General features: G+C 70.3%; 48 protein-coding genes and 1 tRNA gene (2 of these 49 only partly in view). 35 read left to right on the top strand and 14 right to left on the bottom strand.

The annotated features are described in order from the left end of the window. Nucleotides 1–1,100, bottom strand: the 5' portion of a protein-coding gene (locus LLS1_RS15170) for an MFS transporter (RefSeq protein ID WP_223360880.1). Its footprint begins 199 nt before the window's first position; 1,100 of the gene's 1,299 nt are visible here — the first part of the coding sequence; the start codon lies at nucleotides 1,098–1,100; its stop codon lies off the left edge, out of view. Nucleotides 1,101–1,105: 5 nt separating this feature from the next. Then, on the bottom strand, nucleotides 1,106–1,537 hold the full coding sequence (locus LLS1_RS15165; RefSeq protein ID WP_226656790.1) for a MarR family winged helix-turn-helix transcriptional regulator: 432 nt from the start codon (nucleotides 1,535–1,537) through the stop codon (nucleotides 1,106–1,108). 146 nt (nucleotides 1,538–1,683) lie between these two features. On the opposite strand from LLS1_RS15165, the gene LLS1_RS15160 reads away from it, so the two are divergent. From LLS1_RS15160 to LLS1_RS15130, 7 genes are all read left to right on the top strand, one after another. Beyond that, nucleotides 1,684–2,538 carry an alpha/beta hydrolase gene (locus LLS1_RS15160; protein WP_226656789.1) on the top strand — a complete coding sequence of 285 codons (855 nt, stop codon included), beginning with the start codon at nucleotides 1,684–1,686 and terminating at the stop codon, nucleotides 2,536–2,538. Nucleotides 2,539–2,638: 100 nt separating this feature from the next. After that, the gene (locus LLS1_RS15155) at nucleotides 2,639–3,688 is read left to right on the top strand and encodes a biotin/lipoate A/B protein ligase family protein (protein WP_226656787.1); all 1,050 of its coding nucleotides are present in this window, start codon (nucleotides 2,639–2,641) and stop codon (nucleotides 3,686–3,688) included. Between the two features lie 187 nt (nucleotides 3,689–3,875). Continuing rightward, the gene (locus LLS1_RS15150; RefSeq protein WP_264186944.1) at nucleotides 3,876–7,169 is read left to right on the top strand and encodes an HtaA domain-containing protein; all 3,294 of its coding nucleotides are present in this window, start codon (nucleotides 3,876–3,878) and stop codon (nucleotides 7,167–7,169) included. Then, nucleotides 7,166–8,314, top strand: a complete 1,149-nt coding sequence (locus tag LLS1_RS15145; protein WP_226656785.1) for a hemin ABC transporter substrate-binding protein — start codon at nucleotides 7,166–7,168, stop codon at nucleotides 8,312–8,314. Before LLS1_RS15150 ends, LLS1_RS15145 begins: the two co-directional genes overlap by 4 nt. A 77-nt stretch (nucleotides 8,315–8,391) precedes the next feature. Then, nucleotides 8,392–9,429 (top strand): iron ABC transporter permease, encoded by a 1,038-nt coding sequence (locus LLS1_RS15140; protein ID WP_223358998.1) that lies wholly within the window; start codon nucleotides 8,392–8,394, stop codon nucleotides 9,427–9,429. Further along, nucleotides 9,426–10,268, top strand: coding sequence for a heme ABC transporter ATP-binding protein (locus LLS1_RS15135; protein WP_226656783.1), 843 nt, complete (start codon nucleotides 9,426–9,428; stop codon nucleotides 10,266–10,268). Before LLS1_RS15140 ends, LLS1_RS15135 begins: the two co-directional genes overlap by 4 nt. Then, nucleotides 10,265–10,636: a hypothetical protein gene (locus LLS1_RS15130; protein ID WP_223359000.1), complete on the top strand. Its 372-nt coding sequence runs from the start codon at nucleotides 10,265–10,267 to the stop codon at nucleotides 10,634–10,636. Before LLS1_RS15135 ends, LLS1_RS15130 begins: the two co-directional genes overlap by 4 nt. Here LLS1_RS15130 and LLS1_RS15125 read toward each other — a convergent pair. Next, on the bottom strand, nucleotides 10,596–10,880 hold the full coding sequence (locus LLS1_RS15125; RefSeq protein ID WP_223359001.1) for a GNAT family N-acetyltransferase: 285 nt from the start codon (nucleotides 10,878–10,880) through the stop codon (nucleotides 10,596–10,598). The genes LLS1_RS15130 and LLS1_RS15125 overlap by 41 nt on opposite strands. 72 nt (nucleotides 10,881–10,952) lie before the next feature. Here LLS1_RS15125 and LLS1_RS15120 point away from each other — a divergent pair, with 72 nt between their 5' ends. From LLS1_RS15120 to LLS1_RS15105, 4 genes are all read left to right on the top strand, one after another. Continuing rightward, nucleotides 10,953–11,627: a TetR/AcrR family transcriptional regulator gene (locus LLS1_RS15120; protein WP_226656782.1), complete on the top strand. Its 675-nt coding sequence runs from the start codon at nucleotides 10,953–10,955 to the stop codon at nucleotides 11,625–11,627. Continuing rightward, on the top strand, nucleotides 11,624–12,712 hold the full coding sequence (locus LLS1_RS15115) for a zinc-binding dehydrogenase (RefSeq protein WP_226656780.1): 1,089 nt from the start codon (nucleotides 11,624–11,626) through the stop codon (nucleotides 12,710–12,712). The genes LLS1_RS15120 and LLS1_RS15115 overlap by 4 nt, the downstream gene beginning before the upstream one ends. 52 nt (nucleotides 12,713–12,764) lie before the next feature. Then, nucleotides 12,765–13,661 carry a site-specific DNA-methyltransferase gene (locus tag LLS1_RS15110; protein ID WP_223359004.1) on the top strand — a complete coding sequence of 299 codons (897 nt, stop codon included), beginning with the start codon at nucleotides 12,765–12,767 and terminating at the stop codon, nucleotides 13,659–13,661. A 75-nt stretch (nucleotides 13,662–13,736) separates the two neighbouring features. Then, a complete protein-coding gene (locus tag LLS1_RS15105) occupies nucleotides 13,737–14,561 on the top strand; it encodes a phosphatase PAP2 family protein (RefSeq protein WP_226656778.1) in 825 nt (274 codons plus the stop codon). 101 nt (nucleotides 14,562–14,662) lie between these two features. Here LLS1_RS15105 and LLS1_RS15100 read toward each other — a convergent pair whose 3' ends face one another. Next, a complete protein-coding gene (locus LLS1_RS15100; RefSeq protein ID WP_226656776.1) occupies nucleotides 14,663–15,700 on the bottom strand; it encodes a LacI family DNA-binding transcriptional regulator in 1,038 nt (345 codons plus the stop codon). 101 nt (nucleotides 15,701–15,801) lie between these two features. Here LLS1_RS15100 and LLS1_RS15095 point away from each other — a divergent pair, with 101 nt between their 5' ends. Genes LLS1_RS15095 through LLS1_RS15085 form a run of 3 tightly spaced genes read left to right on the top strand, consistent with a single transcriptional unit; the run spans nucleotide 15,802 to nucleotide 19,141 of the window. After that, nucleotides 15,802–16,788, top strand: coding sequence for a nucleoside hydrolase (locus LLS1_RS15095; protein WP_226656774.1), 987 nt, complete (start codon nucleotides 15,802–15,804; stop codon nucleotides 16,786–16,788). Continuing rightward, the gene (locus LLS1_RS15090) at nucleotides 16,785–18,236 is read left to right on the top strand and encodes an MFS transporter (protein WP_374758278.1); all 1,452 of its coding nucleotides are present in this window, start codon (nucleotides 16,785–16,787) and stop codon (nucleotides 18,234–18,236) included. Before LLS1_RS15095 ends, LLS1_RS15090 begins: the two co-directional genes overlap by 4 nt. After that, nucleotides 18,233–19,141 carry a ribokinase gene (locus LLS1_RS15085; protein WP_226656772.1) on the top strand — a complete coding sequence of 303 codons (909 nt, stop codon included), beginning with the start codon at nucleotides 18,233–18,235 and terminating at the stop codon, nucleotides 19,139–19,141. Before LLS1_RS15090 ends, LLS1_RS15085 begins: the two co-directional genes overlap by 4 nt. A 90-nt stretch (nucleotides 19,142–19,231) precedes the next feature. Here the strand turns inward: LLS1_RS15085 and LLS1_RS15080 are convergent, their stop codons facing one another. From LLS1_RS15080 to LLS1_RS15060, 5 genes are all read right to left on the bottom strand, one after another. Beyond that, nucleotides 19,232–20,254, bottom strand: coding sequence for a LacI family DNA-binding transcriptional regulator (locus LLS1_RS15080; protein WP_226656770.1), 1,023 nt, complete (start codon nucleotides 20,252–20,254; stop codon nucleotides 19,232–19,234). Between the two features lie 27 nt (nucleotides 20,255–20,281). Further along, complete coding sequence (locus LLS1_RS15075; RefSeq protein ID WP_226656768.1) at nucleotides 20,282–21,751, bottom strand: GH1 family beta-glucosidase; 1,470 nt, start codon at nucleotides 21,749–21,751, stop codon at nucleotides 20,282–20,284. Between the two features lie 2 nt (nucleotides 21,752–21,753). Further along, nucleotides 21,754–22,653 (bottom strand): carbohydrate ABC transporter permease, encoded by a 900-nt coding sequence (locus LLS1_RS15070; RefSeq protein WP_374758277.1) that lies wholly within the window; start codon nucleotides 22,651–22,653, stop codon nucleotides 21,754–21,756. After that, nucleotides 22,650–23,777 (bottom strand): carbohydrate ABC transporter permease, encoded by a 1,128-nt coding sequence (locus tag LLS1_RS15065; protein WP_226656766.1) that lies wholly within the window; start codon nucleotides 23,775–23,777, stop codon nucleotides 22,650–22,652. Before LLS1_RS15065 ends, LLS1_RS15070 begins: the two co-directional genes overlap by 4 nt. Before the next feature lie 110 nt (nucleotides 23,778–23,887). After that, the gene (locus LLS1_RS15060; protein WP_223359012.1) at nucleotides 23,888–25,213 is read right to left on the bottom strand and encodes an ABC transporter substrate-binding protein; all 1,326 of its coding nucleotides are present in this window, start codon (nucleotides 25,211–25,213) and stop codon (nucleotides 23,888–23,890) included. Between the two features lie 329 nt (nucleotides 25,214–25,542). Here LLS1_RS15060 and LLS1_RS15055 point away from each other — a divergent pair, with 329 nt between their 5' ends. Beyond that, nucleotides 25,543–26,859, top strand: coding sequence for a cation:proton antiporter (locus LLS1_RS15055; protein WP_226656764.1), 1,317 nt, complete (start codon nucleotides 25,543–25,545; stop codon nucleotides 26,857–26,859). A gap of 15 nt (nucleotides 26,860–26,874) precedes the next feature. On the opposite strand, the gene LLS1_RS15050 is transcribed toward LLS1_RS15055, so the two are convergent. Beyond that, nucleotides 26,875–29,007, bottom strand: coding sequence for an MDR family MFS transporter (locus LLS1_RS15050; RefSeq protein ID WP_226656762.1), 2,133 nt, complete (start codon nucleotides 29,005–29,007; stop codon nucleotides 26,875–26,877). Between the two features lie 304 nt (nucleotides 29,008–29,311). Between LLS1_RS15050 and LLS1_RS15045 the strand changes: the two genes are divergently transcribed. After that, complete coding sequence (locus tag LLS1_RS15045; RefSeq protein ID WP_226656760.1) at nucleotides 29,312–30,220, top strand: amidase domain-containing protein; 909 nt, start codon at nucleotides 29,312–29,314, stop codon at nucleotides 30,218–30,220. A gap of 79 nt (nucleotides 30,221–30,299) precedes the next feature. Next, nucleotides 30,300–31,139, top strand: coding sequence for a M15 family metallopeptidase (locus tag LLS1_RS15040; RefSeq protein ID WP_226656896.1), 840 nt, complete (start codon nucleotides 30,300–30,302; stop codon nucleotides 31,137–31,139). A gap of 46 nt (nucleotides 31,140–31,185) precedes the next feature. Here the strand turns inward: LLS1_RS15040 and ppk2 are convergent, their stop codons facing one another. Continuing rightward, a complete protein-coding gene (gene ppk2 / locus LLS1_RS15035; protein ID WP_226656758.1) occupies nucleotides 31,186–32,103 on the bottom strand; it encodes a polyphosphate kinase 2 in 918 nt (305 codons plus the stop codon). Nucleotides 32,104–32,188: 85 nt separating this feature from the next. Further along, the gene (pgm, locus tag LLS1_RS15030; protein ID WP_226656756.1) at nucleotides 32,189–33,805 is read right to left on the bottom strand and encodes a phosphoglucomutase (alpha-D-glucose-1,6-bisphosphate-dependent); all 1,617 of its coding nucleotides are present in this window, start codon (nucleotides 33,803–33,805) and stop codon (nucleotides 32,189–32,191) included. A gap of 410 nt (nucleotides 33,806–34,215) precedes the next feature. Between pgm and LLS1_RS15025 the strand changes: the two genes are divergently transcribed. The 6 genes from LLS1_RS15025 to LLS1_RS15000 all read left to right on the top strand — a co-directional run bounded on the left by LLS1_RS15025 (nucleotide 34,216) and on the right by LLS1_RS15000 (nucleotide 39,567). After that, nucleotides 34,216–35,319 (top strand): hypothetical protein, encoded by a 1,104-nt coding sequence (locus LLS1_RS15025; RefSeq protein ID WP_226656754.1) that lies wholly within the window; start codon nucleotides 34,216–34,218, stop codon nucleotides 35,317–35,319. After that, a complete protein-coding gene (locus tag LLS1_RS15020; protein ID WP_226656753.1) occupies nucleotides 35,316–36,272 on the top strand; it encodes an ABC transporter ATP-binding protein in 957 nt (318 codons plus the stop codon). Before LLS1_RS15025 ends, LLS1_RS15020 begins: the two co-directional genes overlap by 4 nt. Further along, a complete protein-coding gene (locus LLS1_RS15015; RefSeq protein WP_226656751.1) occupies nucleotides 36,269–37,024 on the top strand; it encodes a hypothetical protein in 756 nt (251 codons plus the stop codon). Before LLS1_RS15020 ends, LLS1_RS15015 begins: the two co-directional genes overlap by 4 nt. Beyond that, a complete protein-coding gene (locus LLS1_RS15010; RefSeq protein WP_226656749.1) occupies nucleotides 37,021–37,809 on the top strand; it encodes an ABC transporter permease in 789 nt (262 codons plus the stop codon). Before LLS1_RS15015 ends, LLS1_RS15010 begins: the two co-directional genes overlap by 4 nt. Before the next feature lie 101 nt (nucleotides 37,810–37,910). After that, a complete protein-coding gene (pheA, locus tag LLS1_RS15005; protein ID WP_226656747.1) occupies nucleotides 37,911–38,900 on the top strand; it encodes a prephenate dehydratase in 990 nt (329 codons plus the stop codon). A 25-nt stretch (nucleotides 38,901–38,925) separates the two neighbouring features. Next, on the top strand, nucleotides 38,926–39,567 hold the full coding sequence (locus LLS1_RS15000) for a hypothetical protein (RefSeq protein ID WP_226656745.1): 642 nt from the start codon (nucleotides 38,926–38,928) through the stop codon (nucleotides 39,565–39,567). Between the two features lie 116 nt (nucleotides 39,568–39,683). Here LLS1_RS15000 and LLS1_RS14995 read toward each other — a convergent pair whose 3' ends face one another. Further along, nucleotides 39,684–40,673, bottom strand: coding sequence for a diacylglycerol kinase family protein (locus LLS1_RS14995; protein ID WP_226656743.1), 990 nt, complete (start codon nucleotides 40,671–40,673; stop codon nucleotides 39,684–39,686). Nucleotides 40,674–40,742: 69 nt separating this feature from the next. Between LLS1_RS14995 and serS the strand changes: the two genes are divergently transcribed. The 5 genes from serS to LLS1_RS14970 all read left to right on the top strand — a co-directional run bounded on the left by serS (nucleotide 40,743) and on the right by LLS1_RS14970 (nucleotide 47,943). Continuing rightward, entirely contained in the window at nucleotides 40,743–42,008 is a 1,266-nt protein-coding gene (gene serS, locus LLS1_RS14990) for a serine--tRNA ligase (protein ID WP_226656741.1), read from the top strand. Next, a complete protein-coding gene (locus LLS1_RS14985) occupies nucleotides 42,005–42,826 on the top strand; it encodes an HAD family hydrolase (RefSeq protein WP_226656739.1) in 822 nt (273 codons plus the stop codon). The genes serS and LLS1_RS14985 overlap by 4 nt, the downstream gene beginning before the upstream one ends. A gap of 140 nt (nucleotides 42,827–42,966) precedes the next feature. Next, nucleotides 42,967–44,262 (top strand): LCP family protein, encoded by a 1,296-nt coding sequence (locus LLS1_RS14980; protein ID WP_223359026.1) that lies wholly within the window; start codon nucleotides 42,967–42,969, stop codon nucleotides 44,260–44,262. A gap of 167 nt (nucleotides 44,263–44,429) precedes the next feature. Continuing rightward, a tRNA-Ser gene (locus tag LLS1_RS14975) sits at nucleotides 44,430–44,517 on the top strand. Between the two features lie 129 nt (nucleotides 44,518–44,646). Further along, on the top strand, nucleotides 44,647–47,943 hold the full coding sequence (locus LLS1_RS14970) for a DUF5107 domain-containing protein (protein ID WP_226656737.1): 3,297 nt from the start codon (nucleotides 44,647–44,649) through the stop codon (nucleotides 47,941–47,943). A 13-nt stretch (nucleotides 47,944–47,956) separates the two neighbouring features. Here LLS1_RS14970 and LLS1_RS14965 read toward each other — a convergent pair whose 3' ends face one another. Beyond that, nucleotides 47,957–48,820 (bottom strand): AraC family transcriptional regulator, encoded by an 864-nt coding sequence (locus LLS1_RS14965; protein WP_223359028.1) that lies wholly within the window; start codon nucleotides 48,818–48,820, stop codon nucleotides 47,957–47,959. Nucleotides 48,821–48,985: 165 nt separating this feature from the next. Between LLS1_RS14965 and LLS1_RS14960 the strand changes: the two genes are divergently transcribed. The 7 genes from LLS1_RS14960 to LLS1_RS14930 form a co-directional block, all read left to right on the top strand. After that, on the top strand, nucleotides 48,986–50,311 hold the full coding sequence (locus LLS1_RS14960; protein WP_226656736.1) for an ABC transporter substrate-binding protein: 1,326 nt from the start codon (nucleotides 48,986–48,988) through the stop codon (nucleotides 50,309–50,311). A 62-nt stretch (nucleotides 50,312–50,373) separates the two neighbouring features. Beyond that, nucleotides 50,374–51,291, top strand: coding sequence for a carbohydrate ABC transporter permease (locus LLS1_RS14955; RefSeq protein ID WP_226656734.1), 918 nt, complete (start codon nucleotides 50,374–50,376; stop codon nucleotides 51,289–51,291). After that, nucleotides 51,285–52,193, top strand: a complete 909-nt coding sequence (locus LLS1_RS14950) for a carbohydrate ABC transporter permease (protein ID WP_226656732.1) — start codon at nucleotides 51,285–51,287, stop codon at nucleotides 52,191–52,193. The genes LLS1_RS14955 and LLS1_RS14950 overlap by 7 nt, the downstream gene beginning before the upstream one ends. Before the next feature lie 5 nt (nucleotides 52,194–52,198). Then, nucleotides 52,199–53,437 carry a cellulase-like family protein gene (locus LLS1_RS14945; RefSeq protein WP_226656730.1) on the top strand — a complete coding sequence of 413 codons (1,239 nt, stop codon included), beginning with the start codon at nucleotides 52,199–52,201 and terminating at the stop codon, nucleotides 53,435–53,437. Between the two features lie 100 nt (nucleotides 53,438–53,537). Next, the gene (locus LLS1_RS14940; RefSeq protein ID WP_226656729.1) at nucleotides 53,538–54,530 is read left to right on the top strand and encodes a LacI family DNA-binding transcriptional regulator; all 993 of its coding nucleotides are present in this window, start codon (nucleotides 53,538–53,540) and stop codon (nucleotides 54,528–54,530) included. A gap of 142 nt (nucleotides 54,531–54,672) precedes the next feature. Next, on the top strand, nucleotides 54,673–56,766 hold the full coding sequence (locus LLS1_RS14935) for a beta-galactosidase (protein WP_226656727.1): 2,094 nt from the start codon (nucleotides 54,673–54,675) through the stop codon (nucleotides 56,764–56,766). A gap of 25 nt (nucleotides 56,767–56,791) precedes the next feature. Beyond that, a protein-coding gene (locus LLS1_RS14930) for an ABC transporter substrate-binding protein (protein WP_226656725.1) crosses the window boundary here: on the top strand, nucleotides 56,792–57,671 show its 5' portion. It continues 470 nt past the right edge of the window; only the first 880 of its 1,350 coding nucleotides appear in the window; the start codon lies at nucleotides 56,792–56,794; its stop codon lies off the right edge, out of view.

The raw sequence follows: 57,671 nt of genomic DNA, 5'->3' as shown, positions 1-57,671 counted from the left end.
GTGTCGGCGACCCAGCCGACGATCGGCGCGCCCACCGGCGTCCCGCCCATGAAGATCGCCATGTAGATGGCCATCACCCGGCCGCGCAGCACGGGATCCGTGGTCATCTGCACCGTGCCGTTCGCGGTCGTCATGAGGGTCTGCGACGAGACGCCCACGAGGATGAGCGCGATCGCGAAGAGCCAGTAGGTCGGCATGACGGCGGCGAGGGCGCATCCCGCACCGAACAGGGCCGCGCCGGCGAAGAGCAGGGCGACGCGCGGGCGCTCGCGCCGCGCCGAGAGCAGAGCGCCGACGACCGAGCCGATCGCCATGACCGACGACAGGATGCCGTACTCGCCCGCCCCCTGGTGGAACACCGTCACGGACATGGTCGAGATGAAGATCGGGAAGTTGAGGCCGAACGTGCCGATGAGGAAGACCATCACCAGGATCACGAGGATGTCCGGGCGGTTGCGCACGTAGCGGAAGCCGTCGACGAGGCCGCCGCGCGTCCGCTTGGCCCGCTCCGTGCGGTAGAGCTGCTCGCGACGCAGGGTCATCAGCGAGAGGAGGACGGCGCCGAAGGTCGCGGCGTTGATGAGGAACACCCATCCCGCCCCCACTGCGGCCGTCAGCAGACCGGCGACGGCGGGACCGAGGAGCCGCGCCGCGTTGAACGACGCCGAGTTGAGGGCGACCGCGTTGGAGAGGTTGGGGCCCGCGACGAGTTCGGAGACGAAGGTCTGCCGGGCGGGCGCGTCGAACGCGGCGACCACGCCGAGCAGCAGTGCGAACACGTACACGTGCCACAGCTCCACCACGCCGGTGACGGTCAGCAGGCCGAGACCGAGGCCGAGCACTCCCATCGCGCCCTGCGTCGCCATGAGGAGCTTGCGCCGGTCGAGGTGGTCGGCCGCCCACCCCGTGATGGGGAGGAGGAGGAGCTGCGGGCCGAACTGCAGCGCCATCACGAACCCGACGGCGGCGGCGTTGTTGTGGGTGAGCTGGGTGAGGACGATCCAGTCCTGCGCCGTGCGCTGCATCCACGTGCCGACATTGGAGACCAGCGCGCCGGCGGCCCAGATGCGGTAGTTGACGCCGGCCAAGGAGCGGAACATGGCGCTCACGAGTCGGCGACCTCGCGCATGATCGCGGCGGCCTCCACCAGCACGGCGCGCTGCTCGGCGGTGAGGCCGCGGAGGCGCTGGTGCAGCCAGGCGTCGCGCCGGCGGCGCGTCTCGGCGACGAGCCCGCGCCCGGCCTCGGTCGGGACGACAACGACCTTGCGTCCGTCCTCGGCGTCGGCCGTGCGCACGACGTAGCCCGCCTGCTCCAGGTGGTTGACGATGCGGTTCATCGAGGGCGGCTTGACGCGCTCGTGCTCGCTGAGCCTGCCGATCGTCCCGGAGCCCTCGCGCACGAGGAAGGCGAGTGTGGAGGTCTGGGAGTCGCTGAGCTCGTCGTCCTCCTTCTCGGCGCGCAGCCGACGTGAGAGACGCGCGACCGCGATGCGCAGTGCGCTGCTGAGGTCGTGCGTCGTGATGCGGGAAGCCATGAATACTTAGCCTAGCAATTTAGGCTTGCTAAACAAAATGGCCGCGGCGCCGAGGTTCACGTGGTTGCGCCCATCCGGCTCGAATGGGCGCAACCACGTGAACCTCAGTGGTCTGCCGGCGTCTATCCGTGGGTCAGAATGATCCCGTGCAGCACACCTTCACCGATGACGACGGCATCCGCATCCACTACGACGCCTATCCGGCCGTCGGTTCGGCGCGGGCCGCCGTGCAGATCGCCCACGGTGTCGGGGAGCATGCGGCCCGCTACCGGCCGCTCGCCGAGCGGCTCGCCGCCGCCGGATACGCGGTCTATGCCGACGACCATCTCGGCCACGGGCGCACGGGAATGGAGCAGTGGGGCGGCGACGCGACGAAACTCGGAAGGCTCGGTCCCGGGGGCCTCCGCGCGGCGATCCGGGACGTGCGCGCCTTCAGCCATCTCGTCCGGGCCGAGAACCCGGATGTGCCGCTGGTCTACCTCGGACACAGCTGGGGCTCGCTGATGGGCCAGATCATCCTGAACCGGCACAGCGACGAGTACGACGCCGCCGTGCTCTCGGGCACGGCGTACCGGATGGTCGGGTCGATGAACAGCGGCGACCTCAACAAGCGGCACGCCCACCTGGGCACCACCGGGGCGGAGTGGCTGAGCCGCGACCCGCGGGTCGCCGAGGAGTTCGTGGACGACCCGCTCACCACCCTGACTCCGCTGCAGAAGCTGTTCGGGCTGACGGACGCCGCGCGGATGCTCGGGCGCCCGGCGCGCGGGCTGGCCCGCGACCTCCCGCTGCTCATCCAGGTGGGGAGCGACGACCCGCTCGGCGGGGAGGCCTCCGCCCGCCGCCTCGAGCGGGCGTACCGCACGCGGTCCGGGCTCAGCGACGTCACCACGATCGTCTACCCCGGCGCCCGCCACGAGATCTACAACGAGATCAACCGCGACGAGGTCGTCGCCGACCTCCTCGCCTGGCTCGACCCCCGCCTCCCCGCGCGCGCCTGACTCGGCTGCCCAGGCGGGGAAAAAGGCACGCGATCTCGCCGAGGCGGCAGACTGTTCGACCGCTCGACGAGTGCGTGCCTGGCGGAATTAGGGTGGGGGTATGCATGGTGAGTACAAGGTCCCGGGTGGCAAGCTCGTCGTCGTCGACCTGGAGGTCGTGGATGGCCGGATCAGCGGGTTCCGCCTGGCGGGCGACTTCTTCCTGGAGCCCGACACGGCGCTGGAGGCGATCGACGCGGCGGTGAACGGCCTGCCGGCCGAGTCGGACGCGAAGACCATCGCGTCGGCCGTCAAGGACGCTCTTCCCGAGGGTGCCATCCTGCTCGGCTTCTCGCCCGACGCCGTCGCCGTCGCCATCCGCCGCGCCCTGGCCAAGGCGACCAGCTGGCGCGACTATCCGTGGGAGATCGTGCACGCCAAGGCCGTCTCGCCGTTGATGCACCTGGCGCTCGACGAGGTCCTCACCACCGAGGTCGGCGACGGACGCCGCGGTCCCACGCTGCGCATCTGGGAGTGGGACGAGCCCGCCGTGGTGATCGGCAGCTTCCAGTCGGTGAAGAACGAGGTTGACCCCGAGAACGCCGAGAAGTACGGCATCCAGGTGGTGCGGCGGATCACCGGCGGCGGCGCGATGTTCATGGAGGCCGGCTCGGTGGTCACGTACTCGATCTACGCGCCCGCCGACCTGGTGCAGGGGATGAGCTTCGCCGACAGCTACGCGTTCCTCGACGAATGGGCGATCATCGCCCTCAAGTCGCTGGGCATCGACGCGGTGTACCAGCCGCTCAACGACATCACGAGCCCGTCCGGCAAGATCGGCGGTGCGGCGCAGAAGCGGCTCGGCTCGGGTGCGGTGCTGCACCACGTCACCATGAGCTACGACATGGACGGCCAGAAGATGACGGAGGTGCTCCGCATCGGTCGAGAGAAGATCAGCGACAAGGGCATCACCAGCGCCGCCAAGCGCGTCGACCCGCTCCGGAGCCAGACGGGCCTGAGCCGCGCCGAGATCATCGAGCGGATGAAGCAGACGTTCGCTGGTCTGTACGGCGCGACGGAGGGCGACATCACGGACGCGGAGTACGCGGAGGCGGAGCGCCTGGTCGAGGAGAAGTTCGGCACGGACGAGTGGCTGTACCGGGTGCCGTAGGCGCGCATCCACCTGACGAAGAGCCCGTATGCCGCTTCCGGCATACGGGTTTTTTCGCGCGGGCTCTTGCATTCCTCCCTGAACGTTCTGTTAGGTTAGCCAAGGCTTAGTTAGCTGAGCCTTACCTAATCCTCACCGTCAGAGATCGCTGCGGATCGGCCCGTGCCGACCGTCGCTCAGGAGTGCCATGACAGCGTCCCGAACTGCTACGCCCGCCCCCGATCCCGAGAGGCGCGCGCCGCGCCCCGCGCGCCGCATCCTCGCCGCCGCGCTCGCCGGCCTGCTCGTCGCAGCAGGCGTGACCGCCGTCGGCGCCACGCCGGCCCTGGCCGCGTCGGCGTCCGTCTCGGTCGCCCCGGCCACCGGCATCGATGCCGACAACGGCACCGTCACCGTCACCGGCTCCGGGTTCACCCCCACCGGCGCCGGGGTCAACGGCGTCTACGTGGGGGTCGGGCCCAAGGCGGCGCTCGACGACTCGACCTGGTTCGTCAACGCGTCGTTCTATCAGGGCGTCAAGTGGGTCAGCACCATCGCGGCGGACGGTTCGTTCACGTCGACGCTGACCGGACTGAAGAAGGTCTTCACGGCGAACGGCCGCACCGTGGACTGCTCGACCGAGGAGTGCGGGGTCTTCACGTTCGCCGCCCACGGCTCGACGGATCGGACCCAGGACACCTACACGCCGATCGCGTTCGCGGCACCGCAGCCGGCCAGCACCTCCGTCGCGCTCACCAGCAGCGCCGCGAGCGTGCAGGAGGGCTCGCCGGTCACGCTGACCGCCACGGTGTCGCCCGCGGACGTCGCCGGAACGGTGACGTTCGCCGAGGGCTCGACCACGCTGGGCAGCCAGGCCGTCTCCGCGGGCACCGCCGCCTTCACGAGCAGCGCCCTGGGCGTGGGGACGCACAGCATCACTGCCGCGTTCGCTCCAGCCGACAGCGCGGCGTACGGAGGCTCGACCTCCTCGGCCACGACGGTCACCGTCACCGCGGCCCCCCAGCCGACCGGCCCGTCCGTGACCGTCGCGCCCAGCACCGGGATCGACCCCGCCGCGGGAACGGTGACCGTCACGGGCTCGGGCTTCTCCACCACGGGCTCCGGCTTCTACATCGGCGTCGGACCCAAGTCCGCCGCGGACAACGCCGACTGGTTCGTGAAGGCGAGCTACTACCAGGGCGTCAAGTGGGCGACCACCGCCGGCACCTACGGCGCGAAGATCAACGCCGACGGCACCATCTCGATCGCTCTGGCCAACCTGAAGCGCGTCTTCACGTCGAACGGCGCGTCGGTCGACTGCGCCACCGTCGAGTGCGGCGTCTACACGTTCGCCGCGCACGGCTCCGCCGACCGCAGCCAGGACACCTACACCCCGATCGCCTTCGCCGAGCCGAAGACGACCACCACCGAGCTCTCGGTGAACGCGACGGCCGTCCAGGCCGGCCGCACGGTCACCCTCACCGCGACCGTCTCGCCGGCCACGGCGGGCACGGTCGAGTTCTTCGACGGCACGACCTCGCTCGGCTCGAGCACCGTCACCGACGGCGTCGCCTCGCTCGGCACGACCTCGCTCGCCTCCGGGGCTCGCTCGCTCACGGCGGCCTTCACCCCCAGCGACGCGACCGTCGCGACGGCGTCGACCTCCTCGGCCAGCACGGTCACCGTGTACGGCGCCTCGGACGCGCTCCCGGTGCTCGTCAGCCTCTCGGTCACGCCGGCCACCGCGGTCGAGGGCACCGAGCTCACCTACACGGCCACCCTGTCCGCGAACCTCGAGGGCGACGACCTGCCGACCGCGTTCCCCGGCTCCATCGTCTTCGGCGAGGGCGGCGGGACGTCCGGTCCCGACGCCGGCAGCAGCTACGGCACCGTCTCCGTCACCGGGAACACCGCGGTGTTCCGCACCTCGACCCTCGCGGTCGGCGACCACAAGGTGCGCGGCTGGTACACGCCGGTGGATGCGACGAAGTTCGCCTCCGCTCGCTCCAACTCGATCAAGGCCACGGTGACGGCCAAGCCGGTCACGCCGGGCGTCCCGACCGTGAGCGTGCCGCAGGTCCCCGCGGGCGGCGGAACCGTCACGGTGACCGGAAGCGGCTTCTCGACCGCCTCGCCCGGGATCTACCTGGCCCTCGGCCCGGCGGGCCTGCGCGGGTTCTACCAGGACTCGGCCCGGCTGATCCCGAGCCAGACGGTGTGGATCGCCGTGGGCAACCCCTCGGTGCCCTCCGGCACCACCCGCACCGCGCCGCTGAACGCGGACGGCACGTTCGCCGTGGACATCACGGTTCCCGCTCCGGACGCGACCACACCCGCCTACGCCGTCTACACCTCCAAGGCGCACGGCCAGGGCCTCGTCGACACGACCCAGGACACGAGCACCCCCGTGGCGTTCGCCTCGTCCGGCACCGCGGTCACGCCGACCGTGACGGTATCGACGTCCAGCGGCACCGGCAACGCGGGCGACCCGGTCGACGTCACCGTGCGGGTCACCCCCGCCGCCGAGGGCACGATCGCCATCCTCGACAACGGCAAGGTCGTCGCCAGCGGACTCCGCCTCGTCGCGGACACGGTCGCGCCGGCGTCGGGCGTCGTCACCTTCGCCGCCCTCGCCGCTGCGAGCTCGTCGTCGGTGACCGCACGGGTGCCCGGCCTCGCCTCCGGCACGCACGCCTTCTCGGCGAGCTTCACGCCGGACGACCCCACGTTGTTCACGCCCGTGGTCTCGCCCTCCGTCGACGTCGTCATCGCCCCCGCGGCCGCCGTGACCCCGCAGGCCCCGGCCCCCGTCGCCGCGGTGCAGCCGACCTGCGTGGCGCGCGCCGTCGGCGACGCGACGCTCGACTGGGGCGTGAAGACGAGCTTCCGCAACTACATCAGCGGTGGCATCGCCAACGGATCGTGGACCCTCTCGGGAGTGACCTACGCCGGCGGCCAGTACGGCTGGAGCGGCGGAAAGGGCAGCTTCAACCCGGACGAGACGCGCGGACTCGTGCGCTACTCGGGCTCGGTCTCGTTCACGGGACACGACGGAGTGCTGAACCTGGTGCTCTCGAACCTCGCGGTCCGGGTCACCAGCGCGACGCAGGCGACCCTCATCGCCGACGTCCACTCGACCGACATGAGCGGCAACCCGAGCGACTACTCGGGCGTCTCGTTCGCGACGATCGCGCTCGGCGGCGGCACGGCCTCCGGCTCGACGTTCGCGGTCGACGGCGCGGCCACCGCGCTGACCGCGGACGGCGCCAAGGCGTTCGCCGGCTTCTACAACGCGGGCGACGCGCTGGACCCGATCTCGTTCCGGTTCCCGCTCGGCGGCGAGGTGGAGTGCGACAGCACCACTGCCTCCTCCCTGGCGTCGACCGGCAGCACCGGCTCGGGCGTCGTGCCCCTGCTCGGCGGTCTGCTGATCCTCGCGGGCGTCGCCGCCGTCGCGGCCATGCGCCGCCGGTCGGTGCGCGCGGACGTGGAGGCTGTGTGACGCCCGACGGCACCTCGCCCATGGGCGGCGCTTCCCGCGCCGCCCATGGGCGTTCCCGCACCCTCCGCGCCGCGCGCGCCGTCGCCGTCGCCGTCCTCGTCGGCGTGCTGACGGGATGCGCGGCGGGCGCGCCGGCGGTCACGCCGACGAGCGCGAAACCATCGCCCTCCGCGACCGCGACCGGCGAAACGCTCCCGGACCCCCGCACCATCACCGGCCCGTCGACGGCCGCCTCCATCGCCGAGATCGTTCCCGTCGAGAAGAGCCCGAAGCCGTCGCTGCCGGTCACGGTCACCGACACGACCGGCACCTCCGTGACCGTCACCGACACCAGCCGCATCCTCGCCCTCGACATCTACGGCACGCTGGCCGAGACGGTCGTCGGGCTGGGCCTGGGCGACAAGCTCGTCGGGCGCGGCTCCTCCAACACGCTCGACGTGATGAAGGACCTCCCCCTGGTCACGCAGAACGGCCACGAGCTCAACGGCGAGGCGATCCTCGCCCTGCGGCCCACACTCGTGCTCACCGACACCACGCTCGGCCCGCGCGAGGTGCAGGACCAGCTGCGCGCCTCCGGTGTCCCCGTTTTATTCTTCGACCCGAAGCGCAGTATCGCGACGATCGGCGAGCAGACGCGGGCGGTCGCGCACGCGGTGGGGCTCGACGCCGTCGGCGAGAAGCTGGTGGAGCGCACGGACGAGGAGCTCGTCGCGGCGAAGGCGGACATCGCGAAGCTCGCCCCGCGCTCCGACGCGGACAAGCTGCGCATCGCGTTCCTGTACGTGCGCGGCACCGCAGGGGTCTTCTTCCTCTTCGGCAAGGGGATGGGCGCCGACGACCTGATCTCGGGCGTCGGCGCGGTGGACGTGGCCTCGGCCGCCGGCATCACCGGCGCGAAGCCCGCGAACAGCGAAGCCCTGCTGGCGACCAACCCGGACGTCTTCCTGATGATGACGGACGGACTGGAGTCGACGGGCGGCGTCGACGGCCTCCTGAAGCGACCCGGGGTGGCGGACACCCTCGCGGGTCAGCACCGGCGCATCGTCGACATGTCCGACGGGCAGATCCTCTCGTTCGGTCCGACCACCCCCGCGGTGCTGCGCTCGCTCGCCGACGCGCTGTACCGGCCCGGGGCGACGGGATGACCGCTCACGGCGTACGCGCCGGTCGGACCTCACGCGCGGGCCGGCCGGAGCAGCCCGATCGCTCGACCGTCGCCGCCGTGACCAGGGCGCGCGGCCGGCGGGCGCTCGTCATCGGAGCGATGGTGGTGCTGCTGCTCGCCGTCGTGCTGACGTCGTCCGCTCTCGGCCAGTTCTCGCTCTCCCCGGCCGAGATCGTCGGCTCCTTCGCGCGCCGCCTCGGCCTCGTGCCGTCGGCGCCGGCCGACGCCTACGCCGATGGCGCGCTCTGGAACGTGCGGTTCCCGCGCCTCGTGCTCGGCCTCGTCGTCGGCGCCGCGCTCGGCGTCGCGGGCGCGCTGATGCAGGGCGTGTTCGCGAACCCGCTCGCAGAGCCTGCCGTGGTGGGCGTCTCCGCGGGCGCCGCGGTCGGGGCGTGCGCCGCCATCGTCTTCGGGCTGCAGACGTTCGGCGCGGCGACGGTGCCTGCGGCGGCGTTCGTCTCCGGGGTGATCACGACCGTGCTCGTCTACGTGCTGGCGCGCGCCCGCGGACGCACCCGCGTGCTCATGCTCGTGCTCACCGGCATCGCCGTCAACGCGATCGCCAATGCCGTGATCGCGCTCTTCGTGTTCCTCGCCGACACCGCGAGCCGTGAGCAGATCATGTTCTGGCAGCTCGGCTCCCTCAACGGCGCGTCCTGGTCGGCGGTGGGCGTCACCCTGCCGCTGCTGGTCGTCGGCGTCGTCTGCGCCTGTCTGATGTCGCGGCGCCTGGATGCGCTCGCGCTCGGCGACCGCAGCGCCCGCCACCTCGGGGTGCCCGTCGAGCGCGTGCGGCTGGTCTCCATCCTCCTGGTGGCCCTGCTCACCGCGGTCGCCGTCTCGTTCGCCGGGATCATCGCCTTCGTCGGCCTGATCGTGCCGCACCTGCTCCGGCTGCTGATCGGACCGGGGCACGGCGCTCTGCTGCCGGCGAGCGCCCTCGGTGGCGCACTGCTGATCTCGATCGCCGACGTGGTCGCCCGCACGGCCATCCCGTTCGCCGACCTGCCGATAGGCATGTTCACCGCCCTGGTCGGCGGCCCCGTGTTCTTCATCCTGCTGCGGAGGACCGTGGCGGCGGGGGAGAGCGCATGAGCGCGCCGGCCCCGGGGGGCACGGCGATCACGACCGGCGGAGCGGAACTGCACGGTGTCGGTGTGACGATCGCCGGTCGTCGCATCCTCGACGGCGTCGACATCGCCGTCCGCCCGGGCGAGCTGGTGGCCCTCATCGGCCCGAACGGAGCGGGCAAGTCGACCGCGCTGGGCGTGCTCGCCGGCGACACGGCTCCTGACAGCGGCGTCGCCCTGATCGGCGGGCGGGACGCGCGCACGGTGAAGGTCGCCGAGCTCGGCCGGATGCGCGCCGTGCTGCTGCAGCAGAAGGGCGTCTCGTTCTCCTACCCCGTGCGCGAGGTCGTGGCGATGGGACGGATGCCGTGGGCGCGCACGCCGCAGAGCGGCGACGATGACGCCATCGTCGCCGACGCTCTGGAGCGCACGTCCACGGAGCACCTCGCGGATCGCGACGTGACCACGCTCTCCGGGGGTGAGCTCGCCCGCGTCTCCCTCGCCCGCGTGCTCGCCCAACGCTGCCCGATCGTGCTGCTCGACGAGCCGACGGACGCCCTCGACCTCGGCCACCAGGAGCAGGTGCTCGCCCTCGCTGCCGAGCTCGCCCGCTCCGGCTGCGCCGTGCTCGCCGTGCTGCACGACCTCAACCTGGCGGCCGCGTACGCCGACCGCGTCGTGCTGCTGAGCGACGGCCGCGTGGTCGCCGACGGCACGCCGGAGGACGTGCTCACGGCCGAGCGGGTGGCTGCGGTCTACGCCTATCCGGTCGATGTCATCCCGCACCCGGGGAGCGGGGCACCCTTGGTGCTTCCTGTGCGTCCACCGGGTGAGCGACGCCCCTCCGGTACCATCGAGGGGTGAATTGGTGGGTCGTGGGCGTCATCGTGGCGCTCGTCGTGGTGATCGTCGTGGCCGTGCGGCTCGGCTGGATCGACCTCTCCAACAAGACGCAGCGCGGCTCCGGCACCATGACCGGCGCCCTCGGCGGATCGTTCGACGAGATCTTCGCGCCGACCCGGCACGAAGCGCAGCAGGAGCTCGACCGCCAGTCGTTCCTCCCCGCGCCCGCACCCCTCCCCGGCGACGGCGAGAAGGGCGTCTGGGAGGGCGGCAAGATCACGATCGACGTCGGTGCGCAGGGCAACGGCCAGCGCGCGGCGGGCCGCGACGTCGACGACGACGGCCGGGCTACCGTCGTTGCAGGTCGGCGTACTCGGGATGCTCGCTGATCCAGCTCCGCACATAAGGGCAGGACGCGACCACGCGACGCTCTGAGTTGTCGCGCACATCATCGAGCGCCGTCTGCACGAGCGTCGACGCCATCCCCTTCTCACGTTTCTCCGGGTCGACCTCGGTGTGCGTGAACACGATCGCGTCGTCCCGCAGGTCGTACTCGGCGACGCCGATGCGCTCGCCGTCCTTGTAGAGCGCGTAGCGCGACTCGTCCGGTTCGTTCTGCACGGTCAGGCTCATGGGGCTCACGCTACCCCGGATGGCCGCCGAGTTTTCTGGACGCGTGTCTAGAAAACGGCGTAGAGTCACGGTGTGACCCCCTCCGAGAGGACGACGCCGTCCGAACCCGCCCTCGCCGCCGTGCGCGGCGGCCTGCGTGATTCGGCCGATCCGCGTGTCCAGCGCACCCGCCGGAAGCTGTTCGACGCCGTCGAGCGGCTCTCCGCCGGGCCGGGGGAGGTGACGGTGAGCGCGATCGTCGCCGAGTCCGGAGTGAGCCGCGCCACCTTCTACACGCACTTCGCCGACATCGACGAGCTGGCGCTGCGGATGCAGGAGTCGGCCTTCGCCGCGATCGCCGCCTCCGAGCGAGACGGGCACGCGGGCGACCACACCGCCGCGATGCTCGACTCCCAGCGCCTGCTGGTCGAGCACTATGCCGGCCACCGCTCGCTCTACGCAGCCGTCTACCGCCTGCCCGCGGGACGCGGCGTGCAGGCGCGGGTCGCCTGGGTCATGGCCGGGAGCATCCGGTCGCACATCCAGGACACCGGCGCGCTGCCGGCCGGGCTCGACGTCGACCTCGCCGCCACCTACATCGCGAACGCCGCGACCGGCCTGCTCGTGTCGTGGGTGCTCGGCGAGGTGGAGGCCGAGCCCGAGCAACTCGCCGAGCACCTCCTCGAACTCATGCCCGCGTGGATGCACGCCGGGCACCCCGCCGCCGGAGACGCCGGCGACACCACACCCGAAAGGAACACCCCATGAAAGCAGTCGTCGTGCGCGAGATCGGCGCAGGCTTCGAGACCGCCGAACTGCAGATCGCGGCACCACGGGGCCGGGAGGTGCTGCTCGACGTCAAGGCGTCCGGGCTCTGCCACACCGACCTGACCATGTCGCGTCACGAGATGGGCACACCGCTGCCCGCCGTCTTCGGCCACGAGGTCGCGGGTATCGTCACCGAGGTCGGCCCCGATGTGACCGAGCTCGCTGTCGGCGACCACGTGGTCGGGTGCCTCGTGCAGTACTGCGGCGCGTGCGAGAGGTGTCTCTCCGGTCGCGTCTACCAGTGCCTCCACCCCGAGAAGACGCTCCGTGCCGACGACGAGCCGGCCCGGCTCAGCGAGGCCGGTTCCCCGGTCTTCCAGGCGTTCGGGCTGGGCGGCTTCGCGCAGCAGGCTCTCATCCACGAGAACCAGCTGGTGAAGGTGCCCGACGAGATCCCGTTCCCGCAGGCCGCGCTGCTCGGCTGCGGCGTCGTCACCGGTGCGGGAGCCGTCATCAACACCGCGAACGTGCAGGCGGGCGACTCCGTGGTCGTCATCGGCGCGGGCGGCGTCGGGCTCAACGCGATCAACGGGGCCCTGGTCGCCGGGGCGGCCACGATCATCGCGGTCGACATCGCCGACGACAAGCTCGAGAAGGCGCGCAGCTTCGGGGCGACCCATGTCGTCAACTCGACCGCGGGCGACCCTGTCGCCGCCGTGCTCGAGATCACCGGCCGGGGCGCGGACGCGGTGTTCGACTTCGTCGGCATCAAGCAGGTCGCCGAGCAGGGCCTCCAGATGGTCGCGCCCGGCGGGGGTCTCTACCTCATCGGCGTGATCGACCCGACCTCCGAGATCGCGGTGCACCAGGTCGGCCTGATCGGCTCCCAGCGCCGCATCCAGGGCGTCTACATGGGCTCGACGACCGCCAAGCGCGACATCCCGCTCTACGCGAACCTGTACCTCCAGGGGCGCTTCGAACTCGATGCGCTGCTGTCGAAGGAGATCGCGCTCGACGAGATCGAGCAGGGGTACGAGGCCTTGAAGGACCCGAACGTGACCCGCGTCGTCGTCACCTCTCTCTGACCGGCCCGCTCCGCACGGAGCGATGGCGGCGGGGCGCTGCGAGAATGGACCCATGCTCGAGACCGTCCCCGCCGCCGGCGCGCCCGCGCCGCTGTGGCACCCCGCGGCCCCGAGCACCGTCGTGCACGCCGACAACCTCGACGTCGTCGCCGCGCTCCCGGACGAGTCGTTCCGGCTGATCTACCTCGACCCTCCCTTCAACACCGGCCGGTCGCAGGCGCGGCGCGCGATGAAGGCCGTGCGGTCGGAGCCCGGCGCGGGAGGCAGCGTGATCGGCTTCAAAGGCCGCAGCTATGAGCGCATCAAGGGCGACCTCCTCAGCTACGACGACCGGTTCGAGGACTACTGGGAGTTCCTGGAGCCACGGCTCATCGAGGCCTGGCGGGTGCTCGCCGACGACGGGACGCTGTATCTGCACCTCGACTACCGGGAGTCGCATTACGCGAAGGTGCTGCTCGACGCGCTGTTCGGCCGTGAGAGCTTCCTCAACGAGATCGTGTGGGCTTACGACTACGGGGCCAAGTCGAAGACCCGCTGGCCGGCGAAGCACGACACCATCCTCGTGTACGTGAAGAACCCCTCCGCCTACTTCTTCGACTCCTCCGCCGTCGACCGGGAGCCGTACATGGCGCCCGGGCTGGTCACACCCGAGAAGGCGGAGCTGGGCAAACTGCCGACCGACGTGTGGTGGCACACCATCGTGTCGCCGACGGGCCGCGAGAAGACGGGCTACCCGACCCAGAAGCCCGAGGGCGTGCTGCGCCGCGTCGTGCAGGCGTCGAGCCGCGAGGGCGACTGGGTGCTCGACTTCTTCGCCGGCAGCGGCACCACCGGCGCGGTGGCCGCCGCGCTCGGCCGGCGTTTCCTCCTGGTCGACAGCAACCCCGAGGCGGTCGCCGTGATGCGGGACCGTTTCGCCGGGCACGAGCGTGAGGTGCGGTTCGTCTGAGCCGGAGCGCCTGCGCGGCGCCTTCCCGGCGACCGTCCGGAGTTTTCCGAGCCGTCTGTGGAAGGGTTGGTGACTATGCGACCCGTCCTGCGAGCCCTGCCCTTCCTGTGGGGAGCGATCGGGACCGCACTCGCCTTCACCGGCGTCTACTTCCTGTTCGTGCGCAGCTACGTCGGCCAGGTGATCGACGAGCGGGCGTTCGCCGGGGCGGACGCGTGGAAGGGCGATCTGATCGACTTCGCGCACACGTTCCTCAACGCGCTCCCGGTCGCGGCGGTGTTCATCGGCGCGGTGATCGCGCTCATCGTGGTGATCGTCCGGCGCAACTGGCTGGTGTTCGCGGTCGCCGTCGGCGCCGCCATCGGTGCGAACGTCAGCACGCAGATCCTCAAGTACTCCGTCCTGTCACGGCCCGAGAAGGGGGTGGATGCGGGGCTCGCCAATTCGCTGCCGTCGGGACACACATCGGTGGCGGCGTCGGCGGCCCTCGTGGTCTTCCTCGTCGCATCCCCCCGATTCCGTCCCCTCGCGGCCGTGGTCGGGGCCGTCTTCACCATCGCGGCGGGAGCCTCCACTCTCGTCGAGCAGTGGCACCGGCCGAGCGACGTGATCGCCGGGATGCTGGTCGTCGCCTTCTGGGGCTGCATCGCCGGGCTGGTGCTCAGCGGTCTGCGCCTGCGGCCGGCCGACCCTCCGGTGCGGACGAAGCTGTGGCCGCTGGTGTGGATCGCCGTCGTCTGCGCGGTGGGTGCGCTGGTCTCGCTGCTGGTCACCTACTTCTCGGCGCAGCAGGGATCGTCGCACCTCTTTATCGCGTACGCAGGCGGCGTCGCCGCGATCGTGGCGACGGGCTTCCTCCTCGCCGCGCTCGGCAACCGCGTGTACCGCGCGCTCCCGTAGCGCTCCCGTAGCGCTCCGTAGCGCTCGTAGCGCTGCCGATTTGGTCCAAAAGTCGCGATAGCCCACGCGATTCCCGCGATTCGGTCCAAAAGTCGAGGGGGTCAGGTGGAGGCGCGGAGGGTGAGGGTCGCGGCGAGGGGAGCGGGAGGCGCCTCCGGCAGCTCGGCCCCGGAGCTCTGGGCCGACGGCGCGACCAGCGCCAGCAGCCGGTGCGCGGCCGCGCGGCCCAGCGCGTCGCCGGGGAGGGCGACGCTGGTCAGGCTCGGCGCGGTGACGGCGGACGCCGGGAGATCGTCGAATCCGGCGACAGCGAGCTCCTCGGGCACGCGGATGCCGGTCGATGCGCACGCGGCGAGCACTCCGTGAGCCAGTGTGTCCGCCGCCGCGACGATGGCCGTCGCACCCGCGGCGCGCCAGGCGGGAAGGGCGGCGAGCGTCGCGGCGGCGGCCTCGGCGAGGTCGGGTCCGCTGCGCGCGTCGGGTTCGGCGAGCAGGGTCATCCCCCGCCGCTCGGCGGCTTCCCGCAGCAGCTCCCGCCGCAGCGTGTAGGTGGCGGCCGGCGTCGCGCCGTCGAGGTAGCCGATCGTCCGGTGCCCCCGTTCGGCGAGGTGCCGCGCAAGGGCGTCCACCCCGGGGGCGAGGTCGTAGTTGACGGTCGCCGCGCGGGTCTCCAGCCCCGGCGCGTCGAGCAGCACCAGGGGGATCCCCGCGGGCACGTCGTCGAGGAAGTCGGGCCCGGGCGCCGAGACGAGCAGGCCGGCGGGTCGCAGGGAGGCGAGTCGGCGCACGTCTGTCGCGGTCGGCTGCTCACCGCTCGCGGCGGCCGACAGGAGCAGCTGGTATCGCTCGCCGAGCTCCTCCTGCACGCCCTTGATCACGCGCCCGAAGAACGGATTCGGGAGGTCGGGGGCGAGGAGCACGACGATGTCGCTCGTCCCGCGGGCCAGCGCGCTCGCCGCACCGTCGACCACGTAGCCGAGCTCGGCGACGGCCGCGAGCACGCGAGCGGCGTTCTCGTCGGAGATGCGGCCGCGGGCCTTGCCGTTGACCACCAGCGAGACGGTCGCGATGCTCGTGCCCGCGCGCTCCGCGACCATCGCGGCGGTCACCCGGCGCGGCGCGGGCGAGGGCGTCGACATGCTCTCGATCGTATCGGCGGCACCTCCCGGTTTGCGGCGTCAAGCGCTTTACGCCTACAGTGTCAAACGTTTGACGTCCTCGACGAAGCGGAGGCTCCCCGATGGAGAAGATCATCCTGGACTGCGATCCGGGGCATGACGACGCGATCGCGCTCATGCTGGCCCACGGCAGTCCCCACATCGACCTGCTGGCGGTCACCACCGTCGCGGGCAACCAGACCCTCGAGAAGGTGACCCGCAACGCCCTGGCCGTGGCCCGCGTCGCGGGGATCACCGGCGTGCCGTTCGCCGCCGGCGCCGACCGGCCCCTCGTGCGTCCGGTCGAGGTCGCCCCGAGCATCCACGGCGAGTCCGGCCTCGACGGCCCGCAGCTGCCCGAGCCGGCGTTCGAGCTCGACGAGCGGCACGCGGTGCAGCTCATCATCGACACGGTCATGGCGCACGAACCGGGGACGGTCACCCTCGTCCCGACGGGTGCGCTCACCAACATCGCGCTCGCCGTGCGGCAGGAGCCGCGCATCGTCGAGCGCGTCAAGCAGGTCGTCCTCATGGGCGGCGGCGTGCATGTCGGCAACTGGAGCCCGGTCGCGGAGTTCAACATCGTGATCGATCCCGAGGCCGCCGACATCGTCTTCGGCGCCGGATGGAGAGTCGTCATGTGCGGCCTCGACGTCACGCACCAGGCGCTCGCCACCCCCGCTGTCGCGGAGCGCATCGAGCGTGTCGGCACCGCCCCCGCTCGGTTCGTGGGGGAGCTGCTCGAGTTCTTCGGCCGCACCTACGCCGATGTGCAGGGCTTCGACAGCCCGCCCGTCCACGACCCCGTCGCCGTCGCCTACGTGATCGACCCGTCGGTCGTCCGCGCCGTGCAGATGCCCATCGCGATCGAGACACAGGGGCGCCTGACCACCGGGATGACGGTCGCCGACCTCCGCTCGGCTCCCGCCGCCGACTGCCCGACCTGGGCTGCGATGGAGCTCGACCCCGAGCGTTTCTGGGGCCTGGTCGTCGACGCGCTCGAGCGCATCGGCGAGCCCGCCGCCCTCGAATCCGCGATCGCCGACCTCGCCGCGGGAGATCTCGCGTGAGCGCCACCGCCCCCACCCCGGTCGCAGCGGTCGGAGGCCCGGGGCGCCCCGTCCGCATCGCGGCCCTGACCGCGGCGTTGCTCGCCGCGTGCGTCGCCTTCCAGCTCAACGCCAGCATGCTGAGTCCCGTGCTCGTCACCATGTCGCACGAGCTGAACACCGATGAAGCCACCATCGGCCTCTCGCAGACGCTCTTCTTCACGATCGCCGCGCTCTTCTCGCTGTTCCTCCCGCGCTTGAGCGACATCGTCGGCCGCAAGCGCGTGCTGCTCGGGATGCTCGTCGTCATGTTCGTCGGCAGCGTCGTCGCGGCCCTGGCCATGAACGTGGGCATGCTGTTCGCCGGTCGCCTCATCCAGGGCGTCACCGGACCGGTCGTGCCGATCTGCCTCCTGATGCTGCGCGCCGAGATCACCGATCCGCGCAAATACGGTGCGGCGATGGGCCTCCTCACCGCGGTCAACGGGGGCATCGCCGGCATCGACGCCATCGCCGGCGGCTGGCTGGCGACGACCTTCGGCTTCCGCTCCGTGTTCTGGACGATCGCCGTCATCACCGTGATCGCCGTGGCGATGGTCGTCTTCTGGGGCGCCGAGTCGCGGCCCTCCGCGGGCGTGCGGATGGACTGGTGGGGCGTGCTCCCTCTGGTCGTCTCCATCGGTGCCCTGCTCACGGGCCTCAACGAGGCGGGCCGTCTGGCTTCGGCGAACTGGCTGCTCGTCGCGCTCTCCCTCGCCGTCGCCGTGATCGCCTTCGCGATCTTCTGGCGGGTGGAGAACCGGGTCGCCCAGCCGCTCGTGCCCACCCCGCTCCTGAAGCGCCGCGCCACCTGGGCGCTGCTCACAACCACTCTGCTCACCATGACCGGCGTGTTCGCCGTCGTGAACGGCCTGGTGACCTCCCTGGCCCAGAACGCCGACGCAGGCTTCGGGATGGCGCCCGACCTGGCCTCCCTCGCCTTCCTCACCCCGTACGCCATCGTCGGCTGGATCGTCGGTCCGCTCGCAGGCCGCCTCGCTCCGGTGCTCGGCTACCGCCGCATCCTGCGCATCGGCCTCGTCGGCACGATCGTCGCGACGGTCGTGATGGCGTTCGTGGGCGTGCACTCGCTGCCCGTGCTCATCGCGACCACCGTGGTGATCGGCATCGGCTACGCGGGCATCGGCAACATCATGCTCAACGGTCTGGGCATCGTGCTGTCGCCGGCGGAGAACCCCGGCTTCCTGCCCGGGCTCAACGCGGGCGCGTTCAACCTCGGCGCCGGGCTGAGCTTCGCGCTCCTCCCGGCCCTCCAGGTCGCGACCTCGGCCGCGCCGAGCTCGACGACCGGATACTCTGCGGGCATGATGCTCGGAGCCGCAATCACCGCCGGAGCCCTCGCCGTCTCGTTCCTCATCCCGCGCCCCGCCTCGGCCGAGGTCGTGACCGAAGCGGCGGACGCGCGATGAGCGGCCGCATCCTCGTCGTCGGGTCGCTGAACGCCGACCTCGTCGTGCAGACCGCCGCCTTCCCGCGGCCCGGAGAGACCGTCACCGGCGGCGATCTGTCGACCGGCGCCGGTGGCAAGGGCGCCAATCAGGCTGTCGCCGCCGGGCGTCTGGGCGGTGCAGTGAGCCTCGTCGGCGCAGTCGGTGCGGATGCCCACGGCGAGCTGCTGCGCGCGTCCGTCGCGGGTGCGGGCGTCGATGTCTCCACGGTCGCGGTGCGCGACGATGCGGCGACCGGGACCGCGCTCATCACCGTGGACGCGCACGGCGAGAACACGATCGTCGTCTCGCCGGGCGCGAACGGCACACTCGCTCCCGCCGACCTCCCGGACTCCGCCGTGGCGGGGGCCGCCGTGCTCGGACTGTGCCTCGAGGTCCCGGAGGACGTGGTCGTCGACGCGGCGCAGCGCGCACGCGCGTCCGGTCTGACCGTCGTGCTGAACCCGTCGCCTTTCCGCGCGGAGGCGCGCGGGCTGCTTCCGCTGGTCGACGTGCTCCTCGTCAACGAGGGGGAGGCCGCTGCGCTGCTCGGCGTCGCGGAGGACGCGGCGCCCGGGGAGTTGCGCGACGGCTTCGCCGCGCTCGGCGTCGCGCGCGCCGTGGTGACGCGCGGGGCCGACGGCTGCGTGGTCATCGACGGCGCCGCCGCCCCCGTCGCCGTCCCTGCGGTGCGGGTCGATGCTGTGGACACCACCGGCGCCGGCGACGCCTTCATGGGCGCGCTGCTGCTGCGCCTCGCCGACGGCGACTCCCTGCTCGACGCGGCCCGCTTCGCGGTCGGCGTCGGAGCCTTCGCCGCCTCCCGCGCCGGAGCGCAGGCCTCCTACCCGACCTCCGACGCCCTGGCCGCCTTCCTCCGCCGCTGACCCGCGCGCAACATTCGTGCCGAATGGTGCGATAGCGGCGCTCGATCGCACCATTCGGCACGAATGTGCGACGAAAGGGAGTGAGGGGCGCTAGGTCGACTCGCGGATGACCAGCTCGGTGGGGAGGAGGGTGACGCGCTCGACGGGCTCACCCTGGATGCGGCGCACCAGCACGCGGGCCATCGTCTCGCCGAGCCCGATGGATGGCTGGTGCACGGTGGTCAGCGGCGGCGCGGCGGTGATGCCGAAGTTGTCGTCGTCGAAGCCGACGACGGCGATGTCCTCCGGGATGCGGAGGCCCGCCTCCCGGATCGCGGAGTACGCGCCCGCGGCCATCTGGTCGTTCGCGGCGAACAGGCCGTCGATCGGCACGCCGCGGGCGAGCAGCCTCCGCATGGCCTCCTTGCCCGAGAGCGGGGAGAAGTCGCCGAGCTCGATGAGCGAGGTGTCGAGGCCGTGCGCGTCGAGAGCCTGCCGCCAGCCGGTGAGGCGGTCGAGGCCGGCGGGCATGTCCTGCGGGCCGGTGACGAGCGCGATGTTCCGGCGGCCCCGGGCGATCAGATGCTCGGTGGCGCCCGCGGATCCGGAGACGTTGTCCACGTCGACGAAGTAGGAGTCGCCCATCGCGTCGCCGACGGGCCGTCCGCCGAACACGATCGGCAGGGTCGTTCCGAGCTGTGCGTAGGAGTGGTCGCCGGAGTGGTGCGAGACGACGAGCGCGCCGTCCACGTTGCCGCCCATCAGATAGCGACGGGTCTTGTCGGGGTTCGTCTCCGACGAGATGACCATGTTGAGGGTGTACTCGGTGTCGGCGAGGCTCAGGGCGACGCCCTGCACGATGGAGGCGAAGAACGGGTCGGCGAAGACCTTGGCGGTCGACTCCGGCACGACCAGGGCGATCACCTGGGTGCGGCGGGAGGCGAGGGAGCGGGCGGCGCGGTTCGGGACGTAGTTGAGGTCGGCGATGGCGGCCGTCACCACGGCGACGACCTCCGGCGTGACCTTCGGCGAGCCGTTGACCACGCGGGAGACCGTGGCGCGCGAGACCCCCGCGCGTGCCGCCACCGCCTCCAGGGTGGGGACGGCCGCGGCGTCCGCCGGCTCGGTCCTCATCGGTCTCCTTCTCGTCCGTCGTCCATGTTAGGCGCGTGCCGGGGCGATGCCGGCTTCGGCGGCCCGCGCTGCGGCGATGACCCGGGCGAATGCGCGACCCGACTCCTTCACCGTGCGCGTCTGCGTCCCGTAGTCCACCGACACGATGCCGAAGCGCTTCTCGTAGCCCCACGCCCACTCGAAGTTGTCGAGCAGGGACCATACGAAGTAGCCGCGCACGTCGGCGCCCTCGCCGATCGCGGCGTGCACAGCGTCGATGTGGGCGAGGATGTACGCCTCGCGGTCGGTGTCGACGATGCGTCCGTCCGGGTCGGTCGCATCGTCGTAGGAGGCGCCGTTCTCGGTGATGTACAGCGGAGGGAGCGTCGGGTAGTCGGCGGTGAGGCGTACCAGGAGGCGGCGGAGGCCGTCGGGGTTGACCTCCCAGCCCATGGCGGTCGTGGGCAGGTGCCGCGACGGGAAGGTCACGAACTCGCTGCCGACGAACGGCGTCGACGTCGGCCGGTCGGTCGGGACGATCGCCGGGGGAGTGCCGGCCGGCAGCGGGTGGCCGCTGACGTTGTCGTCGTGGTAGTGGTTCACGCCCAGGAAGTCGAGCGGTTGTGCGATCACGTCGAGGTCGCCCTCCCGCACGAACTGCTCGAACCGGTGCTCGCTCAGATCCTCCAGCACGTCGGCGGGGTAGGCGCCCAGCAGCATCGGCTCCAGGTACATGCGGTTCCACAGCCCGTCGATCCGGCGCGCGGCGTCGAGGTCGGCCGGGTCGGCGGGGTCGTTCGGGACGGCGGTGGTCAGGTTGAGGGTGATCCCGAGGCGGAGGCGCTCGGCGCGGCCCGCATCCCCGGCGGTCGTGGCCGGGAAGCCCGCCCGCTCGCGGATCGCCTGCGCCGCCAGCCCGTGCGCGAGGTGCTGGTGGTGCAGCGCGGCGAGGGCGGCGGCCGGCTCGCGACGACCCGGCGCGTGCTCGCCCGCCGCGTAGCCGATGAGGGAGGAGCAGAGCGGCTCGTTGAACGTCGTCCAGTGATCGACCCGGTCGCCGAGGGCGTCGTAGACCGCGAGCGCGTAGTCGCGGAAGCGGTAGGCCGTGTCGCGGTTCGCCCAGCCGCCGCGCTCCTCCAGGGCCTGCGGCAGGTCCCAGTGGTAGAGGGTCAGCCAGGGCAGGATGCCCGCGCCGAGCAGCTCGTCCACCAGCCGGCTGTAGAAGTCGATCCCGGCCGGGTTGACGGCGCGGTCGCCCGGCCTGACCCGGGCCCAGGAGGTCGAGAAGCGGTACGACTGGAGGCCGAGCGACGCCATCAGTGCGACGTCCTCCGGCATGCGGTGGTAGTGGTCCACGGCGCGCTCCGGGGTGTCGCCCCCGGCGATGGCGTTCGGGACGCGGGCGAAGGCGTCCCAGATGGAGTCCTCCTTGCCGTCCTCGTGGGCGGCGCCCTCGATCTGCGCGGCGGCTGTGGCGGAACCCCACAGGAAGCCGTCGGGCCAGCGGTCGTCGGTCATTCTCAGCCTTTCACCGCGCCGGCCATGATGCCGGAGACCAGCTGCCGGCCGGCGAGCACGAAGAGGAGGAGCAGGGGGATGGTGGCGAGCACGGCGCCGGCGAGCACGATCGAGTAGTCGACGTACTTCGCCGACTGCAGCTGGCTCAGGGCGACCTGCAGGGTCGGGTTCTGCGGCGCGACGAGGAGCGGCCAGAGGTAGTCCGTCCACGCCGTCATGAAGGTGAAGAGGCCGAGGATCGCCATGGCCGGGCGTGCTGCGGGGACGCCGACGTGCCAGAAGGTGCGGATCATGTTCGCGCCGTCGACGCGGGCGGCCTCGATCAGCTCGTCCGGGATGACGTCGACGAGGTACTGCCGCATGAAGAACACGCCGAAGGCGGTGACCAGGGTCGGCACGATCACGGCGCCGAGAGTGCCCGTCCAGCCGAACTGCTTCATGACCATGAAGAGCGGGATGATGCCGAGCTGGGTCGGCACCGCCAGCGTCGCGATGACGAACACCATCAGGCCCTCGCGGCCGCGGAAGCGCAGCTTGGCGAACGCGTAGCCCGCCAGTGTCGAGAAGAGCACGACCGAGGCGGTGATGACAGTGGAGACGATGAGCGAGTTGCCGAGCGCCTGCCAGAACGGCACCGTGCCGAGCACCTCGCCGATGTTCTTCCAGAACTGGCCGCCCGGGAGCAGCGGCGGCCAGGTGGCGGTGAGCACGGTGCTGTCGCTGGATCCGGCGACGTACGACCACCACAGCGGGTAGGCGCCGCCGACGAAGATGACGAACAGGATGCCGTAGGTGAGGAAGCCGGGGCGGCGATCGATGCCCAGCGCTTTGCGCTTGGGTGCACGCTGGGGCGCGGGGCGCGGCGACGTGCTCGATGTCGGCCGGGAGGCGGTGGTGGTCACAGGTTCTTCTCCTCGCTGGCGGCGACCAGGGTGCGGGCGCCTTCTGCGGTGGGGGCGTCGGGGTCGGCGGAGCCGGATCCGCCTCCGGCTGCGGCGTCGGCGGCCCGGCTGCGCGCCAGGCGTTTCGCCGTCCGTTTCGTGTGCAGGCGCGCCTCGGTGGAGGCGATCCGCCGCGAGATCAGGAAGTTGAGCAGGCCGAACAGCACGATCAGGAGGAACAGCATCCACGCGATCGCGGAGGCTTTGCCGAAGTTCTGCCGGTTGAAGGCCATGTCCCAGAGGTAGAGCACGGTGGTCTGGTACTGCCGCTGCGGTCCTCCCGGGACCGCACTGGACGGGTTGAACAGCTTCGGCTCCGTGAAGATCTGGAGGCCGCCGATGGTCGCCGTGATGATCACGAAGATCATGGTGGGGCGGATGCTCGGCAGCGTGATCGAGAAGAACCGGCGGAACGACCCGGCGCCGTCGAGGGACGCCGACTCGTGGATGTCGCGCGGCACGGCCTGCATGGCGGCGAGCAGGATGAGCGCGTTGTAGCCCGTCCAGCGCCAGTTGACCATCGTGGCGATGGCGACGTGGGCCGGGAAGGTCTCCGTCTTCCACATCACCGGGTCGAGGCCGACGGCCTGCAGCATGTTGTTGATGAGCCCGTACTTCTCGTCGAACGCGCTCGAGAAGATCAGCGTGACGGCGACGGGGGTGACGACGTAGGGGAGCAGGACGCTCATCCGCCAGAAGGTCTTCGCGCGGATGTTCTGGTCCAGGACGGCCGCGATGAAGACGGCGGCGATGAGCTGGGGGATGGCGGAGAGCAGGAAGATGCTCACCGTGTTGAAGAGGGAGTTCCAGAAGAACGGGTCCTGCAGCTCGGCGACGTAGTTGCCGAAGCCGACCCATTCGCCGGGGCCGGTGAGGAGGTTCCACTTGTTGAGCGACACGACGAACGTGTAGATCAGCGGGAACAGCCCGACGAGCCCGAAGAGGACGAAGAACGGCGCCACGTAGAAGTACGGCGACGCCTTGACGTCGAAGCGGCTGAGCTTCTGCTTGAAGGTGAGCGCCTTGCGCGCATCCCGGTCGCGCCGGACCGCGGTGGCGGTCTCCGGGCGGGTGGCGGTGGTCATGCGGTTCTCCGATGAGGTGGGAGGGCGGTGCGGTGGTGGAGGCGTTGCGTGCGGTGCAAGGTGCGGGCCCCCGCCGCCGGTGGGAGCGGCGGGGGCCCGGACGGTGCCTGCTACTTGTTGACGACCAGCTGGTTCAGCAGCTTCATCGCGTTGTCCCACGCCTGGTCGCCGTTCGCCTTGCCGGAGTCGAGCTCCTGGACGGACGGGCCGAAGACCTGCGACTGGATGACCGAGTCGTCCGGTCCCTTGTACTGGGCCACGACGCCCTTGGCGCGCTGGGCGAGGATCTCGCCGATCGGGGCGTTGTCGAAGAACTTCGTCAGGTCGCTCTGACCGGTCACGCCGGGGTCGGACTGCGCCGCGGTCACCGACGGGAACGTGCCGGCGGCCTGGAACGTGGCGACCTGCGACTTCGCGGTGGTCAGCCAGGCGGCGAGCTCGGCCGCCTCCTTCGGGTGCTTCGACTGCTTCGGCACGGTCAGGAACGAGCCGCCCCAGTTGGCCGCGCCGCCCGGGAACACGTTGGCGAAGTCCCAGCCGGTGTCGGCGCTGCCGCCGCCCGCCTCGACCTGGCCCTTGACGACGCCGAGCATCCAGCCCGGGCAGACGAAGGTCGCGAACGAGCCGTCCGTGAACGCCTTGCCCTTGCCCCAGTCCCACTGGGTCTGGTTGGAGGAGAGCCCGGCGGCGGCACCGGCGGCCAGCTGCCCCCAGAGCGCCTTGAGGTCGGAGTTGTCCTCGATGTTCAGCTTGCCGTCCTTGGTGTAGTAGCCCTCGGGCTGCTGGTTCACCATCGCGTTCCAGAGGAACCCGGACTGGTCGTAGAAGGCCTTGCCGGTGGCGGCCTTGTACTGCTCGCCGACCTTGAAGTAGTCCGCCCAGGTGGCGTTGTCGCCGCCGAAGAGCTTGGCGACGGACTCGCGGTCGCTCGGCAGGCCGGCCGCGGCGAAGAGCTTGCCGTTGTAGCAGAGGCCCTCCGGTCCGATGTCCGTGCCGTAGCCGATGATGCGGCCGTCCTTGTCGGTGGCCTGCTTCAGCTTCCAGTCGACCCAGCGGTCCTTGATCTTGTCGGCGCCGTAGTCCTTCAGGTCGTTGAACTGGTCGGAGACCTGCATGACCTTGGAGAGCCAGCCCTCCTCGACGGCCTGTACATCCGGGAGGCCGCTGCCGGCCGCCTGCTTCGTCTGCCAGTCGGTCAGGGCGTTGTCACCGGTGTCGATGTTGGTCGCCTTGATCTTGATGTTGGGGTGCTCCTTCTCGTATTCCGAGTAGAGCTTGTCGAAGCCCATCGTGCCGAACGTGGTGACGGTCAGCGTGATGGGGTCCGAGCTGCTCCCGCCGTCGCTGCCGCTCGATGAGCAGCCGGCGGCGAGGAGGGCGAAGGACGCAGCGCCGGCAATGGCGGCCGCGACCTTGGTGCGTCGTGAAAGCTTCACGGGTCACTCCCTTGTGGTGTGTGCTGGGTCTGATGTGGCGCCGTGAGAGCGCTCTCAGTTCGCGACCGTGAGAGCGCTCTCACGCGTTGCTGGAGAATCTAGAACGAGTTCGTCCGGGATGTCAAGTCGATCCATGATCGCGCTCTCACGGCCGTGATTCCGCGGTTTCCTCGATCGCGGGATTCCGCGGATGCCGCCGGGGTGCCTCGACCCACCGTGACCCAATCGTTACCTGATCGACCTCGTGTCCGGGTGGAGGCGGGTCCCGTCGTCCGACGAGACTGGACACCTCCCCGACCGTCGGGGCGGATGCCGAGGGAGAGGTCAGGATGCCCGTCATCATCCTCATCGGCTTCGCCGCGGTCGCGCTCTGGTCACTGGTCGCCCACCGATTCGAGCGCGTCGGGATCGCAGGTCCTGCCGGCCTCGCCGCCCTCGGCGCGCTGGTCGTCATCCCCGGCGTCCCTGCGTTCACCGCAGCCATCGACAGCGACGTGTCCGAGCACGTGGTCGAGCTCATCCTGGCCGTCCTGCTGTTCGTCGACGCCTGTGAGGTCCGCGGCGGGCTGTTCGGCGGGGAGGGGCGCTCGCTCGCGCGTCTCGTCCTCATCGCCCTGCCGCTCTCGTTGGTCCTGGTCGTCCTCGTCGGCGTGTGGCTGCTGCCGCAGATCGGCGTGTTCGTGCTGATCGTCATCGCCTGCGTCCTGATGCCGACCGACTTCGCCCCGGCCACGGCCCTGCTGCGCTCGGAGCGCATCCCGGCTCGTGTGCGCCGCATCCTCAACGTCGAGAGCGGCTACAACGATGGTCTCATCTCGCCGGTGTTCGGGATCTCGCTGGCCATCGCCGTCGCGCTTCCCACTCTCATCCGCATCGCCGAGTCCGGCTCCGAGGCGTCCGGGGACGAGGCGCAGCTGGAGAAGAACATCACCGACCTCCTGCAGGCGTTCTTCGGCGCCGTGCCCGCGACGGCCATCGCCATCCTGATCGGCGTGCTCCTCGGCGGCACGCTGGGCCTCCTCACCCGCTGGGCCGCGCGCCGCGGCTGGGCCGACGCCACCGGCATCCGATTCGTCACCCTGCTGACCCCGCTGCTCGCCTTCGGGATCGCGACCGTGCACGAGCTCGCCGCCAACGGCTTCGTCGCGGCGTTCGTCGCCGGCGTCATCTACCGCGTCGCGCGCACCAGGCGCACGGAGCTCGACGCTGTCCCGCACACCGAGCTCTTGCTGGTCGAGGAGGTCAGCGCGGTCGCGGCGAACTTCGTCTGGTTCATCCTCGGCGGGATGACGACTGCGGTGATCGTGGACGGCATCGACTGGCGGCTGCTCGTCGTCGCCGTCCTGGCCCTCACCGTCTTCCGTGCGGTGCCCGTCTACATCGCGATGCTCGGCTCGTCCGTCGGCTGGAGGGATCGCACCTTCCTCGGGTTGCTGGGACCGCGCGGCACGGCGTCGATCGTGTTCGGTCTCCTGGCCTTCAATCAGCTGCCGGAATCCGTCAGCGGCGATGTGCTGAGCGTGACCGTGCTGACCGTCGTGGGCAGCATCCTGCTCCACGGCGTCGCCGCACCATTCGCCCTGCGGAGGATCGTGCCGGCGGCGACGACGGCCGCCGTCCCGGAGGACGACGGCCGTCGTGGGTGAGGCGCAGGCGCCCGGCTACTCGCCGGCAGAGGTCTGCGGACGCTGAGCCCGCAGGGACGCGGTGTCCGCGCCCGGTTCGATCAGCGCGCCGACCTCGGCGGCCGCGCGGCTGGCGAGGATGCCGACATCCTCGTCCTCCTCCTCGCGGCGCGCGGCGGCGTCCTTTTCCGCGGCGTCGTCCGCGGCCTCCTGCAGTGCCGACTTCGCGCGCAGCGGCGGGGTCTTGAAGAACCACGTCAGCACGAAGGCGATCAGCACGACCATCAGAGCCACCCAGTAGACCTCGACCGCGGATGCGTTGAATCCCACGAGGAACGGCTTCGACAGGCGCGGGTCGGCGTCGTTCAGGAACGACGTGTCGTCGAGGTTGCCACTGCCGGCGTTCGCGCTGGTCGACTTCTTGAGGGTGCTGGACAGGCTCGGCGCGACGGAGTCGACGAAGTTCTGACGGACGGTGTCGTTCGAGAAGTCCAGGGTGACGGTCCCGTCGGGAGCGACGGACGCGTACGGGGCCTTCGCCGTGATCGCGGCACCCGCGGCCGCGGTCGCCTTCTCGACGGCTGCGGTTGTCGCCTGCTCCTGAGCGGCGGCCGGGATCTGGCCGGCCGCCACCGCGTCGGCGACAGCCTGCTTGGCGGCGTCCTGCGCCTTGGTGACGTTGGCCTGGATGCCGGACGTGGTCTTGTCGGTCAGCTCGGAGACGATCTTGTCGTAGCTCTGCTCCATGATCTTCTTGTTCTCGGGAGCCTGGGCGACCGACGGGTCGAGGGCCGCGTTCAATGCGCTGTTCAGCGTCGGCTCATCCGCGAGGGACGTCTTGACGTTGCCCGGCATGACCGTGAAGAGCAAGGAGAGCAGCACCGCGGTGCCCAGCGTCCCACCGATCTGACGGAAGAAGGTGGAGGCACTGGTCGCCACGCCCATGTCGCGCACGCCGACCGAGTTCTGGCTGGCGATGGTCAGGGTCTGCATCAGCTGGCCGAGACCGAGGCCGATCAGCAGCATGGCACCGGCGATGAACCAGTACGACCCGTCGTACTTGACGAAGGTCAGGTAGAAGAATCCGCCGCTGAGCAGCGCGGTGCCGATGATCGGGAACTGGCGGTAGTGGCCGGTGCGGGCGATGATCTGACCGGAGGCGATCGAGGAGATCATCAGGCCGAGGATCATCGGGAGCATCTGCAGACCCGACTCGGTCGGCGTCGCGCCGAGCACCAGCTGCAGGTAGAGCGGGAGGGTCAGCATCGCGCCGAACATCCCGAAGCCGACGAACACGCCGATGACGGTGGCCATCGAGAAGGTGTTCGAGCGGAACAGCTTCAGCGGGATGAGCGCGTCGTCCTTCATCGCCCTCTCGATGAGGATGAAGGCCACGACGCCGACCGCTCCGATCACGTAGCAGGCGATGGCCCCGGCGCTGCCCCAACCCCAGTCACGACCCTCTTCTGCGACGAGCAGCAGGGGGACGAGGGCGACCACGACGGCTGTCGCGCCCCACCAGTCGATCCGTGCGGAGCCGCGGGCGTGCTTGGGCAGGTGCAGGAAGCGCAGCACCATCGCCAGCGCGATGAGGCCGATCGGCACGTTGACGAGGAACACCCAGCGCCATCCGGCGATCCAGAGGATCTGGTCCGCGCCGGCGAACAGGCCGCCGACCAGCGGGCCGATGAGGCTCGAGATGCCGAAGACGGCGAGGAAGTAGCCCTGGTACTTGGCGCGCTCGCGGGGGGCGAGCATGTCACCCATGATCGCGAGCGGCATCGACATCAGGCCGCCGGCGCCGAGGCCCTGGATGGCGCGGAACGCGGCCAGCTCGACCATCGAGGTCGAGAAGGAGGCGAGGATCGAGCCGATGATGAAGACGACGATCGCGAAGATGAACAGCGGGCGCCGGCCGAAGATGTCGGAGAGCTTGCCGTAGATCGGCGTCGCGATCGTGGAGACGATCAGGTAGGCCGTGGTCACCCACGCCTGCTGGCTCAGGCCGTGCAGGTCGTCGCCGATGGTGCGGATGGCCGTGCCGACGACCGTCTGGTCGAGGGCCGAGAGGAACATGCCGGCCATGAGGCCGAAGATCACGAAGAGGATCTGCCGGTGCGACATGATCGGTTGGGGTGCGGGCGGGGCCGCGGGGGCAGTGCTGGACATTGAACTCCGAGTCGAGAGTCGAGGAGGGGACGCCCGGCGCTCGGGCGTCACACCGGTGTGAGAGTCGTGAAGATTTTTGCGGAGAGTGCAAAGTTACACCCGGTGCGCGTCTTTCGGCAACGCGTCGAGGCCCGACGGGGGAGGGTTCGCCACAGGCGAACGTCCGCCCGCGATCCCCGGGATGACGCGGATCTCCTCGGAAGCTGCGCCAGATGACACCCCCCGTCCAGGTGGCACATAGGGAGGAGGCGTACCGTGGAAGCTACCCGAACCCGTCCCCCTCCGAATCCCCTCCGAAGGATGTATGAGTTCTCTCAGCTCCTCCCCTCGTTTCCGCCTCCGACGCGTCTCCCTCGTCGCCGTCGCAGCCGCCGCTGCGCTCCTTTTCACCGGCTGCGCGGGCGAGCCCTCCGTCGCGACCAAAGCCCTGGCCGGTGCGGCCGAGAAGTCGACCCCGCGCACCGCGAGCGTCTCCGCGGTCGAGCCCGCCGCGGGGAGCGTCTCCGGCGGGACCGTCACCCTCACCGGTTCGAACCTCCAGAATGTGGCGAGCGTGCAGATCGGCGGCCAGCCCGCCGCGGTCACCGCCACCACCGCAGACGCGGTCACCGTAGCCGTCCCGGCCGCGCAGAGCTTCGCCGCGGGTGCCGTGCCGATCGCGGTGACCGACAAGTCGGGCAAGCCGGTCGCGACCGATGGCACGACGTACGACTACCAGGTGCAGACCCCGGTCGACAAACAGCTCGCGTACGCCATGACCTATTGGAAGAACTACAACTCGGCCGAGTGGGGCGACCTCAACTCGGTAGGAGGCGACTGCGCCAACTTCGTCAGCCAGACCCTCATCGCTCGCGGCTGGACCATGAACGCCGACTGGTACAACAAGGACGCCGCCGCCGACTGGAGCCCGGCCTGGGGGTACGTGCCCTCGATGGACCAGTACTTCAGCGAGAACGCCGCGGCCCTCGGTCTGACCGAGTACTCCTTCGACCAGCGGGACAAGATCAAGGTCGGCGACATCGTGATGTTCGACTGGAACGACAACGACTCGCTCGACCACGTGCAGATCGTCTCGGCCGTCGAGCACGTGAACGGCCAGATCAAGATCAAGATGGTCGGGCACAACGAGGACACCGACTACCGCGACCTCGACACCACCATCACGGTCGACCACCCGGGCGCGATCGGCCACTTCTGGAGCCTCTCGAAGTAGTCCGTTCGCGGGGCGGCGCGGTTCGCAGCCGGCCGTGCACCGCCCGGTCGGCGGGACGGGCTATGCTCAGCCCGTGACCATGGGGGGAGCCCGGCTGCGGGCGACGACGATGGGCGTCGGCCTGGTCGGCGGCGCCCTCGCTGTGCTGCTCGCCCTCGGCGGCTGCGCGGCCGAGCCGAGCGTCGACGCGGGCGCCCGCGGTGGGGGCCACAGTCCGACGGAGCATCCGCACACCCCGCCGCCCACGCCCGATGCCATCCCGAAGCACCGCCCCGTGCCGTCGGCGGCGCCACCGCCGCAGAGCGTGGGCTTCGACGCGACCGCCCAGTCCGTCGACGACCCCGTGAGCACCTGGGTCGTGGTGAACAAGCCGCGTGCCCTCCAGCCGATCCGCTTCGTCCCGCCGGACCTGGTCTACCCCGACGTCACATACGTCAACCGCCAGCCCATGCGCCAGCCGGTCGCCGACGCGCTGGTCGCGATGTTCCAGGCGGGCAAGCAGGAGGCCGGCCTCGACTTCTCGGTGCAGAGCGCCTACCGCTCCTTCGACTCCCAGACGCGGGTCTACGACGACGACGTCGCCCGCAACGGCCAGGATTTCGCCGACACGGACACCGCCCGTCCGGGCCACAGCGAGCACCAGACCGGTCTCGCCGTCGACATCAGCGCCGTTCCGGCGAAGTGCTCCCTCGCGGCCTGCTTCGGCGAGACGCCGCAGGGCGTCTGGCTGGCGGCGAACGCCTGGCGGTTCGGCTTCCTCCTGCGGTATCCGGCCGACAAGGTGGAGGTGACCGGATTCACCTACGAGCCGTGGCACTTCCGGTTCGTCGGCGTGCCGCTCGCGACGCAGCTGCACGCGACCGGCGTCACGACGCTCGAGGAGTTCTTCCACTGCGACGGCGGCACGCGGTACCACTGACACGCACGTGGCGGGCATCCTCGTGCGCCGCGGCCGGGCGGCGGCCTCAGCTCGCCATCGCCTCCGAGACCCGCTTCGACTTCTTCTTGCCCTTCGCGTGCTTCGCCGGTGCGGGCAGGTAGGGGTGCACATCGGTCGCCGCCACGTGCTCGGCGACGAGCTCGCCGGCGACGTCGGTCGCGACGACACGGCCGAGCCGCGACGATTCGCGGATACCGTCCTCGGGCCGCGGCGGGATCTCGATCTGCTCGGTGACGATCGGCTCCCAGGGGATCGTGTTCAGGATGTACGCGATCGAATTGAGGCGTGAGCGCCGCTTGTCCTCGGAGTCGACGATCACCCACCGCGCCCACGGCACATCGGTGTCGGCCAGCATCCGCTCCTTCGCCGCCGTGTAGGCGTCCCATCGAGTGATCGACTCGAGGTCCATCGGCGACAGCTTCCACTGTCGCAGCGGGTCCACGGCACGGGACCGGAACCGCTTGTGCTGGACGGATTCCGAGACCGAGAACCAGAACTTGATCAGGTGGACGCCGTCCTCGACGAGCATCCTCTCGAAGGTCGGCGCCTGCCGCAGGAAGCGCTCGTACTCGTCGTCCGTGCAGAATCCCATGACCCGCTCGACCCCGGCCCGGTTGTACCAGGAGCGGTCGAAGAGCACGATCTCGCCTTCGGCCGGCAGATGCTGCACGTAACGCTGGAAGTACCACTGGCCGCGTTCACGCTCCGTGGGAGCGGGAAGGGCGACGGTGCGTGCGATGCGGGGGGAGAGGTATTGCGTGATGCGCTTGATCGCAGAGCCCTTGCCCGCCGCGTCGCGCCCCTCGAAGAGGATGACCACTCGCGCCCCCGTCGCCTTCGTCCACATCTGGAGCTGAACCAGGTCGGCCTGGAGCTTCTCGAGCTCGGCCTCGTACAGGTCCAGCGGTATGCGCGGCGTCGACGCCTTCCGGTCACGTGCCATGGGAACTCCTCCGACTTCTACGAATCGTAGAATTCTACAAGACGTAGAAGTCGGTGGGAATGCCCGGGGAGGATCGCGCCCGGACTCAGGCGATCGCGTCACCCACGATCCGCTTGGCCTCCTCCTGCACTTCGCGCAGGTTGTCCTCGCCCGCGAAGCTCTCCGCGTAGATCTTGTAGACGTCCTCCGTGCCGCTGGGGCGTGCCGCGAACCAGGCGTCCGCCGTCTGCACCTTGACCCCGCCCAGGGGCGCGTCGTTGCCGGGTGCGCGGCTCAGCTTCGCCGTGATCGGCTCGCCCGCGAGCTCGGTCGCGACGATCGCGTCGCCGTCGAGTTTGCCGAGCGCGGCCTTCTGCGCCGGCGTCGCCGGGGCGTCGACGCGCTGGTAGACCGGGTCGCCGAAGCGGTCGGTCAGCTCGCGGTACAGCTCCGACGGGGACTTACCGGTCACGGCTCGGATCTCGCTGGCGAGCAGCGCGAGCAGGATGCCGTCCTTGTCCGTCGTCCACACCGAGCCGTCGAACCGCAGGAAGCTCGCGCCCGCGCTCTCCTCGCCGCCGAAGCCCACCGAGCCGTCGATCAGGCCGGGGACGAACCACTTGAACCCGACCGGGACCTCCCACAGCCGCCGGCCGAGCGACTCCGCCACCCGGTCGATGATCGACGACGACACCAGCGTCTTGCCGACGGCGGCGTCCTCCCGCCATCCCGAGCGGGTGCGGAACAGGTAGTCGATCGCGACGGCGAGGTAATGATTCGGGTTCATCAGGCCGCCGTCCGGCGTGACGATCCCGTGCCGGTCGGCGTCCGCGTCGTTGCCGGTCAGGATGTCGAAGTCGGCGCGCCGCTCCACGACCGACGCCATCGCCGAGGGGCTCGACGGATCCATGCGGATCTTGCCGTCCCAGTCCAGCGTCATGAACCCCCACGCCGGGTCGACCAGCGGGTTCACGACCGTGAGGTCGAGCTCGTACCGCTCCGCGATCGCCTGCCAGTAGTGCACGCTCGCGCCGCCCAGCGGGTCCGCTCCGATCCGGATCCCGCTCTCGCGGATCGCCTTCACGTCGATGATGTTCTCGAGGTCGTCCACGTACTTCCCGCGGAAGTCGTACGTCTCGACCCCGCTCGGCTCCGCCTGGCGCACGTCCTTCAGCCCGTCCGCGATGATCTCGTTCGCGCGCTTCGCGATCCAGCTCGTCGCGTCCGTGTCGGCCGGTCCGCCGTGCGGCGGGTTGTACTTGAACCCGCCGTCGGTCGGCGGGTTGTGGCTCGGCGTCACCACGATGCCGTCGGCCTCGTCGTCGTGCCCCGCCCTGTTGTAGGCGATGATCGCGTGCGACACCGCCGGCGTCGGCACCCAGTCGTCGAACTCGTCCACCAGCACCCGCACCTCGTTGCCGACCAGCACGGCCAGGGCCGAGGTCATCGCGAACTCGCTCAGCAGATGCGTGTCCGCCCCGATGAACAGCGGGCCGGTGATCCCCTGCGACGCCCGGTACTCGACGATCGCCTGCGTGGTCGCGAGGATGTGGTCTTCGTTGAACGCGGTGTTGAGCGAGCTGCCGCGATGCCCGGACGTCCCGAACACCACCCGCTGCTCCGGGACGCTCACATCCGGCTTGAGCTCGTAATACGCGGCGCGGAGGGCATCCACGTCGATGAGGTCGGAGGGCTGCGCGGGGGTGCCTGCTCGGGGATCCATGCCCCTATGTTTCCACGGTCGCGCGGCGGAGGGGAGGGGCGGGTGCGCTGTGCAGGCATTACGCAGGAGCAGCACTCGACAGGCTCGTAGAAGCTCCTGTCTACGGAGATCCTCGGCGGCTGCTACTCAAACAGTCCGATCGCTGTGGTGCGACCGGCCAGGCGATGGAAATCTTCCGTCGACGCGCCAGTATCCGACGGGCGACATGATGAGGGGAGAACGCGATGGAGCATTCGTACGAGGACATCGTGGCCGAGATGCAGGACCCGCAGGGTTTCGTGGCCAGCCTGTTCGCAGGCTGGAACCACGGGGCGGCGATGTTCTGAGTCCGACGGGCCGGTCGCTCCGCGCGGCCGGCCTCCCGGGCCTCGACTCTCATGCTCGCACCGACACAACGCCTGGCTTCGGCTGTGCTGGCCTCGATCGAGGTCGCGCCGCCGGGGACCGTCGCCCCACGCTTCCATGATGCGATGCGCCACACCCTCCTCCCGGCACGGGAGTACCTGATCGCGTCGCGCGAGGACCACGCACCAATGTCAGACCTTCGGATCCGCCGGGATGAGAGCTCGCGCGCGATGCTGGACCTCAACATCGCCGCGCTCGTCGAGGCGATCGGCTCCGACTGGCTGGGTCGCGCCATCGAAGGCGGCCCCGCAGACAAGACGATCAGAGGCATTGTCGAGGCGTTCGCGTTGAACGTGCAGACGTCCGCGTACGCGCGACCACGCGACGGAGGCGGCGCTGAGGACGTCTACGTCGCCCTCCTCACGTACGTCAACGGCTTCGGCGGCTGGGACGACGCCCTCGCCATCGCCTCGGATTTCGCTGCTCGGTGCGAGCGTCACGAAGAGGCTCGACCGCGGTGGCTCGCCTCGATGCTCGCAGGCGTCGTCCTCGGACTCCACCGACGTGAACACGAGGGCGCTGCCCTCGTGGATCAGGCCATGACCGGCCTCGCGGGAACGGCGGAGGCGTTCTTTGTCGGGCTTCGCTGGGCATCCCTCGAGGTGAAGCGTCGCGGGCGGCTCGACGTCGCCGAACGCTACCTGGATCGCGCAGCAGACATCGCCGTTGCGGACACGGGAGCCGACAGGCTGTTGTTCCTGGGATTGCGTGACAACCTGCGAGGCCTCATCGCTCTGAAGCGTGGAAGCAGAGAGGAAGCGCTGAATCTCGTCGACAGCGCTGCGCGATCCCTCCGCGAACTCGTCGTGTGGGCGGAGGCGCACGATGCGCGGGCAGTCCACTCCACGCTGTCGGTGCTCGGCTTCGTCCTCGTCCGGCAAGGGCGCCCGGCCGAGGCCGTCTCCGTCCTCAGTGCGAGTCTCGAGCGGCTTCGGACCGAATACGACCCGTCCGTCGTCCGGCAAGTCCGAAAGATGCTGATCCGTTGCTTCGGCGAGCTGGGGGAGGAGTCGCTCGAAAAGCGGGTCAGGGACCTCACACCGTACTTCTGGCAAGAGTCAGCGGCTTTCGGCCGATCCACCGTCGCGGCGGAAAGCTCCACGCCATGATCGAGCTCACCGACCTCACCCGCACCTTCACCACCCGCCGCGGGGCGCCGCCCGCCCGCGCACTGGCCGGGATCTCTTTCGGCATCGATCGGGGCGAGATCTTCGGACTCCTCGGACCGAACGGGGCGGGGAAGACGACGACGGTGCGCATCCTCTCGACTCTGCTGACGCCGACGACGGGCACGGCCACCGTCGCCGGGTTAGACGTCGTGACGGAGGCGGTGGCGGTGCGGCGTCGCATCGGGGTCGCGTTCGGTGGGGAGCGCGGACTGTACGACCGGCTGTCGGCGCGGGACAACCTGCGCTTCGCCGCCCAGCTCTATGACCTCCCCCGTCGAGACACGAAGCGGCGGATCGCTGAGGTGCTCGACGTGGTCGGGCTGGCAGATGCCGCGGACCAGCGAGTGGAGGCATTCTCGCGCGGGATGAAGCAGCGGCTCCACCTCGCGCGCGCCCTCATCCATGACCCCGAGATCGTCTTCCTCGACGAGCCGTCGTCCGGGTTGGATCCCGTCGCCGCGCGCGCCCTCCGCGAGCTTGTGCTCGAGCTGCGGCTCCGCGGCAAGACCGTGTTGTTGACCACCCACTACATGTTCGAGGCGGACGAGCTTTGTGATCGCCTCGCTGTGATCTCGGAAGGACAGGTGATCGCGCTCGACTCGCCGGAGAGGGTGAAAGCATCCGTCCGTGTCGCGAGCGTGTTGGAGGTCGACGTACTCGACGATCACATCGGCGCCGTGCGAGCCGTCTCCGCGCTGCCGGGAGTCGTAAGTGTGCAGGTCGAGCAGACGGCCGCGGCGAGTCGGCTGATCGTCCGGATCGCGAGCGAGGGGGCGACGGACCTCCCGATCGTGCTCGGCGTCCTGGCCGACGTGCGCACCGGTGCCGCATTCGAGCGCCGTCCGACGCTTGAGGACGCCTACGTGGCCCTGCTCGAGGAAAGGGCCTCGTGAGGCTGGCCGTCGCGGCGTGGCTGCTACAGCTGCGCCTGCTCTCGCGGTCACCGTTCTTCGTGTGGATGGCGCTGCTCACGCCACTCGTCTACTGCTCGCTGGCGGCCATGATGTCCGGAGGGCACGCCTCGACGCGCACGATCATCGGCGCCGGACTGATGGGCGCCTGGTCGACGACCCTCTTCGGTGCGGCGGAGGCACTCTTCATGCAGCGCTTCTCCGGGACGCTCGAGCTCCTCGTGGGTGGGCCGCGCTCGCTCGTCGCTCCGGTGCTCGGGTTCTCGCTCGCAACGGTCACGCTCGGCGTCTACTCGGTCGGCGCGGCATGGCTGTGGGCGCTGCTGGTGTTCCGCACGGGCGGTGCCTCCGAGGATGCCGGAGACGCCGGAGCGATGGTGATCGCGGCGGTCGTCGCGATGGCCGGGCTGGTCGCTGTCGGGGTCTTCCTCGCGGCACTGTACGTCGTCACCCGCAAGGCGATGGAGCTGACCAACATCCTCGAGTATCCGATCTGGCTGATCTGCGGGGTGCTCGTTCCGTCTGCAACGCTGTGGCCTCCGCTCGCGATCGTGGGCCGCGTCCTCCCACTCGGCTGGGCGACGCCCGCCCTGGACCTGCCCTTCGGCACCGACTGGGCAGCCACACTCGGAGTCTCGCTGCTGCTTACGGCCGGCTACTTCGCAGCGGGCGTCGTGCTGCTGCGGCGAGTGGATGCGCTCGTTCGTGTGCGGGGAACGCTGAGGCTGCGATGACCTCCTGGCTCCGCACGGCCCTGCTCTCGGGTGTCCTCGGCTATCGCGCGCTCTTCGCCTGGAGCACGCCCGGCTTGTTCGTCGCGTCGCTGGTGCTCGCTCCGGTGCTTCAGCTCGTCTTCTTCCTCTCGCTCGGCTCATCGCTCGGCTACGGCGACCCGGAGTTCTTCGTCGTAGGCAACGCGATTCAGGTCTCGGCTGCGGCGGGCGTGTCCGGACTCGTGTCCGTGATCGCCGACGAGCGTCGCTTCGGCACGCTCTCCGTCATCCTCGGCTCGCCGGGATCCGCCGTCGCGGTGTTCGTCGGTCGGCTGCTCCCCGGCGTCGTGCTCGGCACTTCCGTCTCGGTCATGACCGGCCTCGTCGGTCTGGCGTTCACAGGCTCCAGCACAACGCTCGCAGGGTCGCTCTTCTTCGTGCTGACTGCCGTCGTCGCCGCTTCGTCCTGCTCGGCGCTCGGCCTGGCTTTGAGCGCTCTCGGGCTCGTCTACCGGGACATCTACCAGGTCGCGACCGCCGCGTACCTCGCCCTGCTCGTCTTCAGCGGCTCCAACGTCGACCGCGCCGACATCCCGCCCGTCGTCCGCTGGATCGGCGACCTGCTTCCCACGACGCACGCGATCGAGGCGGCACGTAGTGTGCTGGCGGGCGGGTCTGCGGGGGCCGCGGCATCCCTGCTTCTCGCCGAGCTCGGAGTCGGGGTCGCCTGGGGAGCAGCTGCGCTGATCGGAATGCGGATCCTTGCCCATCGGGCGCGGGTACTGGCGCGGGTGGAGCTGTTCTGAGCGACTCCGCCCCGCCGGGACGACGGCGCCCCGGCGCCGGAGCGCATTCGTCCCGAGACGCCGCAGTCGGCTCCCCGCCACCCCTCGCTAAGCTGAACGCCATGTCCACACCCCCCGCCGAGCCCACCGCCGAGCTGCCTGCGTCCGTCGACGAGGTGTACAGCTTCCTGGGGCCGTCGGGCACGTTCACGGAGGCCGCGCTGGCGCAGGTGCCGGAGGCGCGGGGCAAGCGGTGGCGGGCCGTCAACAACGTGGGGGAGGCGCTCGCCGACGTGGTCGCGGGGCGCAGCGTCGCCGCGATGATCGCGATCGAGAACTCGATCGAGGGCGGGGTCTCGGTCGCGCAGGACGCGCTCGCGACCATCCCGGGCCTCCGCATCGTCGGCGAGTATCTGGTGTCGGTGAACTTCGTGCTCGTGGCCCGGCCGGGGACGGCGCTCGCCGACGTGAAGACGGTGAACGCCCATCCCGTCGCCTACGCGCAGTGCCACCAGTGGCTGGATGAGCACCTGCCGGAGCACGGTCACCTTCCGGCGTCGAGCAACGTCGCCGCAGCGCGGTCGCTGTTCGAGGGCAGCACGGCGGATGCGGCGGTCGCTCCTCCCGGAATCGTCGACCACCTCGACGTGGGGGTGCTCGCCGAGAACATCGGCGACAACCCGAACGCCGTCACGCGGTTCGTGCTCGTCAGCACCGCCCGCACGGTGCCCCCGGCGACCGGCGCAGACAAGACCAGCCTCATCGCCGAGCTGCCGGACGACCGGCCGGGGTCGCTGCTCGACCTGCTGGAGCAGTTCTCCACGCGGGGCATCAATCTGAGCCTCATCGAGTCGCGCCCCATCGGCGACGCCCTCGGCCGCTACCGGTTCGTGATGGACGCGGACGGGCACATCCACGACGAGCGCGTGGCGGACGCCCTGCTCGGCCTGCGCCGGTTCAGCCCCTCCGTCATGTTCCTCGGCTCGTACCCGCGCGCCGACCGGGTGCCGGTGGACTTCGATCAGCGCTACCGTGACGAGGTCTTCACCGAGGCACGGGAGTGGCTGGCGTCGCTCACAGAGGGGCCGGACGGGGACACCCCGCGGGGGTAGGCTGCGCAGCAGGAGGATGCCGACGATGATCGCGGACGACGAGCACGACACCGCCCGCTCCGGCGGGTTCGACCCTCGCTACGACCCGGCCTTCCAGCGCGGATACCGGCCGCAGCCGGGGGAGCGCCCGCGCACCACGGTGCGCTCGGCATCGGGCACAGCGGCGAGCGGCCGGGTCGCGAGCGGTGCCCGGACGGCGTCCCCCACCTCCTCCGCCCGCGACGTCTCGCCGTTGGACGACATCGCCGCTGCCGGGACGGCGGACACCTCGTGGGAGCAGTCGGCCGAACCGGTGACCGGTCCGGCCGTCGCGCCGTATGCGGCCGCTCCGGCCGTGCCCGCGCCGAGCCCCCTCGCGAGCGTCGAGCTGTCGCCGCGACGCAACCCGTACATGCTCGCGCTGTGGATCGTCGGCGCCGCCCTCGTGGTGCTCGGGGTCGTCGTCTACGCGGTCGCGGCCAACACCTCGTACACCAACAACTACAGCGGCACCGGCTCCGACGTGGCCACCCAGGTCTTCATCCAGATCGGCTGGGTGCTCGCCGGCCCGATGATCACCATCGGCTTCGCGACCCTCGTCGCGCTGCTCTTCCTCACGGCGCTGACCGGCCGCCGCCGCAGTTCGGACGTGCCACCCACCGACCCCGATGGCGAAACGGGCCTCTAGCCGACGGCCCCGGGCCTCCGGTTCGCCAGCCAGTAATTCCGGAGTTCTCTCCCGACCCGGCACGAAACCCCGGAACAACGGCGAAGTGCCCGGCGTGGCGACGGCGAACTCCGGAGTTACGGTGCCGGCACCCGCACGCGCAGGCCGCCCTCGTCCACCGCTAGGTCGAGCGCGACGATGTCGCCGAAGGCGTCCCCGTCCAGCTCGAACGGCTCGGGCTGCTCGACCCGCAGCCGCACGTCCGCGCCGCGCAGATAGCTCAGCCGGGTGCGCACTGCGCGATCGGTGAAGCGGATGATCCGCCGGCCGAGGGCGCTCCTGCGGAGAATGCGGTTCTCCCACGTCACCTTGCGCCAGATCGCGAGCCAGCCGAACACCGACGCGGGCTGCAGGATGGCGACGTCGAGCAGTCCGTCGTCGACCGACCCGTCCGGGATCAGCTCCATGTTGCCCGGAAGGGTGCCGCAGTTCGCGATCAGGATGGTGCTGACGTGCGCCGTGCGCTCCTGTCCGGCGTCGAGGCGGTACCGGATGCGCACCTTGCGCGCCTTCGGCAGGGCGCGGAAGCCGGCGTCCACGTAGGCGAGCCAGCCGAAGCGCCGCTTCAGCTCGGGCCGGGCGTTGGCGATCATGGTGGCGTCGATCCCGACCCCGGCCATGACGAGGAAGGCGTGCTCGCTGCGCTCGCCGTCCTCCCGGGTCGCGGTCGCGACGCCCAGGTCGATGGGTCGCGTCTCGCCGCCGAACGCGACCGCGCAGGCCTCCTCGACGTTCGCGTGCGGGACGCCGATGTTGCGTGCGAGGAGGTTGCCCGTACCGGAGGGGAGCAGGCCGAGCGTCGCGTCGCGGTCGCGCAGTGCCTCGGCGACGGCGCGCACCGTGCCGTCGCCCCCGGCTGCGAGCACCAGGGTCGCGCCGCGTTCGAGGGCTTCCAGCGCCTGCGCCCCGCCACCGTCCTCCGGTGTCGTCTCGAGCCAGATCAGCCGGACATCGCCGGCCCGGGCGGCAGCGGATTCGACCGCCGCCCGCACTCGCCGCACGTCGACGCGGACCGGGTTGTAGACGACCGCGACCGTCGTGTCACGTGACGCACCCCGATCATCCACGGGGTTCACGCTACCCGTTCCCTGTGGAGAACCAGGAGACGCGGGTGCACGGTCGATAAGCTGGAGCACGTGATCGATCCAGTCCTGCTCCGCGAGAATCCCGATGTCGTCCGTCGTTCGCAGGAGGCGCGCGGCGATTCCGTCGAGGTCGTCGACGAGGCCCTGCAGGCCGACGTCGAGCGCCGCGCCGCCATCACGGCCTTCGAGGAGCTCCGCGCCGAGCAGAACGCGTTCGGCAAGCAGGTCGCGCAGGCGCCCAAGGAGCAGAAGAAGGAGCTCGTCGCCCAGGCGCAGGAGCTGGCCGGCCGCGTCAAGGAGGCCCAGCGCGCCGCGGGGGAGGCCGAGACGCGCTTCTCCGACGTGCTGCGCCGCATCGGCAACCCGATCGTCGAGGGTGTGCCCGCGGGCGGCGAGGACGACTTCGTGGTGCTCAAGACGGTCGGCGAGATCCCCGCATTCGACTTCGAGGCCCGCGACCACTTGGAGCTCGGCGAGCTGCTCGGCGCGATCGACATGGCGCGCGGCGCGAAGGTCGCCGGCGCGCGGTTCTCGTACCTGCGGGGCATCGGCGCCCGCCTCGAGATCGCCCTGATGAACATGGCGCTCGACAAGGCGGTGGGCAACGGCTTCATCCCGATGATCACCCCGACGCTGGTGAAGCCCGAGATCATGCAGGGCACCGGATTCCTTGGCGCCCATGCCGACGAGGTCTACCACCTGCCCGCCGACGACCTCTACCTCACCGGAACGAGCGAGGTCGCTCTCGCGGGCTATCACGCCGACGAGATCATCGACGTGACGGAGCCGCTGCGCTACGCCGGCTGGTCCACCTGCTACCGGCGCGAGGCGGGTTCGGCGGGCAAGGACACCCGTGGCATCATCCGCGTGCACCAGTTCAACAAGCTCGAGATGTTCGTCTACACCCTTCCCGAGAACGCCGAGGCGGAGCACGCGCGACTCCTCGGCTGGCAGGAGGAGATGATGCAGGCGCTCGGGCTCAGCTACCGGGTGATCGACACCGCCGCCGGCGACCTCGGATCGAGCGCGGCGCGCAAGTACGACGTGGAGGCGTGGATCCCGACCCAGGGCCGCTACCGCGAGCTCACCTCGACCTCCAACTGCACGACGTTCCAGGCGCGCCGTCTCGAGGTCCGCCACCGCGGCGAGAACGGCAAGACCGCGCCGGTCGCCACGCTCAACGGAACGCTGGCGACCACCCGCTGGATCGTCGCGATCCTCGAGACGCACCAGCAGGAGGACGGCTCGGTGCGCGTGCCCGAGGCACTGCGCCCGTACCTGGGCGGCCTCGAGGTCCTGGAGCCGATCGCCCGGTGAACGCCTCCGCTCCCGACGACGCCGGCCGCCGTCTGCTCATCGCGCTCGACGTCGACGGCACGCTGATCCATGAGGACGAGACCATCGGCGACGCGGTGCGCGCAGCCGTCACGCGCGTGCGCGAGGCGGGTCACCAGGTGATGCTCGCCACGGGGCGCAGCTGGGAGACCGCGCGGCCCATCCACGAGGCGTTCGGGCTCGACAGCGACTTCGTGGTCTGCGCGAACGGCGCCCTCACCATGCGCCGCGATGACACTGTCGAAGGAGGTTACAGGCGCGAGTTCGTCGAGACCTTCGACCCGACGGAGGTGCTGCGCACCATCCGGCCGCACCTCCCCAGCGGCAGTTTCATGGTCGAGGACCCGATGGGCTACCGCCGCTACACCGAGGGCATGACCGACTGGGAGCTCGTGAACGCCGAGCAGGTGACCTTCGAGGAGCTCTCGGAGCATCCCGCCACCCGCGTGGTCGTCGTCTCGCCGCAGCACGACGAGGACGAGTTCCTCTCCATCGTCGAGCGGATGGGCCTGCACAAGGTGAGCTATGCGATCGGCTGGACCGCGTGGCTCGACATCGCGCCGGACGGCGTCAACAAGGCCACCGCGCTCGATCGTGTGCGAGCGGCGCTCGACATCCCGCACACGGACGTCGTCGCGGTGGGCGACGGTCGCAACGACATCGACATGCTGAGCTGGGCCTCCGCCCAGGGCATCGGCGCGGCGATGGGCCAGGCGCCCGACGAAGTCAAGGCCGTCTCCTCCCGCGTGGTCGGGACGGTCGTCGAAGATGGGCTCGCCGAGCTGCTCGACAGCCTCTGAGCCGCCGCAACCTCTGAGCCGCCGCTTTACGGCGCGGATCAGGACTTTCGCCCCCGTCGTCCAGACCTTTGCCAGGGTGACGTGCGAGTCTGGGAGATGGTGTGCCCGTCGGCGCGCCGTTCGATCGTGAAGGGGAGTGAATGAACGAGGTGCCCACCCGCGCCCAGGCGCGTGCCCAGGAGAAGTCCGCAGGACCATCCGTCGCCCGCCACGGCCGGCTCCAGCAGCACCACCCGCTCCGCACCCTCCTCATGGTCTTCGTCTCGGTGATCGCCGTGCTCGGCGTCTCGACGGCGGGCGTCGCCGCCTACGCCGTCCTCGACGTCACCGGAACGGTGGCCTCCAAGAAGGCCGTCACTCTCGTCGACGCCAAGGGCAAGGCCGTCGTCCCCAAGGTCGGCGCCATGGACGGCGCGTTCAACGTGCTCCTCGCGGGTTCCGACAGCGGCGGCGGCAACGCGGCCTACGGCGAACGCGGTGAGGTCCTCAACGACGTGACGATGGTGCTCCACGTCTCCGCGGACCACAAGAACGCCACGGTCATCAGCTTCCCGCGCGACATGTTCGTCGCCATCCCCTCGTGCCCCGACCCCAATGGCGGCAGCTTCGACGCGATGAGCCGTCAGAAGATCAACAGCTCGCTCTCCTACGGCGGACTCGCCTGCACCGTCCTCACCGTCGAGAAGCTCACCGGCCTCGACATCCCCTACGCCGGCGTCATCGAGTTCGACGGCGTCATCGAGATGTCGAACGCCATCGGGGGCGTGCCCGTCTGTGTCGCCGGCGACATCACCGATCCCTACACCGGACTCGACGTCAAGGCCGGCGACAACACCCTCGAGGGCTCGCAGGCGCTCGCCTTCCTCCGCACCCGTCACGGAGTCGGTGACGGCTCCGACCTCGGCCGCATCAGCAACCAGCAGGTGTTCCTGTCTTCGCTCGTCCGCACGATCAAGAGCGCCGACACCCTGACCAACCCGCTGAAGGTCTACGGCCTCGCGAAGGCCGCGGTCAACAACATCCAGCTCTCCGAGAGCCTCCAGAACGTGACCACCATCGCCTCCATGGCCGTCGCGCTGAAGGACATCGACGTCAGCAAGGTCGTCTTCGTCCAGTACCCGAACCACTACGTCGACGGGGGCGTCGCGCCCACCGTCGACGCCGCGGACACCCTCATGACGGCGCTCAAGAACGATCAGGCCATCAACCTCACCGGCGACACGGGCATCGGCTCGCAGGCGGACCCGAACGCTCCGGCGGACCAGGCTCCGGCGACGCAGGCGCCGGCGGACACGGCGACCCAGCCTCCGGCCGACGGCTCGACCGACGCCTCCGGTGGCAGCGGCGGTTCCGCGGACAGCTCCGTCAGCCTCCCCTCTGACGTGCACGGCCAGACCGCCGCCCAGTACACCTGCTCCAAGCCGTTCCAGGACTGACCCGGCCCGCGCCACGCGCCTCGCGCGGGGCGCCGGGCCGTCGGCGACCGCGGCGTCTCGGGACGTCCGCGCCGCGGCGCCGCACCGCAGTTGTCCCGAAACGCGGCACTCGTGAACGCGAGGGGAGCGTTTGGGTAGACTCAGGCGGGCCGGACAGCGTCCGGCGAGGAGGGCTGTCCGAGCGGCCGATGGAGCCAGTCTTGAAAACTGGTGGGCAGAAATGTCTCGTGGGTTCGAATCCCACGCCCTCCGCCAGAGCCGTCCGGCGAGCGGTACCGACCGCGTGCGGGACCACGTGCCCGCGGTCGCCGTAGAAACATCCATGTGATGGCCGCATTCTGCTATGAATCGCCGGTCGGCAGCGCGGATACGGTGCTGTTGATCATGAACACGCCATCCTCCCGCCTCATCCTCCCCGAAGCCCCCGCCGAGCAGCGCCGCATCCTCGACGACGGGGGTGTGGCGTGCTGGGAGCAGCATGTCGAGATCCTGACGTACGAACCGGGAGAGCCGGATCGGTTCCCGATGTTCTTCGACAGGCGCGTGTACCAGGGCTCGGACGGGCGGGTGTACCCGCTTCCCTTCGTCGACCGGATCTCGCACACCCCCGTCGTGCGGTCCTGGCGGGCGATCCACCTCGAGAACCGGTGGGTGCGGTTGATGCTGCTCCCGGAGATCGGCGGACGCATCCACATCGGCTACGACAAGACGCGGGACTACGACTTCTTCTACCGCAACAACGTCATCAAACCCGCACTCGTCGGGCTGGGCGGCCCGTGGATCTCGGGTGGGGTGGAGTTCAACTGGCCTCAGCACCACCGGCCGGCGACCTACCTGCCCGTCGAGGCGATGATCGAGCGGTCGGATGACGGGAGCGCGACCGTCTGGCACTCCGACATCGACCCCCTGCAGCGCATGCGCGGGACGCACGGCGTCCGCCTCCGGCCGGACGCGTCGACGATCGAGGTGACGGCGCGCCTCTTCAACCGGACGGACGAACCGCAGACCTTCCTCTGGTGGGCGAACGTCGCCGCCGCGGTGCACGAGGACTACCAGTCCTTCTTCCCGACGGATGTGCGCTTCGTCGCGGACCACGCCCGGCGGGCCGTGACGGCGTTCCCCGAAGCGGATCGTCCCTACTACGGCGTCGACTATCCCGCGCTCGCGGCCGAACGGCCGGGCGCCGACCGGATCGACCTCTCCGTCGACATCCCGGTGCCGACCTCCTACATGGTCACCGACACGGAGGACGAGTTCTTCGGCGGGTACGACCACCGCGTGGGAGCAGGCTTCATCCACTGGGCCGACCGGGACATCGCTCCCGGCAAGAAGCAGTGGACGTGGGGCAACGGGCCGATCGGGCACGCCTGGGACCGGCAGCTCACCGACGAGGACGGCCCCTATGTCGAACTCATGGCGGGCGTGTTCACCGACAACCAGCCCGACTTCAGCTATCTCGCGCCCGGTGAGACGCGCGAGTTCAGCCAGTTCTGGTACCCGATCCAGGACATCGGCGTCGCGCACCAGGCGTCCCGGGACTCCGCACTCAGCATCGACGTCGACGCAGGGCTCGCACGGATCGGAGTCGCCGCGTCGCGGCCGCTGAACGCGGAGGTGACCGTCGGGTTCGCGGGAACGACCGTCTCCCGGCAGCGCATCGACATCGAACCGGGGCATCCGGCGCTGCTCGAGGTCGCCGTGACGGCGAACGCCACCCGGGACGACCTCGTCATCGCGGTCACGGAAGGGGACCGGGCCGTCGTCGGCTGGAGCCGGCATGGCGAGGCGGATGCCACGGAACCCTGGCTCGCGACGGCGCCTCCGGAGGCCGCGGCGATCGAGAGCGTCGATGAGCTCCTGCTGACGGCGGAGCACCTGACGCAGTACCGGCACCCGACCCGGGCGGCGGAGCCGTACCTCCTGCGGGCGCTCGAACTGGATCCGCAGGATTCCCGGGTGCACCTCGCCCTCGCAGCGCTGACGTTCGCACGCGCCGAATACGACACGGCCCTCCGCCACGTGGAGGCCGCCTCGGCGCGCATCACCCGCCGCAACCTGAACCCCCGCAGCGGGGAGCTCGCGTATCGGCGCGGCCTGGTCCTCGAACGGCTCGACGACCTCGACGGGGCGGCCCGCGCTTTCGCGAAGGCCGCCTGGGACAGTGCGTACGCGGTCTCCGGCCGCCTCGGACTCGCGCGTGTCCTCCTCCGGAGCGGAGCCACTGCCGACGCCCTGGAGGCGGCACGGGACGCCCACCGCGAGGGGCCGCGGAACACCACCGCCACGGCCTATCAGGTCGTCGCGCTGCGGCGGCTGGGCGCGGTGGAGGCGGCGGACGAGCGGCTCGCCGGCGCCCGAGCCGCCGACCCTCTCGATCCGTTCCTGCTGGCGCTGGCCGGCGAGCTGGACGCCGTCGACCCCCGCACGCACCTTCTGGTCGCCCAGGAGTTCTCCCGGATCGGCGAGTCCTCCGGCGCACTCGAGTGGGCGGAGCGCGCCGCCGCCGCCGGCCCGACGGTGTTCGGCAACGTGGGGCCCCAGGCTCACTACCTGAGCGCCCTGGTCCTCGACCGGGAGGGTCGCGACGAGGAGGCGGCCGCGCGCCGGCGGGCCGCCCGCGAGCAGGATCCGGCTCTCGCCTTCCCGGCGGGTCTGGACGACTTCGACGCGTTGTCGGCAGCGATCGCCGCTGGCGACACCGTCGGCCGGCCCGACCCCGTCGCCCTCGGCCTGCTCGGTAGCTGGCTCCTCGGCGCACGTCGTACCGACGATGCGCGGCAGGTGCTGGAACGCGCGATGGCCGAAGGGTCCATCGACCCGGTGGCCGCGCGCAACACGGCGGTCGCGATCGTCAACACGACCGCAGACCTCGACCGCGCCGACGACTTCCTGCGGAAATCGATCGCCCTCGCCGGTCCGCTCGCGCGTCTCGTGTACGAGCGCGACCAGCTCTCCCGGCTCCGCGGCGTCGATGCCGAGGCGCGGATCGCCGCCATCGAATCGTCCGGGTCGGCTGTCTTCGAGCGCGACGACCTGACGATCTCGTACGTGAATCTGCTGCTCGACGTCGGGCGGACGGGGGAGGCGCAGCGCATCCTCGACGAGCGTCGCTTCCAGCCGTTCGAAGGCGGAGAAGGGCGCGTGATCGCCGCCTACGACCGCGCGACCCTCGCGACGGCGGCGACGCTCCGAGACGTCGACCCGCGCGCGGCGGGGGTACTGCTCGACCGGACCGTTCAGACGCCCGAGAACCTGGGCGAGGGCCGTCACCCCGCCGATCCGATGGCGCAGCTCCTGGTGGCGGCGGGCGATGCGCACTTCGCTGCCGGCGATCCCGACACCGCCCGGGCGCGCTGGGAGCGCGCCCGGACTGCGGGCGGGGCGCTCGCCGTGGCGCCGCGGGCGGCACGCCTCGACGACTACTGGATCGGCGTCGCGCACTGCCGGCTGGGCGAGCCGCAGAAGGCGGAGGCCGTCTGGGCTGCGCTCGACGCCGCGGCCGACGACCGCGCGGTCGCCCCGCTCGCCCCCGACTACTTCGCGACCTCCCTTCCGGAGACCCTGCTGTTCTCCGTCGACGACGTGGTCGGGCGCCGGCGCGAGGTCGACGAGCTCCGCGCGGCGGCGGAGCGCGGACGACAGCTCTCGTCGCGGACCGGGATGAGCGAGCGGATCGGCTGACCCCTCGAGCGGTTCAGCCCTTGTGCTGTTCGCGGTACTGCGACGGGCTCAGTCCGTGCACCTTGCGGAACTGCCGCGAGAAGTAGAGGGGGTCGTGGAACCCGAGCGAGGTCGCGATCGTCGACACCGGGAGCGCGGTGGCGTCCAGGAGGGTGCGGGCGCGCGCCATCCTGAGCCCCGTGTGGTACGCGAGCACGCCCCCGCCCGTGGCCGAGCGGAACAGTGCGCTCAAGTGCGAGGCCGAGATCCCGAGCATCGCGGCGAGGTCCGGCACCTTGATCGCACCGTCGAGCCGTTCCTGGATGTACGTCATGGCGCGCTCGAGCGGATCGCCTCGTTCGGGAAGCGTGCGATCGACCGCGATCTGGGTGAGCAGCTTCCACGCGTTTCCGGCCGCGCCGAGGAGGCGGATGGGGGAGATGTCGCGCTCCATCGCCGTGATGATCTCGTCGATGAGGGCGACGGGCTTCTCGGACTCCTTCAGCGCGATGGTCGGCCGATCGGCCGTCGCCCCGGTCTCCGCCACGAGCTCGGGGACGTCCGTGCCCGCCACGTGACACCACCAGATGGTCCAGGGCGAGCGCTCCGAGGAGGCGTACCGGTGCGGGGTGCCGCCCGGGATGATGACAGCGGTGCCGGCGCCGACACCCGCGCGGGAGGCAGCCGTCTCCACCCAGCCGGAGCCCGCGGTGCAGATCAGGACGATGGTCTCGGGGGTGCCCTCCGGACGCACGCGTTCGTGGTTCCTGGCCTCGGGGAACATCCCCGCGTCCGTCACGAGCAGCCGTCGCGTGACCGGGCGGCCGAGCGCCTCCCGAACCTGGGGCCGCGGGACGACGTGCATGCGCTGGTTGGCGAAACCCTCGATGCGCTTCATCCGGATATGATCGCACGAACCGGCCAGTGCTGTACTCCCGTCGCTGAGTCGAATCGTCCATGTGAACGCTCGAGCGCTGCATGTCGCCACCGCCCCGTGGCGGGTTAGCTTCTATCAGACCCGGCGTGAGCTGGGAAGACCCGATCCAATGCAAAGGAGCATCACATGTCCTGGTCCACAGCCCGGTCGCGATGGGGGCGAGCGCTCGCCGTGGTCGCGGTCGCCGCCGCCGCGGTGCCGTTGGCGGCCTGCTCGTCGAGCACCTCCGGTTCGTCCGACGGACCGGTCACCATCACCTTCCAGTCGTGGGTGCCCAACATCAGCACCGCCGTCGACGCGTTCAACTCCGCCCACAAGGACATCAAGGTCAAGCTGGAGACGATCACCGCCGGCCCCGACGGCGGCTACGCGAAGATGCTGTCGGCCGTGAAGGCGGGCAATCCGGCCGACGTCGCCCAGGTCGGCTACGACGAGCTGGCGACGTTCCGGCTGAACGACGCGCTCGAGGACATCACGCAGTACGTCGGAAGCAGCAAGGACACGTTCACCGAGTGGCAGTGGGACACCGGCGTGTTCGACGGCAAGGTCTACGCCGTGCCCCAGGCGTCCGGTCCGATGGGACAGTTCTACCGCAAGGACCTGTTCGACGCCGCCGGGCTGAAGGCTCCGGCGACCTGGGACGAGTACTACCAGGCCGCGAAGGCCATCCACGCCGCCGACCCGAACCACTACATCGCGGCGTTCGCCTCCAACCAGGCGCCGTGGCTGATCGGCCTCGCGCAGCAGGGCGGAGCCCAGTGGTTCTCGACCTCCGGCGACAGCTGGAAGGTGAACATCGACGACGAGGCGACGCAGAAGGTCGCCGGCTTCTGGCAGAAGCTCATCGACGAGGGGCTGGTCAAGATCGAGCCGGACCTCTCGAACGAGTGGTACGCGGATCTCCAGCAGGGCAACATCTACAGCTGGATGAGCGGCTCGTGGGCCGGCGCGATCATCGAGGGAAACGCTCCCGACACGTCCGGTAAGTGGGCCGTGGCCGAGATGCCGCAGTGGACGGCGGGCGACCACGTCTCCGCCAGCTGGGGCGGCGGATCGGCCAACGCGGTGCTGAAGGGCTCGAAGCATCCCAAGGAGGCGGCCGAGTTCGCGCTCTGGCTGAACAGCGACCCGTCGAGCGTCAGCACGCTCAACAGCATCGGCGCCGGATGGCCCGCGCTCGCGGACAAGTCCGCCGTCGCTTCTCTCCAGGACGACCCGAAGACCTTCGCCTTCTTCGGCGGACAGAACATCTGGGAGACCTTCGCCACCGCGGACAAGGGCGTCGACACCTCGTGGAAGTGGCCGCCGCTGGTCGACACGCTCTACACCAAGCTGACCGACAACATGAAGGCAGCTGTCCAGAACAAGACGCCCATCGCCGATGCGTACGCCCAGACGCAGAAGGACATGGTCGCCGCCATGAAGGACAAGGGGATCTCGGTCTCCCCGTGACCGGGCGAGGGGAGCGGCGGGCCGTCGTCCACCGCTCCCCTCTCGATGGGAAAGTACGCACTATGTCAGTCAGCACGCCCCGCGCGAAGCGCCGCAGCCGGAACACCCCGGTCCTGCTGGTCCTGGTCGGCCCGTTCGTCGCGTTCTTCGTGCTCTTCTTCGTGGCGCCGATCGTCTTCGCGGTGATCCAGAGCATGTTCGTCACGAAGACGAGCGGTCTCGGCTACGGGCCGCCTCAGGAGGTCTTCGTCTTCCTCCAGAACTACGTCCAGGCGCTCTCGACGCCGAGTTTCGTGTCGAGCATCGGCCGCGTACTCCTCTTCGCCGCGATCGAGGTGCCGCTGATGCTCGTGTGCTCGCTCGCGCTCGCGCTCCTGCTGGACTCCGGCCGCGCGCTCTTCCCTCGCGCCTTCCGCGTCTTCTACTTCATGCCCTACGGCGTGCCCGGGGTGATCGCCTCGCTGCTCTGGGGCTTCCTCTACATCCCGGCGACGAGCCCGATCCTCCAGGGCCTCGGGAGCATCGGGATAGAGGTGGCGCCGCTGTCGAGCGGGAACATCCTGTTCGCGATCGCCAACATCGCTCTGTGGAACTTCGCCGGCTACAACATGCTGATCGTGATCGCCTCCCTGCAGTCGGTCTCCGGCGACCTCTACGAGGCGGCCCGCCTCGACGGGGCGGGCGAGTGGGCGATCATCCGGCACATCAAGCTCCCGCTCCTGCGCCCCACCATCATCCTGATCACGGTCTTCACGATCATCGGCACACTCCAGCTGTTCGTCGAACCTCTGGTGCTGAAACCGCTCACGGCGGCCATCAACTCCGACTTCACGCCGAACCTCGCGGCGTACAACCAGTCCTTCTCGCAGGCCAACCCGAACCTCGCCGCAGCGATGGCCGTCATCGTGGCACTCATCGCCTTCGTCTTCTCGTTCGGCTTCCTGCGAGCGGTCAACCGGAAAGGCAACCGCGCATGGTGACCCTCACCGCCCCGAGTCGGCACGAGACCGGGAGAGCGGGCTCGCTCGAACCGCGACGGACGCCGTTCGCCTGGTCGAAGATCCCCGTCACGGCCGTTCTCGTGATCGCGGCGATCTACTTCCTGATCCCTGTCGTCTGGGTCCTGATCTCCTCGACCAAGAGCGGCGGCGACCTGTTCGGGACGCCCGGGCTGTGGTTCTCGTCGCACCCGCAGCTGCTCGAGAACATCCAGCGGCTGTTCACCCAGGACGCGGGCTCGTACGGCATCTGGCTGCTCAACAGCATCCTGTATGCGGGGGTCGGCGCCTTCGTCGCGATGGTCATGTCGGCGGGTGCGGGGTACGCCATCGCGAAATACAGCTTCCGTGGCAAGGAGTTCCTGTTCGCCCTCGTTCTCGGCGGCGTGCTCGTGCCGGCGACGGTCATCGCGCTGCCGCTGTACTTCCTCCTCAACTCGGTGGGCTTGACCGGGACCTACTGGAGCGTGCTGCTGCCCGGCATGGTGAGCCCGTTCGGCGTGTATCTGGCGCGCATCTACGCCACCGCGTCCGTACCGGATGAGATCATCGAGGCCGCCCGGTTGGACGGGGCCGGAGATCTGCGCATCTTCGCGACCATCGCGACCAGGATGATGGGGCCGGCGCTCGTCACGATCTTCCTGTTCCAGTTCGTCGGCATCTGGAACAACTACCTCCTGCCTCTGGTGATGCTGAGCGACACGAACACCTTCCCGGTCACTCTCGGGCTCACGCTGTGGAATTCGCAGACGCAGCGGGATCCCGCCTTCTACCAGCTCGTGGTCACCGGATCGGCGTTCTCCGCGGTGATCCTGGTCGCGGTCATGGTCTCCCTGCAGCGGTTCTGGCGGGCCGGTCTCACGGCGGGCGCGACGAAAGGATGACGACGATGGGGAAGCTCCCCGCCCACCTGCCCGCCCGGCTCGCGATCACGCTCTGGGACTTCTCCTGGTACACCAGGGCCGGCAGCGGCGAACCCTATGCCGATCTCGACACCGCCTTCGCGGAGGCGGTCGAACGCGGCTACAACGCGGTCCGGATCTGTGCGGCGCCCCTCTACCTGTTCGGGCCGGCCGATCTTCCCGCAGACCTCGGCATCTCCGGTCTCGGCGCGACGCCCGCCGGGGGGATCTATGGCGAGGGGACCCGCTGGTACGACGTGCCGGGCGGGTACGCCGTCCCGCTGCTGGATCGACTGGTCGAGCTGTTCGAGGCGGCGGCGAGGCACGGCTGCGTGGTCATCCTCTCGACCTGGGAGTACCAGCAGTCGCCGTCATTCGCCGCGACGGACGCGTGGTGGCGGGCGATCGACGCGATCCCGGTCCAGCGCAGGCTGGACGCGCTCGCGCGCGCGTCCGCCGCGCTGGTGCGATTCCTCGAGGAACGCGGCCACGGTGAGCGCATCGCTTTCGTCGAGCTCCACAACGAAGTCGACTTCTCGCGCGTCCCGGCGGACAGTGCGGCGATCGACGACGCCATCGCCGTCTTCCGGACCGCGGCCCCCGGCCACCTGGTGACGGTCAGCTACGGCATGCCCCCGCACCTGGACATGGCGGCCGTGCCGGAGAGCCTGCAGGTGGGACAGTTCCATGTCTACGCGTACGGTGTGCTCGACGCTCTCCAGCGCGAGATCGACCTCCGGGAGACCGGCTCGGAAGGATTCCCCAACCCCGCCCTGCGGCGGCTCCTCCGCGCGGATGCTCCGCGGTGGGAGGACTACGGCCGGCCGGAGGCGTGGCGGCTGGAGGCCACGGTGATCACCGACCAGATGCTCTACGGCTACGACAACATCGACGCCACCCGATGGGATCTCTGGCTCTACGACAACTACGGCGCGCACCGCGAGGAGATGCGACGCGAGATCCGGTCCCGCGTCACCGCCGTCGCGGCGTGGTGCCGTCGGCGCGACGTCCCGCTCGTCATCGGGGAAGGCTGGGTCGGCTACACCCCGCTCCGAGCCGGATTCGAGGAGGGCCCCGTCGGCAAGGATCTCGCCGAAGTCGGACTCCGCGCCGCTGTGGAGGCCGGCGCATGGGGCGCGGTGCTCTGCTCCAACGCGGCTCCGCACCACCCGTTCTGGGCGGACGTCGAGTGGCAGCGGCAGGCGAACCGGGAGCTGAGGGGCTGAGAGAGCCCGCCGTGGTCGGGCGGCGCGGGCGTGTCGATCGCGCTCGCCCGAAGCGTGAGGGCGCGGCCCGAGCGGGGTCCGGATGTGAGAGGCTTTCGGCGTGAAGCGGGCGACGATCTACGACGTGGCGAAGGCGGCAGGCGTCTCGCACCAGACGGTCACGCGCTATCTCAACGGATTCGAGGGGATCCGGCCGGCCACGCGCGAACGGGTGCGGAAGGCATTGGCCGAGCTGGACTACCGGCCCAACAGTGCCGCCCGGTTCCTCCGTTCCCAGCAGACGAACCGGATCGGCCTCCTCGCGCACCGGATGGATCTGTCCGGGCCCGGACGCCTCATCGCCGGCGCGACGTCGGCGGCCCGCGAGCGCGGCTATGTGCTCGACATCGCCTCGATGGACGGCGGGGACGCGGCCTCGGTCGACGAGGCGCTCGATCTCGTGCTCGAGCATCAGATCGCCGGCGTGTTCGGCACCGCTCAGACGCACGTGGTGCGGGAGGCCATCGAGGCCCGGGCCCTGAGCGTCCCCATCGCGCTGGATGGGCAGGAGTCGGGACCGGGCAGCGTGAACGTCGGCCTTCCCGGCCATCTCGCCGCCGCGCATCTCGCCGAGCTCGGGCACCGGCGGGTCGGGTTCCTGTCCGGGCCGGCGGTGTGGATCGCGAGTGCCGCGCGCCGTGACGGATTCCTGGCGGAGGCGGCGGCCGCCGGTCTCGATGTCCGGTGGATGGGCGAGGGGGATTGGTCGGCCGAGTCCGGCTGGGCCGCTGCGCAGGAGTGCCCGGTCGGTGAACAGGGGATCACCGCGATCGCCGTCTCGAACGACAGCATGGCGGTGGGGCTCATCGCGGGCCTCCATGAGCGGGGCATCGATGTGCCGGGCGACGTGAGCGTGGTCGGGATGGACGACTCCCCGGAGTCCCGGTTCCTCGTGCCCGCTCTGACGACGGTGCGCCTCGACTTCGAGGGCGAAGGCGCGCACCGCATGGCCCGTCTCATCGCGCGCATCGAGGATCGGACCGGCTCCGACGTGCCGGAGTATGACGCTCCTCGCCTGATCGTCCGGCAGTCCACGCGCGCCATCGCCGACTGAGATCCCCCGCGCGGCGTCGCTCACGCCAGCGATGTCTTGCGCGCGAGCCTGGTGCCAGGTACTCTCATCCACAGCCCAATGTTGTCGACAACATGTTGTCGACAACATCCGCAACGACGCAGGACTCGAGCGAAGGTCGACGATGACGCAGAACCCCACATTCCCCGGAGTGCTCTTCGGGGCCGCCTACTACGCCGAGTACCAGCAGCCGGGCAGCCTCGAGCGCGATCTCGACCTGATGGTCGATGCCGGCTTCACGGTGATCCGCGTCGGCGAGTCGGTCTGGTCGACGTGGGAGCCCCGCAACGGCGAGTTCGACCTCGACTGGCTGCAGCCGGTGCTCGACGGTGCGCACGCGCGCGGGATCGCGGTCGTCCTCGGCACGCCGACCTACGCCATCCCGCCGTGGCTGCAGACGCTGCACCCCGAGATCGCCGCGATCAACGCGGACGGGCGCACCATCGGCTGGGGCGCGCGGCAGGAGATGGACCAGTCGCAGCCGGTGTACCGCTGGTACGCCGAGCGGATCGTCCGCGCGGTCGTGCAGCGCTACGCCGACCACCCGGCCGTGATCGGCTATCAGGTCGACAACGAACCGGGCAACAACCTCCCGCACAACCGCACGACCTTCGCGGCGTTCGTCGAGTGGCTCCGGGCCCGCTACGGAACCGTCGAGCGGCTCAACGAGGAGTGGGGTCTGGTCTACTGGTCCCACCGCATCGCCGAATGGTCGGAGCTCTGGACACCCGAAGGCAATCTGATGCCGCAGTACCAGGTGGAGTGGCGGCGGTTCCAGGGCGAGCAGGCCACCGAGCTGATCCGCTGGCAGGCCGAGATCGTGCGCGAGTACGCCCGCGACGACCAGTTCGTCACGACCTGCATCTCCTACTCACGCCCCCAGATCTCCGACGATCAGCTCGTCGAATCGCTTGACATCACCGCGGGCAACCCCTACTACCTGATGCAGGACGGGCTCTCCGCCGACGTCGACCTTCCACGGCAGGCGGAGTGGTGGCACACCGGGCCGTGGGCGCTGTACCAGTGGGGCGACCGCGCATTCTCCTCCGCGCAGGAGCGATTCCTCGTCACCGAGACGAACGCGCAGTCGATCGGCGGACCGTGGCAGAACCAGCCTCCGTTCCCGGGCCAGATCAAGCAGGCGGCACTCGCCCTCGTCGCCCGCGGCGCCCGGATGGTGGAGTACTGGCACTGGCACACCCTCCACTTCGGCGTCGAGACCTACTGGGGCGGGGTGCTGCCGCACAGCCAGCGACCCGGCCGCATCTACCGCGAGGTCGCCGAGCTCGGCTCGACTCTGGGCGCACTGGGACCTGCACTCGACGACTACCGTCCCGACGCCGATGTGCTGATGCTCTACTCGACCGACACCAAGTGGTCGTGGGAGTTCTACCCGCCACTCGCGAACGCCGACGGCACGCCCGACACCAACAGCTATCTGCGGATCGTCGACGCGTTCTACCGCGGGCTGAACGAGGCCGGCGCACAGGTGCGCGTGCAGCACACCCGTCAGTTCCTGGCAGAGGATCCGGCGACGCTCGCACAGCGGTTCCCCGTGCTCGTCGCCGCGGCGGAGTACGTCACGCCCGACGCGACACTCGACGCCCTGCGTGCCTACGCCGAAGCGGGCGGGCACCTGGTTCTGGGCATCCGCACGGGCTATGGGGACGATCTGGCACGGGCGCGGCGCGGCGTCGCTCCGGAGCGCCTGGCCGAGGCGGCGGGCGTCTGGTACGACGAATACTCCAATCTGGCGTCTCCTCTCGCCGTGGAGGGGACGATCCCGCTCGAAGCCGGTGCCGCCGGCACGGCCTGGACCGACATCCTGCAGCTCGACGGAGCGGAGCCGATCGTGACCTACCGGGACAACGAGCTGGGCGCCCGGGTGGCGGTCAGCACCGCCGCCGCCGGAGCCGGCCGTATCACCTACGTCGCGACGGTCCCCAACCGCGAGCTCTCCCGCTCCCTCTCCCGCTGGCTCGTCCCGCGCACCACGGCGAACGACTGGAAGGCGTCCCTCCCCGTCACCGTCGCCAGCGGCCGGAGCGCCGACCGACGGGTCGTGTTCGCACACAACTGGTCCGCGGCTTCGCACGAGATCGTCCCCCCGCGCGACGCGCTCGTGATCGAGACCGGCGAGCGCCTCGCCGCCGGCACCCCCTATCTCCTCGCGCCACGATCCGTCGTGGTCTTCGAGGTCAGCGGCTCCGACGCGTGAGCCACCACCGAGAGAAAGAACACTGATGAGAATCGCAAGACGCACAGCACTCGCGCTGGGCTCGATCGCAGTGATCAGCGCCATCGCACTCACCGGGTGCAGCTCCTCCTCCTCGACGGAGTCGTCGCAGGAGAAGGTCAGCCAGTCCGAGATCGACAAGGCCCTCGACACCCCGACCACCATCACCATGTGGTCGTGGCTGCCCAACCTGCAGGACGAGATCGACCTCTTCGAGAAGAAGTACCCGAAGATCACCGTCAAGCTCGTCAACACCACGGGCGGAACGCAGCAGTACCCGAAGCTGCGCAGCGCACTGAAGGCCGGCAAGGGGGCGCCGGACGTCGCCCAGATCGAGTACCAGTACATCTCCTCCTTCCGGCAGACGAAGTCCCTGGCGGACCTCACCCCCTACGGCGGCAAGGATCTGCAGAAGCAGTTCGTGCCCTGGGTCTGGAAGCAGGTCGACGACGGGCAGGGCGTCTGGGCGGTGCCGCAGGACTCCGGCCCGCTCGGCAACCTCTACCGGGACGACATCTACCGCGCCGCCGGTGTGACGGAGTCGCCGAAGACCTGGGCCGAGTTCGCCGACGCCGCCGCCAAGATCAAGTCGGCGACCGGCTCCTACATCGCCGATCTGCCGGGCAACGACCCCGGCCAGATGGTCGGCCTGTTCTGGCAGGCGGGCGCCAAGCCGTTCGGCTACGACGGCAAGAAGACGGTCAGCATCGACATCGACAGCGCTCAGACACAGAAGGTCGTGTCGTTCTGGCAGGACCTCGTGCAGAAGGACCTCGTCGCGACCGACCCCGACTTCGCCGACAACTGGTACCAGGGACTCGCCCAGGGCAAGTACGCCTCGTGGCAGACCGCAGCCTGGGGGCCGGTGTTCCTGCAGGGGACGGCCA

Source organism: Leifsonia sp. LS1, assembly GCF_020521355.1.
In the GTDB taxonomy this organism is placed as follows: domain Bacteria; phylum Actinomycetota; class Actinomycetes; order Actinomycetales; family Microbacteriaceae; genus Leifsonia.
The sequence above is the reverse complement of the archived record's forward strand: the minus strand, read 5'-3'. Positions and strand labels throughout refer to the sequence as shown.

Coding starts and splice junctions, on each gene's coding strand:
- LLS1_RS15165 (WP_226656790.1), bottom strand. CDS start 1,537: ATGGCTTCCCGCATCACGACGCACGACCTCAGCAGCGCACTGCGCATC.
- LLS1_RS15155 (WP_226656787.1), top strand. CDS start 2,639: ATGCATGGTGAGTACAAGGTCCCGGGTGGCAAGCTCGTCGTCGTCGAC.
- LLS1_RS15150 (WP_264186944.1), top strand. CDS start 3,876: ATGACAGCGTCCCGAACTGCTACGCCCGCCCCCGATCCCGAGAGGCGC.
- LLS1_RS15135 (WP_226656783.1), top strand. CDS start 9,426: ATGAGCGCGCCGGCCCCGGGGGGCACGGCGATCACGACCGGCGGAGCG.
- LLS1_RS15125 (WP_223359001.1), bottom strand. CDS start 10,880: ATGAGCCTGACCGTGCAGAACGAACCGGACGAGTCGCGCTACGCGCTC.
- LLS1_RS15115 (WP_226656780.1), top strand. CDS start 11,624: ATGAAAGCAGTCGTCGTGCGCGAGATCGGCGCAGGCTTCGAGACCGCC.
- LLS1_RS15110 (WP_223359004.1), top strand. CDS start 12,765: ATGCTCGAGACCGTCCCCGCCGCCGGCGCGCCCGCGCCGCTGTGGCAC.
- LLS1_RS15105 (WP_226656778.1), top strand. CDS start 13,737: ATGCGACCCGTCCTGCGAGCCCTGCCCTTCCTGTGGGGAGCGATCGGG.
- LLS1_RS15100 (WP_226656776.1), bottom strand. CDS start 15,700: ATGTCGACGCCCTCGCCCGCGCCGCGCCGGGTGACCGCCGCGATGGTC.
- LLS1_RS15095 (WP_226656774.1), top strand. CDS start 15,802: ATGGAGAAGATCATCCTGGACTGCGATCCGGGGCATGACGACGCGATC.
- LLS1_RS15085 (WP_226656772.1), top strand. CDS start 18,233: ATGAGCGGCCGCATCCTCGTCGTCGGGTCGCTGAACGCCGACCTCGTC.
- LLS1_RS15080 (WP_226656770.1), bottom strand. CDS start 20,254: ATGAGGACCGAGCCGGCGGACGCCGCGGCCGTCCCCACCCTGGAGGCG.
- LLS1_RS15075 (WP_226656768.1), bottom strand. CDS start 21,751: ATGACCGACGACCGCTGGCCCGACGGCTTCCTGTGGGGTTCCGCCACA.
- LLS1_RS15065 (WP_226656766.1), bottom strand. CDS start 23,777: ATGACCACCGCCACCCGCCCGGAGACCGCCACCGCGGTCCGGCGCGAC.
- LLS1_RS15055 (WP_226656764.1), top strand. CDS start 25,543: ATGCCCGTCATCATCCTCATCGGCTTCGCCGCGGTCGCGCTCTGGTCA.
- LLS1_RS15050 (WP_226656762.1), bottom strand. CDS start 29,007: ATGTCCAGCACTGCCCCCGCGGCCCCGCCCGCACCCCAACCGATCATG.
- LLS1_RS15045 (WP_226656760.1), top strand. CDS start 29,312: ATGAGTTCTCTCAGCTCCTCCCCTCGTTTCCGCCTCCGACGCGTCTCC.
- LLS1_RS15040 (WP_226656896.1), top strand. CDS start 30,300: ATGGGGGGAGCCCGGCTGCGGGCGACGACGATGGGCGTCGGCCTGGTC.
- ppk2 (WP_226656758.1), bottom strand. CDS start 32,103: ATGGCACGTGACCGGAAGGCGTCGACGCCGCGCATACCGCTGGACCTG.
- pgm (WP_226656756.1), bottom strand. CDS start 33,805: ATGGATCCCCGAGCAGGCACCCCCGCGCAGCCCTCCGACCTCATCGAC.
- LLS1_RS15020 (WP_226656753.1), top strand. CDS start 35,316: ATGATCGAGCTCACCGACCTCACCCGCACCTTCACCACCCGCCGCGGG.
- LLS1_RS15010 (WP_226656749.1), top strand. CDS start 37,021: ATGACCTCCTGGCTCCGCACGGCCCTGCTCTCGGGTGTCCTCGGCTAT.
- pheA (WP_226656747.1), top strand. CDS start 37,911: ATGTCCACACCCCCCGCCGAGCCCACCGCCGAGCTGCCTGCGTCCGTC.
- LLS1_RS15000 (WP_226656745.1), top strand. CDS start 38,926: ATGATCGCGGACGACGAGCACGACACCGCCCGCTCCGGCGGGTTCGAC.
- LLS1_RS14980 (WP_223359026.1), top strand. CDS start 42,967: ATGAACGAGGTGCCCACCCGCGCCCAGGCGCGTGCCCAGGAGAAGTCC.
- LLS1_RS14970 (WP_226656737.1), top strand. CDS start 44,647: ATGAACACGCCATCCTCCCGCCTCATCCTCCCCGAAGCCCCCGCCGAG.
- LLS1_RS14965 (WP_223359028.1), bottom strand. CDS start 48,820: ATGAAGCGCATCGAGGGTTTCGCCAACCAGCGCATGCACGTCGTCCCG.
- LLS1_RS14960 (WP_226656736.1), top strand. CDS start 48,986: ATGTCCTGGTCCACAGCCCGGTCGCGATGGGGGCGAGCGCTCGCCGTG.
- LLS1_RS14955 (WP_226656734.1), top strand. CDS start 50,374: ATGTCAGTCAGCACGCCCCGCGCGAAGCGCCGCAGCCGGAACACCCCG.
- LLS1_RS14950 (WP_226656732.1), top strand. CDS start 51,285: ATGGTGACCCTCACCGCCCCGAGTCGGCACGAGACCGGGAGAGCGGGC.
- LLS1_RS14945 (WP_226656730.1), top strand. CDS start 52,199: ATGGGGAAGCTCCCCGCCCACCTGCCCGCCCGGCTCGCGATCACGCTC.
- LLS1_RS14935 (WP_226656727.1), top strand. CDS start 54,673: ATGACGCAGAACCCCACATTCCCCGGAGTGCTCTTCGGGGCCGCCTAC.